General features: G+C 63.3%; 45 protein-coding genes (1 of these 45 running past the window's edge). 26 read left to right on the plus strand and 19 right to left on the minus strand.

Annotated features, from left to right (window positions below):
* Nucleotides 1-38 precede the first annotated feature (38 nt).
* Complete coding sequence (locus tag BN1233_RS29650; RefSeq protein WP_046867287.1) at nucleotides 39-1466, minus strand: oligosaccharide flippase family protein; 1428 nt, start codon at nucleotides 1464-1466, stop codon at nucleotides 39-41.
* A gap of 1078 nt (nucleotides 1467-2544) precedes the next feature.
* Here BN1233_RS29650 and rfbF point away from each other — a divergent pair.
* The 4 genes from rfbF to BN1233_RS29670 all read left to right on the plus strand — a co-directional run bounded on the left by rfbF (nucleotide 2545) and on the right by BN1233_RS29670 (nucleotide 6919).
* Nucleotides 2545-3417 carry a glucose-1-phosphate cytidylyltransferase gene (gene rfbF, locus BN1233_RS29655; protein ID WP_063776667.1) on the plus strand — a complete coding sequence of 291 codons (873 nt, stop codon included), beginning with the start codon at nucleotides 2545-2547 and terminating at the stop codon, nucleotides 3415-3417.
* Nucleotides 3418-3481: 64 nt separating this feature from the next.
* The gene (rfbC, locus tag BN1233_RS29660; RefSeq protein WP_046867288.1) at nucleotides 3482-4036 is read left to right on the plus strand and encodes a dTDP-4-dehydrorhamnose 3,5-epimerase; all 555 of its coding nucleotides are present in this window, start codon (nucleotides 3482-3484) and stop codon (nucleotides 4034-4036) included.
* 91 nt (nucleotides 4037-4127) lie between these two features.
* The gene (locus BN1233_RS29665; protein WP_046867289.1) at nucleotides 4128-5444 is read left to right on the plus strand and encodes an NAD(P)H-dependent oxidoreductase; all 1317 of its coding nucleotides are present in this window, start codon (nucleotides 4128-4130) and stop codon (nucleotides 5442-5444) included.
* Between the two features lie 533 nt (nucleotides 5445-5977).
* Complete coding sequence (locus BN1233_RS29670) at nucleotides 5978-6919, plus strand: FkbM family methyltransferase (protein WP_082145731.1); 942 nt, start codon at nucleotides 5978-5980, stop codon at nucleotides 6917-6919.
* A 367-nt stretch (nucleotides 6920-7286) separates the two neighbouring features.
* Here the strand turns inward: BN1233_RS29670 and BN1233_RS29675 are convergent, their stop codons facing one another.
* The gene (locus BN1233_RS29675) at nucleotides 7287-8477 is read right to left on the minus strand and encodes an acyltransferase family protein (protein WP_046867290.1); all 1191 of its coding nucleotides are present in this window, start codon (nucleotides 8475-8477) and stop codon (nucleotides 7287-7289) included.
* A 595-nt stretch (nucleotides 8478-9072) separates the two neighbouring features.
* Here BN1233_RS29675 and BN1233_RS29680 point away from each other — a divergent pair.
* Entirely contained in the window at nucleotides 9073-10182 is a 1110-nt protein-coding gene (locus tag BN1233_RS29680) for an AbrB family transcriptional regulator (protein WP_048708642.1), read from the plus strand.
* Here the strand turns inward: BN1233_RS29680 and croR are convergent, their stop codons facing one another.
* The 4 genes from croR to BN1233_RS29700 form a co-directional block, all read right to left on the minus strand.
* Nucleotides 10183-10638, minus strand: a complete 456-nt coding sequence (gene croR, locus BN1233_RS29685; RefSeq protein WP_046867291.1) for a 3-hydroxybutyryl-CoA dehydratase — start codon at nucleotides 10636-10638, stop codon at nucleotides 10183-10185.
* A 28-nt stretch (nucleotides 10639-10666) separates the two neighbouring features.
* Nucleotides 10667-11908: a M20 family metallo-hydrolase gene (locus BN1233_RS29690; protein ID WP_244470802.1), complete on the minus strand. Its 1242-nt coding sequence runs from the start codon at nucleotides 11906-11908 to the stop codon at nucleotides 10667-10669.
* A gap of 121 nt (nucleotides 11909-12029) precedes the next feature.
* Nucleotides 12030-13361, minus strand: a complete 1332-nt coding sequence (gene aptA / locus BN1233_RS29695) for an omega-aminotransferase AptA (RefSeq protein ID WP_046867293.1) — start codon at nucleotides 13359-13361, stop codon at nucleotides 12030-12032.
* Nucleotides 13362-13614: 253 nt separating this feature from the next.
* Complete coding sequence (locus BN1233_RS29700; protein ID WP_046867294.1) at nucleotides 13615-14139, minus strand: MarR family winged helix-turn-helix transcriptional regulator; 525 nt, start codon at nucleotides 14137-14139, stop codon at nucleotides 13615-13617.
* A 258-nt stretch (nucleotides 14140-14397) separates the two neighbouring features.
* Here BN1233_RS29700 and BN1233_RS29705 point away from each other — a divergent pair, with 258 nt between their 5' ends.
* From BN1233_RS29705 to BN1233_RS29720, 4 genes are all read left to right on the plus strand, one after another.
* On the plus strand, nucleotides 14398-15582 hold the full coding sequence (locus tag BN1233_RS29705) for an acyl-CoA dehydrogenase family protein (RefSeq protein WP_425311755.1): 1185 nt from the start codon (nucleotides 14398-14400) through the stop codon (nucleotides 15580-15582).
* A 98-nt stretch (nucleotides 15583-15680) separates the two neighbouring features.
* Nucleotides 15681-16058, plus strand: a complete 378-nt coding sequence (locus BN1233_RS29710) for a cupin domain-containing protein (protein ID WP_046867295.1) — start codon at nucleotides 15681-15683, stop codon at nucleotides 16056-16058.
* Nucleotides 16059-16114: 56 nt separating this feature from the next.
* The gene (locus tag BN1233_RS29715) at nucleotides 16115-17350 is read left to right on the plus strand and encodes a CaiB/BaiF CoA transferase family protein (RefSeq protein ID WP_046867296.1); all 1236 of its coding nucleotides are present in this window, start codon (nucleotides 16115-16117) and stop codon (nucleotides 17348-17350) included.
* A 28-nt stretch (nucleotides 17351-17378) separates the two neighbouring features.
* Entirely contained in the window at nucleotides 17379-18428 is a 1050-nt protein-coding gene (locus BN1233_RS29720) for an NADP-dependent oxidoreductase (protein WP_048708649.1), read from the plus strand.
* A gap of 696 nt (nucleotides 18429-19124) precedes the next feature.
* Here BN1233_RS29720 and BN1233_RS29725 read toward each other — a convergent pair.
* The 4 genes from BN1233_RS29725 to BN1233_RS29740 all read right to left on the minus strand — a co-directional run bounded on the left by BN1233_RS29725 (nucleotide 19125) and on the right by BN1233_RS29740 (nucleotide 22795).
* A complete protein-coding gene (locus tag BN1233_RS29725; RefSeq protein ID WP_197094568.1) occupies nucleotides 19125-20378 on the minus strand; it encodes an acetyl-CoA hydrolase/transferase family protein in 1254 nt (417 codons plus the stop codon).
* A 24-nt stretch (nucleotides 20379-20402) separates the two neighbouring features.
* Complete coding sequence (locus BN1233_RS29730) at nucleotides 20403-21284, minus strand: HpcH/HpaI aldolase/citrate lyase family protein (protein ID WP_046867297.1); 882 nt, start codon at nucleotides 21282-21284, stop codon at nucleotides 20403-20405.
* Entirely contained in the window at nucleotides 21281-21739 is a 459-nt protein-coding gene (locus BN1233_RS29735) for a MaoC family dehydratase (RefSeq protein WP_046867298.1), read from the minus strand. The genes BN1233_RS29730 and BN1233_RS29735 overlap by 4 nt, the downstream gene beginning before the upstream one ends.
* A gap of 75 nt (nucleotides 21740-21814) precedes the next feature.
* Nucleotides 21815-22795: a Bug family tripartite tricarboxylate transporter substrate binding protein gene (locus BN1233_RS29740; RefSeq protein ID WP_046867299.1), complete on the minus strand. Its 981-nt coding sequence runs from the start codon at nucleotides 22793-22795 to the stop codon at nucleotides 21815-21817.
* A 1212-nt stretch (nucleotides 22796-24007) separates the two neighbouring features.
* Here BN1233_RS29740 and BN1233_RS29750 point away from each other — a divergent pair.
* The 15 genes from BN1233_RS29750 (at nucleotide 24008) to flhA (ending at nucleotide 46636) form a co-directional block, all read left to right on the plus strand.
* The gene (locus tag BN1233_RS29750; protein WP_046867301.1) at nucleotides 24008-25072 is read left to right on the plus strand and encodes a glycosyltransferase family 4 protein; all 1065 of its coding nucleotides are present in this window, start codon (nucleotides 24008-24010) and stop codon (nucleotides 25070-25072) included.
* Nucleotides 25073-25341: 269 nt separating this feature from the next.
* Nucleotides 25342-27549 (plus strand): amylo-alpha-1,6-glucosidase, encoded by a 2208-nt coding sequence (locus BN1233_RS29755; RefSeq protein ID WP_046867302.1) that lies wholly within the window; start codon nucleotides 25342-25344, stop codon nucleotides 27547-27549.
* Between the two features lie 166 nt (nucleotides 27550-27715).
* On the plus strand, nucleotides 27716-28462 hold the full coding sequence (locus tag BN1233_RS29760; protein WP_046867303.1) for an ImuA family protein: 747 nt from the start codon (nucleotides 27716-27718) through the stop codon (nucleotides 28460-28462).
* Nucleotides 28380-29864: a Y-family DNA polymerase gene (locus BN1233_RS29765; RefSeq protein ID WP_046867304.1), complete on the plus strand. Its 1485-nt coding sequence runs from the start codon at nucleotides 28380-28382 to the stop codon at nucleotides 29862-29864. The genes BN1233_RS29760 and BN1233_RS29765 overlap by 83 nt, the downstream gene beginning before the upstream one ends.
* A gap of 121 nt (nucleotides 29865-29985) precedes the next feature.
* Nucleotides 29986-33306 (plus strand): error-prone DNA polymerase, encoded by a 3321-nt coding sequence (locus BN1233_RS29770; protein ID WP_046867305.1) that lies wholly within the window; start codon nucleotides 29986-29988, stop codon nucleotides 33304-33306.
* Between the two features lie 322 nt (nucleotides 33307-33628).
* Complete coding sequence (gene fliF, locus BN1233_RS29775) at nucleotides 33629-35242, plus strand: flagellar basal-body MS-ring/collar protein FliF (RefSeq protein WP_074078387.1); 1614 nt, start codon at nucleotides 33629-33631, stop codon at nucleotides 35240-35242.
* Between the two features lie 4 nt (nucleotides 35243-35246).
* On the plus strand, nucleotides 35247-36257 hold the full coding sequence (fliG, locus tag BN1233_RS29780) for a flagellar motor switch protein FliG (protein ID WP_046867306.1): 1011 nt from the start codon (nucleotides 35247-35249) through the stop codon (nucleotides 36255-36257).
* On the plus strand, nucleotides 36254-36862 hold the full coding sequence (locus tag BN1233_RS29785; RefSeq protein WP_048708646.1) for a FliH/SctL family protein: 609 nt from the start codon (nucleotides 36254-36256) through the stop codon (nucleotides 36860-36862). Before fliG ends, BN1233_RS29785 begins: the two co-directional genes overlap by 4 nt.
* An 18-nt stretch (nucleotides 36863-36880) precedes the next feature.
* A complete protein-coding gene (gene fliN, locus BN1233_RS29790) occupies nucleotides 36881-37216 on the plus strand; it encodes a flagellar motor switch protein FliN (protein ID WP_046867307.1) in 336 nt (111 codons plus the stop codon).
* A 135-nt stretch (nucleotides 37217-37351) separates the two neighbouring features.
* Nucleotides 37352-38710: a sigma-54-dependent transcriptional regulator FlbD gene (gene flbD, locus BN1233_RS29795; RefSeq protein WP_046867308.1), complete on the plus strand. Its 1359-nt coding sequence runs from the start codon at nucleotides 37352-37354 to the stop codon at nucleotides 38708-38710.
* Nucleotides 38711-38931: 221 nt separating this feature from the next.
* Nucleotides 38932-40626, plus strand: a complete 1695-nt coding sequence (locus BN1233_RS29800; RefSeq protein WP_147707628.1) for a sensor histidine kinase — start codon at nucleotides 38932-38934, stop codon at nucleotides 40624-40626.
* Nucleotides 40627-40750: 124 nt separating this feature from the next.
* On the plus strand, nucleotides 40751-41950 hold the full coding sequence (locus BN1233_RS29805; protein ID WP_046867310.1) for an ABC transporter substrate-binding protein: 1200 nt from the start codon (nucleotides 40751-40753) through the stop codon (nucleotides 41948-41950).
* Nucleotides 41951-41954: 4 nt separating this feature from the next.
* Nucleotides 41955-43625 carry an ABC transporter permease gene (locus tag BN1233_RS29810; protein ID WP_046867311.1) on the plus strand — a complete coding sequence of 557 codons (1671 nt, stop codon included), beginning with the start codon at nucleotides 41955-41957 and terminating at the stop codon, nucleotides 43623-43625.
* Nucleotides 43622-44269: an ATP-binding cassette domain-containing protein gene (locus BN1233_RS29815; protein WP_046867312.1), complete on the plus strand. Its 648-nt coding sequence runs from the start codon at nucleotides 43622-43624 to the stop codon at nucleotides 44267-44269. The genes BN1233_RS29810 and BN1233_RS29815 overlap by 4 nt, the downstream gene beginning before the upstream one ends.
* A gap of 228 nt (nucleotides 44270-44497) precedes the next feature.
* The gene (flhA, locus tag BN1233_RS29820; protein ID WP_046867313.1) at nucleotides 44498-46636 is read left to right on the plus strand and encodes a flagellar biosynthesis protein FlhA; all 2139 of its coding nucleotides are present in this window, start codon (nucleotides 44498-44500) and stop codon (nucleotides 46634-46636) included.
* A 156-nt stretch (nucleotides 46637-46792) separates the two neighbouring features.
* On the opposite strand, the gene BN1233_RS29825 is transcribed toward flhA, so the two are convergent.
* Both BN1233_RS29825 and BN1233_RS29830 read right to left on the minus strand, forming a co-directional pair.
* Nucleotides 46793-47635 carry a class I SAM-dependent methyltransferase gene (locus BN1233_RS29825; protein WP_046867314.1) on the minus strand — a complete coding sequence of 281 codons (843 nt, stop codon included), beginning with the start codon at nucleotides 47633-47635 and terminating at the stop codon, nucleotides 46793-46795.
* A 9-nt stretch (nucleotides 47636-47644) separates the two neighbouring features.
* Complete coding sequence (locus BN1233_RS29830) at nucleotides 47645-48634, minus strand: lysylphosphatidylglycerol synthase domain-containing protein (protein WP_046867315.1); 990 nt, start codon at nucleotides 48632-48634, stop codon at nucleotides 47645-47647.
* 206 nt (nucleotides 48635-48840) lie between these two features.
* Here BN1233_RS29830 and BN1233_RS29835 point away from each other — a divergent pair, with 206 nt between their 5' ends.
* A complete protein-coding gene (locus tag BN1233_RS29835) occupies nucleotides 48841-49461 on the plus strand; it encodes a GNAT family N-acetyltransferase (RefSeq protein WP_046867316.1) in 621 nt (206 codons plus the stop codon).
* 98 nt (nucleotides 49462-49559) lie between these two features.
* Here the strand turns inward: BN1233_RS29835 and fliJ are convergent, their stop codons facing one another.
* Together fliJ and fliI are read right to left on the minus strand one after the other, a co-directional pair.
* Entirely contained in the window at nucleotides 49560-49976 is a 417-nt protein-coding gene (fliJ, locus tag BN1233_RS29840; protein WP_046867317.1) for a flagellar export protein FliJ, read from the minus strand.
* A gap of 21 nt (nucleotides 49977-49997) precedes the next feature.
* Nucleotides 49998-51341, minus strand: coding sequence for a flagellar protein export ATPase FliI (gene fliI / locus BN1233_RS29845; RefSeq protein WP_046867318.1), 1344 nt, complete (start codon nucleotides 51339-51341; stop codon nucleotides 49998-50000).
* A gap of 337 nt (nucleotides 51342-51678) precedes the next feature.
* Between fliI and ctrA the strand changes: the two genes are divergently transcribed.
* On the plus strand, nucleotides 51679-52380 hold the full coding sequence (gene ctrA / locus BN1233_RS29850) for a response regulator transcription factor CtrA (RefSeq protein WP_046867319.1): 702 nt from the start codon (nucleotides 51679-51681) through the stop codon (nucleotides 52378-52380).
* 345 nt (nucleotides 52381-52725) lie between these two features.
* On the opposite strand, the gene BN1233_RS29855 is transcribed toward ctrA, so the two are convergent.
* The 5 genes from BN1233_RS29855 to BN1233_RS29875 form a co-directional block, all read right to left on the minus strand.
* A complete protein-coding gene (locus BN1233_RS29855; RefSeq protein ID WP_046867320.1) occupies nucleotides 52726-53622 on the minus strand; it encodes a CheR family methyltransferase in 897 nt (298 codons plus the stop codon).
* Nucleotides 53619-54698, minus strand: a complete 1080-nt coding sequence (locus BN1233_RS29860; RefSeq protein ID WP_046867321.1) for a protein-glutamate methylesterase/protein-glutamine glutaminase — start codon at nucleotides 54696-54698, stop codon at nucleotides 53619-53621. The genes BN1233_RS29855 and BN1233_RS29860 overlap by 4 nt, the downstream gene beginning before the upstream one ends.
* Before the next feature lie 50 nt (nucleotides 54699-54748).
* Entirely contained in the window at nucleotides 54749-55114 is a 366-nt protein-coding gene (locus BN1233_RS29865) for a response regulator (RefSeq protein ID WP_046867322.1), read from the minus strand.
* Nucleotides 55115-55138: 24 nt separating this feature from the next.
* The gene (locus BN1233_RS29870; RefSeq protein WP_046867323.1) at nucleotides 55139-55630 is read right to left on the minus strand and encodes a chemotaxis protein CheW; all 492 of its coding nucleotides are present in this window, start codon (nucleotides 55628-55630) and stop codon (nucleotides 55139-55141) included.
* A gap of 163 nt (nucleotides 55631-55793) precedes the next feature.
* Nucleotides 55794-57671, minus strand: partial view of a hybrid sensor histidine kinase/response regulator gene (locus tag BN1233_RS29875; RefSeq protein ID WP_046867324.1) — the 3' portion only. It continues 768 nt past the right edge of the window; 1878 of the gene's 2646 nt are visible here — the last part of the coding sequence; its start codon lies off the right edge, out of view; it ends in the stop codon at nucleotides 55794-55796.

The following is a 57671-nucleotide window of genomic DNA, read 5'->3' on the forward strand; positions in this document are numbered from 1 at the left end:
TCAACCAGAGGACCAGCTGACTCATTACGGAACCACCTTTAAGCCTGAACCGATGACGCTTTTCCGTTTGCGCGTAGGATGTGCATGATCTCCGTGATCCACGGAAGTCGTGCAGCCTTCCATACCCCGATATATCCGGCCAGAAGAAGCAAAGCAGTAAACAGGAAAATCTCCGTCCTCACGGCGAACGCATTGATAGCAATGTTTGTCGTCATAGCGTGAGCGAGCCCAAGCACCATAACCGGGAATAAAGCTACACACCAAGTTAGTCTTGGGGCGAAGCCATACGTTTTGATACTTATTGATATAATCCACAATACAGTAATAAGTTCACCAACAGCCACTCCAAATACAAACATAGATAGTTTTTGGTAAAAGACTACTGCCACAGCACCACAAACGAGAGCCAATGATGAGATGATCGTCGAGGCGAGGATCAGCTTGGTCTCACCAAAAACGAGCGCCAGTGGCTGCGGTAGCGTAATCATATACTTTAAGTAAGCGCTCAGCGCGATACAAGTGATCAGTGTTTGGTCCGGCGCATATTGCTCACCAAAGACGACCCTGATCGCCCAAGGTCCGAAGCATAAGAATGCAATACTGTAGGCAGCAGCAACCGCGCTTAAAGTTATCCCCCAATAATCGATAATCCGCGAGGACACGACTCCGTGACGGCCGTAGCGAAGAAACATTGGCATGTTGACCATACCGAGCATCCGAAGGATGACACCACGTGGCATGAAACCAGCTGTTGAAGATGCGCTGTAGTAGGCGAGCGGCGTCAATCCGAGAAAGGACCCGATGAGAAATCGGTCGCCCATACTCGTAAATGCAAGCGCCACCCCGTTCGGTATCAGAGGGGCCCCAAAGACCAGGGCCTCGCGGGCAATCCCGTGCGACCAGCCAAGGCGCCATGGCTCTCGAGAGTAAAAGCGAGTCAGGATCATGTTAGCGGCTGCTCCAGCAATGATCCCGAACAGCATGCACCGGTAATCATTTACCACAAAGGCAGTACCGATTGTCACTGCGGTCCAGACTATCTGTTCGCTAGTCTTGCTGACCGTGTTTGGTGTGTACACGAAGTCCCTCAACAGCCGCTGAGGTTCGAGGTGTGAGAATCCGCGGATGACTGCTGCCAGTCCAAGTGCAGAAAAACTTACTGCCGCTTCTGGTACTCCGAATAGATGTGCAAGGGGAACGCCGCTTACGGCGAGGATCAGCCCGACGAGGCATGCGCGAACCAAGACTATCGTGTGAAGAGTCGGCAGAGCATTTTGGGAATCCTTATTACCCTGGCGCATCGCGGAGTTCGTGATGCCAATATCGGTGACGAGTTCGGAGACACCCGCAGCTAGAGCCAAGGTGATAGCGAGACCGAACTGATCCGGAGCGATAATACGGGCCAGCGCGATGTTGCGTACGAAGGGCAGCGCTACCGCACTTGCCGCATCGAGCGAGATCATCATCGCGGATCGCGTCTTTTTCTCTTTAGACACTCTATCCATAAAGTCCGGTAGTGACGTGAGCGGGGGTGGATCAGACGGCCTCAGGAATGCCGCCTCACCGACCTTCAATTTGCCGTCAGATCTGTGTCCAGAAGAGGAGTTTTCAAGTTCGTCTCGGTGAAGTTGGGCGAAGGGGGACGTTCGAGAACGGGCCACTCGGCCATTGTTACCAAGCCAGACATTAATGGTGAGAGCCTCAGTTCCCCTCACTAAGCACACGGCAACCAGCTCGCCGCGGAGCTTGAATGCCGGGGAACGGCCATAACCTGCGCGTGAGAGGAGCAAAAACCCACCATAGTCCAATTAGAGTTTGGCCCATCTAAAAGCCCTGGTTAGAGTGTAGATTTCCAAGGTCTTAAGTTGAGTGCCGCACCGCCGATAGGGACCAGGATGGCCCGACAGATGAAGATCACTTTGCTCGCCGGCTAGCACTCCCAGTGAGCTTGGGGAGGAAGTGGCTGGACGCCATTGGCTGAAACAGGGGCTGTCCGGATGCGAGATGTCCTTGGCAGCTGCGACGACCTTCAGGGCAAGGCACGCGGATGGGGCAGTGTGTGCGGGCGGCTGGGGTGGTTCTGGCGGTCTTTGGCTTTGCGCTGGCGCCATGTACGCGCCGCCTCGGCGCTCATACCATCGCGCCGGGCCGACACACCGGTCGGCTCGGGCGAGCAGGCGATCTCGCGGCGCACCACCGAGCTGGTGTGGGCTTGCGGACGGATGGCCAGCCTCAGGACGTCCCTTACCGAGAGGACAATGCGGCACGGCTGCTCGAAGCGTCATGCGTATGCCCCAATGGCCTACTGCACCCGGTCCCAACAACGTTCCGCACCAGACAGAATTAGACTGTCCTAGCTCCCCAGGCATGAGCGTTTCGAGAGGCGCCCTGTGGGAGGCAAAATCGCCACTCTCTATGGATCCTAATGGCCTTAGAGGATCCATCGCGATCGAGAATCCTCCTTGAATACGGCTCAGCCTGCCTACTTTTCGCAGCGTAAAGCGTTAAATCCCGGCAACCGTCAAGGTTGGGGCAGGAGGCAGCATGAAGGTCGTGATTCTGGCCGGTGGCTTTGGAACACGCATCAGCGAAGAGACCCAGGTTCTCCCGAAACCCCTCGTCGAGATCGGCGGCAAGCCGATCCTTTGGCACATCATGAAGCTCTATGCCGCGCATGGTCTGACCGACTTCGTGATCTGCTGCGGCTACAAGGGGCATCTGATCAAGCGTTATTTCAACGATTTTTACATTCAGCACTCGGACGTGACGATCGACCTCGGCACGAACCAGGTGGAGATCCACCGGTCCCCCGCCGAGCCGTGGCGCGTGACGCTGGTCGATACAGGCGAGAGCACCATGACCGGGGGGCGGGTCAGCCGGGTCCGTCATCACATCGGCCGGGAAACCTTCTGCCTTACATACGGCGACGGCGTCTCCGACGTGGATATCACTTCCCTAATCCGGTTCCACCGGGAGCACGGCCGGCTTGCGACCTTGACCGCGGTGCAGCCTCCGGGCCGCTTCGGCGCCTTCACGTTGCACGCAAATGACGCGACAGTTTCGGATTTCACGGAGAAGCCACAGGGTGACGGGGCCTGGATCAACGGCGGATTTTTCGTGCTCGAACCGAAGGTTCTGGACTTCATCGAAGGCGACGACACCATTTTCGAGCAGGAGCCTCTGAGGCGGCTCTCTGCAGAGGACCAATTGAGGGCATACCGCCATACCGGCTTCTGGCAGGCGATGGACACCCTGCGCGACAAGCAGGTCCTTCAGAAAATGTGGGACGAGGGATCACCGCGATGGGCCGTCTGGCGACGGGAAGGGTCTATTGTCAGGTCTCCCGCACCCCATGGCGGCGAAGCCCGGCATGCGACCAACAGGCCGCCAGCCGATCTGAAGCTATCCGGCATCTGAGCGGGCCCGGACCCGCCTCAGTGAAAAGCTCTCGAGCCCAACCAGACATTTCTAGGCGTGCACTGTGATCTATCACGAAACGACATTGCCCGGAGCCTATCTCCTGGAGATTGAGCGACGCGAGGATGAACGAGGATACTTTGCCCGTGTGATGTGCGGCCTCGAGCTCGCATCCCGCGGCCTCGTCGATCATTTCGTCCAGACCAACCACTCCTATAACAAGCGGTCCGGCACGTTGCGCGGCATGCATTACCAGAAACCTCCTCACGAGGAGGTCAAGTTGGTTCGATGCGTCGCCGGCGCCATCTACGATGTTATCGTGGATCTTCGACCGGGCTCTCCCACATATCTGAAATGGGAGGGCTTCGAGCTGACCGCCGAGAACGGACGCGTCCTTTACGTTCCCGAGGGCTTCGCCCACGGCCTCATGGCACTCGAGGATGAAACTCACGTCACCTATCAGGTTTCCTACCCCTACACGCCCGGTGCAGAAAGCGGCTTGCGCTTCGATGATCCAAGCATCGGGATCGTCTGGCCGGGGCCAGTGACGGTGATCTCCGAGAAGGACGCCTCTTGGCCCGATTTCATGCCGGCCCGGACGCTGCAGCCCTCTTCATAAGGGGCTTCAGAACTCTGAAGGGCGCCCTTCCGGTGGACGGCCCACCGCGCCACTTGCCTTTGAGATTTGACCAGATTTCAGGACGAACAAAATGATCATCGTGGACACTGCGCTGGCGCGCAGAGCTGTCGAGGGCAATCCGATCCGCGTCGGCATGGTCGGCGCCGGCTTCATGGCGAAAGGTGTCGCACTCCAGGCCGCGACAGCATCCCCGGGCATTCGGATCGCAGCCATCGCGAACAGGACCTTGTCGAAAGCCAGGACGGCCTATGAGGAGGCGGGACAGAGAGACGTCGCAGAGTGCTCCGATCTCCAGGCGCTGAACGATGCGGTGAGGGATGGTCGGCCGGCGATCACGAGCGACCCCGTTCTCGTAGCCAAGGCCGATGGAATCGACGTGCTCCTCGACGTCACGGGCGCGGTCGAGGACGCCCTCCCACCCGTCCTTGCGGCCATTGCGGCGCGCAAGCACGTTATCCTCATGAATCCGGAACTGGACGGCACGGTCGGCCCAATCCTGAGGGTAAAAGCGGATGACGCCGGCGTGATCTTCACGAATGTCGAGGGCGATCAGCCCGGCGTCATCATGAACCTCTTCCGGTTCGTGAGGGGGCTCGGTATCCGGCCCGTCCTGTGCGGGAACATCAAAGGTCTGCATGATCCTTATCGGAATCCGACCACCCAAGCCGAGTTTGCGCGTCGTTGGGGACAAAATCCCAGTATGGTGACCTCGTTCGCGGACGGCACGAAGATTTCCTTCGAGCAGGCGATCGTGGCGAATGCGACCGGCATGCGCGTGGGCAGGCGCGGCATGTATGGCCCGACCGTCGCTCCCGGAACTCCTATTCAGGAGGTTGCCGACTGCTATCCGGTCAAGGACCTGCTCGAAGGCCCGGGAATTGTCGACTATGTCGTCGGCGCGGCTCCCGGTCCCGGTGTGTTCGTCATCGGGACTATCGAGCATCCACAGCAGCGCCACTATCTGAATTTGTACAAGCTCGGCGAGGGACCGCTCTATACGTTCTATATGCCTTATCACCTCTGCCACTTCGAGGTGCCGACAACGATCGCGCGCGCAGTTCTCTTTGATGACGCCGCGATCGCGCCCGTGGCGCCACGCGTCGATGTCATTACCGCGGCGAAGCGGGATCTGAAGGCCGGTGAGATCCTGGATGGGCTCGGACAATATATGATCTACGGCCTCGCAGAAAATGCAGATGAGACGGCACGTGCCAACCTTCTCCCCATTGGGGTTGCGGTAGGATGTCGGCTGAAACGCGATGTCGCAAGAGATAATGTCCTGACCTACGACGATGTCGAGTTGCCAGCCGGCCGCCTGTGTGACCAGCTGCGGACTGAGCAGGCAGAGTATTTCAAGCTCCCAGTCCGACGCACCATGGCATCATAAGAGTGATCCCAGCTACACCGGCGTGCTGCCTCGCGAATTGTCGCGCGGGATTGGATTCTTTATGCAAAACTGAGCCTTGGCGGCACCGGAAGATGAGCCGGAATAGGCAAGAGCTTTATCCTATGGACTCTCCAGTCCGGCAATTCCTGCTCCTGTATCAATGAGCATCGAGAGTTCCCCAGCCGATCTCCTCCGAGGATACGGACCAATGACGGCAGCGGGATACTCAAGAGGCGGAGCATAGTGCAGAACACACTGCCGCCCGAAATCGCGCATACGTAGCATCCTCTGGTCGACTGCATCCGAGTAGAAGCAGAAATGCTGAGCTCGTTTGAGATCCGGGATGATTGGAAACGCCGGTCGGCGCGGGATGGGCACCGGATCTTCATCGACCACCTAGCAGGGTGAACGGCGGTCTTTCGAAGAGTCGGTTCATCTTGAAACCTGCCGGAGTCATCCATGTAGTACGCAGACCCTGTGCTCGGATCTCGGCTGGGACTCCACTATCCGAGACTGTGCCAAGGCAAAGATCCATGAACACATTCTCAGAACGGGCGCACAAGATCATCATCTGGTGTATCGAGCATGCCCCTGCCTGCAATCTGTCGTTCCTTCGGGCATATAATGCTATTCTAAGAAGTGTTGGAGGACCGCGTCGCGCCACAACATACTTCGGCTCGACGATGCTTTGCGATCTACGCGATCGCATTCCGCAAATGGTTTTCCATTTCGGCGTATGGGAGCCCAACATATCTGCGCTTATCGAGCAGATCCTGTCTCCCGGCGATGCAGTTGCTGATATTGGCGCCAATATCGGATATGTCACCTTATTGGCATCCAAACTTGTCGGTCCTCAAGGAATGGTTGTTGCAATTGAAGCTTCTCCGAAGATCTTCGATCTCCTGGCGGCCAACATTAGCGAAAATAATGTGGGAAACGTTCGCCTGGTACACAAGGCTGTATCAGACGAACCAGGTTTGCTTAACCTGTATGCCGGCCCACCGAGCAATAGAGGACAAACAACGACCTTAGCTTCAAAGGGACTCGATTTCGAAGCCACGGTTGAAGCACTGCCGCTGGATCAAATCCTCACAGAAGAGGAGCGATCGCGGCTCCATCTGATCAAAATGGATATCGAGGGAGCCGAGATTCCCGTCATGCGCCGTTTCCTGGACACCCTCGACCTCTATCCAGATTCCGTGCACCTTATCGTGGAGGTTTCTCCTTCTGAGGAGTGGCCCAGTATGTTCCATCACATGCGTGCTGCAGGGTTCGCAGCTTACTCTATCGAAAATCCATACGAAAGGGAGTGGTATTTGAAGCGGCGGAAACAGCTGACACCCGTGCAGGTCATCAGCGATCTTCCCGGAGAGCAAACAGACATTTTGTTCACGCGCGAACGCCTTCCAACCGTGGAAAGATCCCGCCCTTCGTCCAAGCTGGGTTCCAGGTCTGATTCCCTGTCACAGCCCTGAAAGTAGGCGAAGACCTCCTCCCTTGTACTCATCCGGCATGACTCTGGTCCAACCTGATGCTCAGGGTCGCAACCACGCCGTCCGGCGCATGCCATCGGTTGCAGGCAGTTGGCTCACGCTCGTTGGCTCGAGACCTCTCACGGCCATGCCATTAAGGATTAGCTCAACGGAACGCACACGATCGAAACACGGCGGAGTTTCCTCTGCCGGCATCTCGAGTCCATCATGCAGTAAAAGAAATCTTAATTGCCAAGATAACTGATAAAGCTTGGCATTTGAATGATTTGCCCCGATATCAGAGGCTATATTTTCTGCATCATGATCGGCGTCGTAGCCGTGCACTATACGTGCCGGATCTCCCCGCCGATCAACCGCGCTCCGGATCGGCATGGGCCTGCATCGCGATCGGAGCCTCACCTCTTGATCCCGTGATCGCACGATAGGAGTACACTTCAAGATACCTGACCCGGTAACGCAGGAATGGCTGCTCCACCACGTGGAATGTCACTGTTGCGGCGAGAAGCGTCAGGGGCAACACGAAAAAGAATCCATTCAGGAACGCGTCGACTCCGGGTGTGAAACCCAAAGGGAAGGGTCCGACCTGGAGCAGCAGCGCGATCACGACGAGATGAAGCAGGTAGATCGAGAAGCTGATCTCGCCGACCCATGCCAGGAAACGGGCAAGGAACTTCGACAGCCGTGGCGCGACGTGAAGGTACGAGGCAATGAACAGGCCCCAGCCAGCCCCCTCCGCGGTCGTCCAGAGAATCTTCCAGCCGTCTGGCCAGGACTGGGCTGTTGCCTGGTTGTAGCCGAACAACAGCAGGCTCATGAGGGCGAGTGCGAAGATGCACATCGGCAAAGCGTGCCGCCCATCCCAGGAACGGTAGAATGCCGCGCAGATCATCCCGATCAGGAACTGGTCCATGCGACCGAAGATCGTCCAGTAGGCGATGTCGTTCGGATTGGCACCGTTGTAGACTAGGAGAATACGCAAAGCCACCATCGCGACGATGATCACCACCAAGGCGCGGATTCCATCACGCTGCAGGAGACCTATCAGGAGGGGGAACAGGAGATAAAACTTGAATTCGACGGCGATGGCCCAGAACAGCGTCGTGAACGGGTAAATGTTCGGCACGAACCATAGGTCGACCGGATGCCACAGCGTGAACGGAATGAGGAGGACGCGAGGAAGATCGAGTGGACTTGCAAGATCTGGCCTGGCCAGAGTCCCGAGCAGGAAAACGAAGATCATCAGCGGATAGATGCGGAGGACGCGATTCACCAGGAATGGCGCCGCCCTCACATGGCGATCACCCGCGATATGCGTGAAGATGAATCCGCTCAGGACCATGAAGAGCGCGACGCCCGTGTGCCCCTCGACGATGAACGCGTCGAACGGAGAGGCGACTTCGGTCCAATAATTCTCGCTCGAGGACCCGGACAGCAGGCGTGCCCCAACTCTTTGATGAACATGATGGAAAACGACCAGAAGAGCCGCCAACGCGCGCACATGATCTAGCGCCGGCACATATCCAATGTTCTTGCTCTTCAAAGCATCAAATCCGGAAATGACTCAGGTCACGGCCCTATCCGAGCGCGGAACACCGCACTCCAGCAGCGAAAGTCGCCATGTCTGGCGTCGAAGAACGGCTGTACTAGGGTGGCGTGAAAGTCATTCGTCCTTCCCGGTTCGCCGACTAACGCCCGAGGCGTGTGTTTAGTTTCCCTTTGACACCGAATTGATGGGCAACGTGCTCGTCGTGGCAGCCCGCCATGACGGCCCGCCACGACGTATGCGGGACACTCCCATGGCGAGTCGCACGTACGCGGGACTCCCGAACCAGCGCCGCTCCAACCACCTCTGGTCGCGCCACCGAAGGTACGGCGATGTTTCGCCGTACCATCCTGCCGTCGTTCGGGCTCGCGGCGCTCCGGGCATCCAGGACCTGGGCGACTGCGTAGGATGGATCGCCTCCTGCACCGCTACGGGAGAGCCCTCGGCCCTCCGGCCCCCAGACGAGCCAGGCCCCGGGGGAGAAGCCTGCCGGCGTCGTCGGTTCGGCACACGGGCAGGCAGGCTCCCGCCCTTGAGCCCGGCAAATCTCTCTGGACGGCGGCGGTTCGGGAGGGCATTCCTCGTGGCTCGGATGTCTCCTTCGAATCCCTCCCGCCAACAGAACTCTCCGTCCCGGGGCTCTCCTTTCCGGAGCTTCCCGTATGGGCGGTTCGCGTTTGCCCTTGGCCTCGGCGTGCTCGGTGGCCTTCTCTTCTCCGCCCTGCGGTTGCCGCTCCCCTGGATGCTGGGCTCCATGACGGTCTGCACCATCGGCTCTCTGTTTCGTATGCCGATCGCAGCCCCGAGCCTCGTCCGCCCGCCGATGACCGCGATCATCGGAGTGCTTCTCGGCTCCGGCTTCTCCCCGGCCCTCCTGGGCCATTTGGGAAGCTGGACCATCAGCATGCTGGGCCTCCTGCTGTTCGTAATCGTCGCCGGGGCGGCCTGTGTGCTGTTTCTCCGCAAGGTCGCCCGGCTCGACGTGACGACGGCCTACTTCGCGGCGATGCCGGGCGGGCTCGTGGAAATGGTCATCCTCGGCGAGCAGCGAGGCGGAGATGCCCGGGTCATCGCGCTGATGCATTCCGCGCGGGTTCTCCTCGTGGTCATGACGCTGCCGTTTCTCGTTCAGGCGCTCGCGGGCGCCGGCACCATTGCGCGCAGCCGGATCGGCATCTCCGTTCTCGAAGCCCCCTGGACGAATCACGCATGGCTGATCGGGACCGCGATCGCCGGCGTTGCTCTCGGCCGGCTCCTGCGCCTGCGCGCCGCCTTCCTGCTCGGCCCGATGCTGGCGAGCGCAGCCACCCATCTCGCAGGGTTGACGGATTTCGTGCCCCCTTACGAGATCATCAACCTCGCCCAGCTCGTCCTCGGCACGACGATCGGCTGCAGTTTCGCCGGCACCGCGTTCAGGGAGATTCGGCGCATCTTCGCGATGTCGATCGGCACGACCGTCATCCTGCTCGCGATTACCCTGGTGTTCGCGGTCGTCCTCAACCGGCTGTCGCCGTTCGAGACCACGGCGCTTCTCCTGGCCTACTCCCCTGGCGGCTTGGCCGAGATGAGCCTGATCGCTCTCGCCCTGCAGCTCGAAGTGGCCTTCGTCGCGGCGCACCACATCGTCCGGCTGTTTCTCGTCCTGATCGGGGCGGAGGCCGTCTTCACCGCCCTCGCCCGCCTGCGACGATCGCCGAGCTGATCAACCGAGGCGCAGGCGGTCTGCGCTCTCCCGGGCGGGGACTTTCACGACCGCCTCGCCGTCGAGGACAACCTCGCCGGCCACGGAACACGTGCAAGCCAGGCGGGCGCGGCGGCGCTCTGGAGTCAGTTCAGCAACTTCGACCACGACATCGACCGTATCTCCGATCCGAACCGGAGCGCGGAAATTCAGGGACTGGCTCACATAGACGGCGCCCGGACCGGGCAGCCGCGTGCCGAGGACCGCGGAGATCAGACCGGCCGTATACAGGCCATGGGCAATTCTGGTGCCGAACGGCGTCTTCGCCGCAAAATGCTCCGAAAGATGGATCGGGTTCCGGTCGCCGGTGATTTCCGCAAATCCGACCACGTCCGCTGACGAGATGGTCTTCGAGAGCTTTTCCGACATGCCGACGGAAAGATCCTCGAAATACAAAATCCGCAGTTCTGGCAACATATCCGGGCTCGCTTGAGGGAACGGTCGGTCAGGGGGCAGCGAAGCGCCGATCGTATTCCAGAACCGCATTCAGCAGAACCTGCGCCCCCGCCGCGCACTCGTCGAACGTGGTGCTTTCCGCCTCGTTGTGGCTGAGGCCGCCGGCACAGGGCACGAAGATCATGGTCGTCGGCACGACGCGGGCGATATAGGCCGCGTCGTGCCCCGCCCCCGACACGATGTCCCGCGTCGAAAAACCCGCACGCGCTACGCCCGCCCTGACGGAAGCAATGCACTCGGGATCGAAGCGGACGGCGGGCGAGTCCCAGACCTTGCGGGTGACGAGCTCGAGCCCGATCTCCCCGGCGATTGCCGGAACCGCCTCGTGAAATTCGCGCTCCATGCGTTCCAGAACGGAGTCGTCGGGGTGCCGGAGATCGACGGCCAGGAAGACATGCCCCGGAACGACATTCCTGGAATTCGGGCTCACCTCCATGAGGCCGACCGTCCCGACAGCGGCAGGCGCATGCCGCTTCGCGATGGCATCGACGCGCTCCACGATCCGGGCGGCGCCGAGAAGCGCATTCCGACGCAGATTCATGGGAGTCGATGCATGCGACTCGCTCCCGGTCAGCTCAATCTCGTACCAGCGCATCCCCTGCACGCCGGTGACGATGCCGATCATTTTCTCCTCGGCCTCGAGGATCGGGCCCTGCTCGATGTGCAATTCGAACATCGCGCCGAACGGGACCGATCCGGCCGGTGCATCGCCCCGATAGCCGATGGCCTCGAGCGCGTCGGCGAAGCGAACGCCCTGCCGATCCTCGCGGCTGTCCGCATAGGCGCGGTCGAACACGCCCGCATAGACGCCGGACCCCAGCATCGCGGGTGCGAAGCGGGAGCCCTCCTCGTTCGTCCAGTTGACCAGCAGGAGCGGCGCGTTCGTCTCGTAGCCGAGATCATGGAGCGTGCGCAGCGCTTCCAGCCCGGCGAGCACGCCGAGCACGCCGTCGAACTTGCCGCCTGTGGGCTGGGTATCGAGATGGCTGCCGATGGCGATCGGCACCACGTCGGATCGGCGGCCTGGCCGGTAAGCGAACATGTTTCCGACCTCGTCGACCGTCACCTGACAGCCGAGCGCCTCCACCTGGGCCCGGAACCAGTCCCGGACCTCCCGGTCGAGATCGGTCAGGGTGAGGCGGCAGATCCCGCCCTTGGCCGTGCCACCGATCTGCGCGGTCTCCATGAGGCTGTCCCAGAGGCGCTGGGCATCGATGGTGAGGTTCTGCACGTTTTTCTCCTGATCGATGCCCCGCCCTTTCGAGGGCAGAGTAGCGTGAAAGCACATTTACCCCGGCCGGAAGCTTCGAGCCGAAGCTCCCCCTTCTGCCCCGGAGTGCTGTTCGATCGTCCTATGCCGCAGTCTTGAGAACATCCGCGATAGTGCCCACGAGCTCGTCGATCTGCTCCTTGGAGATGATCAGCGGCGGCGAGAGCGCGATGATGTCGCCGGTCGTGCGGATCAGGACGCCGCGCTCGAAGCACTCGAGGAAGACCGAGAAGGCGCGCTTCGTCGGTTCCCCTTGCATCGGCTCGAGTTCGATGGCGCCGATGAGGCCGATATTGCGCGTGTCGACGACGTGCCGGACGCCCTTGAGGGAGTGGATGGCGTCTTCCCAGTAAGAGGCGAGTTCCGACACCCGCGTCAGCAGCCCCTCGTCGTCATAGGTATCGAGCGTCGCGAGGCCTGCCGCGCAGGCCACCGGGTGCGCCGAATAGGTGTAGCCGTGGAAGAACTCGATCAGGTGCTCGGGGCCCGTCATGAAGGCATCATGGATCTCGCTCTTCACGAAGACCGCGCCCATCGGGATGACGCCGTTCGTAATGCCCTTCGCGGTCGTGATGATATCCGGCGTGACGCCGAAATAATCTGCGGCGAAGGGCTGGCCGAGGCGGCCGAACCCAGTGATCACCTCGTCGAAGATGAGCAGGATGCCGTGCCTGTCGCAGATCTCGCGGAGCCTCTTCAGATAGCCCTTGGGTGGGACGAGCACGCCGGTCGAGCAGGCGACCGGCTCGACGATGACTGCCGCGATCGTCGAGGCATCGTGCAGTGCCACGAGCCGCTCGAGATCGTCCGCAAGTTCCGCGCCGTATTCCGGCTCGCCCCGGGTGAACGTGTTGCGGGCGGGATCATGGGTGTGGCGGATGTGATCGACGCCGCCGAGCAGCGTGCCGAACATCTTGCGGTTCGCCACGATGCCGCCGACCGAGATGCCACCGAAATTCACGCCGTGATAGCCGCGTTCCCGCCCGATCAGGCGCATGCGGGATCCTTCGCCGCGAACACGATGATAGGCGAGCGCGATCTTGAGCGCCGTGTCGACCGATTCCGAGCCCGAATTCGTGAAGAATACATGGTCGATGCCTTCCGGTGTGATCTGGGACAGCCGGTGGGCGAACTCGAAGGCCTTCGGATGGCTCATCTGGAAGGCGGGCGCGTAGTCGAGTTCCGCGACCTGGCGCTGGACGGCCTCGGTGATCTTCGGGCGGCCGTGGCCCGCATTCACGCACCACAGGCCCGCGGTGCCGTCGAGAACGCGGCGGTTGTCGTCCGTGACGTAATGCATGCCCTCCGCGGCCACGAGCATCCGCGGCGCCTTCTTGAACTGCCGGTTGGCCGTGAACGGCATCCAGAAGGCCGCGAGATCGTTCGGGAGGGGGCGGCGCATCTGAACATTCATGACATTCTCCTGGATATCCTGGCAGAGCGGTCGAGCATCCCGCAGCGAGGCCCGTCGCCGGCTTGCGACGGCGGCGCAACCGGCTGCCGGACAAGGGATAGCGGATCGGAGCGTGGCTGGCGAGAGAGGCAGGCCTGCATGAGAACGGTGCGCAGCCGGCTCATTCTCGTGGACGGAAGGCACTTCCGCGGCGGGATCTTGCCCGGCAGCGCCCGACCGAACCCGGCCCACCCAAAATGGGAATCACGAGAACCTAAAGTGCTCCGAGATCGTCCGCGGCCGTATCGTTGAGTTTCGCCTTGATGTTCGCCTTCATGACGGCCAGCACGCGTTCCGCCGTTTCGATGTCCTCGCGGCTCAAGCCCTCGAAGATGGACGCGTTGAGCCTACTGGAAACCTTGACCATATCCTTGAGGACGGCCCTGCCCTGGTCCGTGACGACGACGCGCTTCGCCCGGCGATCGTCGCGGTCCGGCCGACGTTCGACGAAGCCGCTGGCTTCGAGCCGGTCGATCAATCCGCCGAGGGTCACCTTGCCGACTTCGAGCACCTTGGCGAGTTCGGTCTGCAGCATGCCTTCCGGCATCTGCCGGGAGAGTTGGGCTAGCACCCACCACTGGGATCGGGTCAACCCCAACGGCCGCACCTCCTGATCGTACAAGGTGCTCCGCATCCGGGAGACGTCATGGACGAGAAAATTGATGCGGGTGCCCTGCTCTCTCACCTCGTGACGGGCTTCGGCGGGCTTCTCTCGGCGCCTCGCAAGGGTCTTCGTCATTCCGCTTCCGTCACTCTCGGCCCAGACTCTATCCGACATGCCGTCAGTCTACCGCATTGCGTACGGCCATGTCAGACCTCGAAGACGCTCCATCCCTGTTGCAGAGGCCGGCGATGAAGGTGGGCCCGGTTACTCGCCGGCACGAATAGTGCGCTTGCATACGATAAGGATAGCTGCTAATCGACGAGGCATCAACCCGTGGCCTCGGTCGAGCAGAATGCAGCTCGCGCGCTCGCGACCGACAATGCGAGAGCAGGGATGGATTCACTCGGCGCCATCATGGATCCGGCATCGGAAGACCACCGCGCGATCCGCGAGGGAGTGCGCGCGGTTGTGTCCCGCTTCGACGACGAGTACTGGCTCGCGCGAGACGATGACGGCGAGTTTCCCCGTGAATTCCACCGGGCAATGGCCGATGCCGGCTGGCTCGGAATCACGATGCCAGAAGACCTGGGAGGCGCTGGGCTCGGCGTCACCGAAGCGGCCATCATGATGCACGAGGTCGCAAGTCATGGCGGCGGCATGGCCGCCGCGTCGGCCGTCCACATCAACCTGTTCGGCCCCCATCCGATCGTCGTGCATGGAACGCCCGATCAGAAGGCGCGCTGGGTGCCGTCGCTGATCGAAGGCAAGCATCAGTGCTGCTTCGGCTTCACCGAGCCCGATGCCGGCCTGGATACGACGAAGATCAAGACTTTTGCCGAGAAGGTGCCGGGCGGCTATGTCGTGCATGGCCAGAAGGTCTGGACGTCGACCGCGCAGGTCGCGAACAAGATCATGCTGCTGACGCGGACGACCCGGTTCGAGAACGTCTCGCGTCCCACGGACGGGATCACGATCTTCTACACCGATCTCGATCGCTCGAAGATCGAGGTTCGGAAGATTCCCAAGATGGGCCGCAAGGCCGTCGATTCGAACGCGATCTTCATCGATGGGCTGTTCATTCCGGACGAAGACCGCATCGGCGAGGAAGGCAAAGGCTTCGGCTATATCCTGCACAGCCTGAATCCCGAGCGCGTGCTCGTCGCCATGGAGGCGATCGGCATCGGGCAGGACGCGCTGCGCCGCGCCGCGCAATATGCCCGCGAGCGTATCGTCTTCGATCGTCCGATCGGCAAGAACCAGGGCATCCAGCACCCGCTCGCAGAGCGCTGGATGGCTCTCGAAGCGGCCTACCTCATGGCGATGAAAGCAGCCTGGCTCTACGACAACAAGCGACCCTGCGGGGCCGAGGCCAACAGCGCCAAGTTCCTGGGCGCCCGCGCGGGCTATGATTCCTGTCTGCAGGCCGTCATGACGCTGGGCGGCTTCGGCTACGCAAAGGAATATCATGTCGAGCGGCTGCTTCGCGAAGTAACGGTCACGCGGATCGCCCCCATCACCGAGCAGCTCATTCTCTCTTTCATCGCGGAGAAGGTTCTCGATCTGCCGAAATCATACTGAAGCCCGATCATAGTTTCCGGGCACACAGGCTCGTCAATGGACGAGGGTCATGGAGCGCCGGCCCGGTCCATGTCGTTCGAACAGGGAGGTTGACCAGGATGACTCGTCGCTACGTGCGGTCCTTGCAGGATGTGCCCGCCTATCACCCTGCCAATCACACCGGGACCACCAACCGGCGGCTGATCAGTCCCGAGACCGTTGGCGCCCGCCAGATCGAAGTTCTGCACGGGACCATCGAGCCCGGCGATGGCGCCAGCCGTCATGCTCATCCCGGCATCGAACAGGTGTGCTATGTGCTCGACGGTGAGGCCGAAGTCGAGATCAATGGCGAAAGCGCGCGGATCGGGCCAGGGGATTGCTGCTTCTTCCCGGCCGATACGATGCACCGCTTGGTCGTGACGGGTGATCGCCCTCTCAAGGTGCTGGTCATGTATACGCCGCCCTACTGCGAAGACCCCTCCAAGGTCTTGCGCTGACATTCTCTACGAAAAGAATATGAGCTCCCATCCGCTCCCGAGTGTGCTGCAGGATCATGGCTGGAACAGAAGGTGACACATCGAACCGCGCGTCGGGTCCGCTGTCCGGGATGCGCATCATCGACATGACGTCAGTCCTGATGGGACCCTTTGCAACGCAGATGCTCGGCGATTACGGAGCCGACGTGATCAAGGTCGAAAGCCCCGAAGGCGATCTGATGCGGCTCGGGGGCGCGATGCGCAATCCCAAGATGGGCTCGATCTATCTGCAGGCGAACCGCAACAAGCGCAGCATCGTCCTCGATGTGAAGACCGAGGCCGGCCGGAATGCCCTTCTGGAACTCTGCAGAAATGCGGATGCGCTGATCCACAACGTGCGCACCGCTGCGATGGCGCGGCTTCGTCTCTCCTACGAGGACGTCCGCGCCGTCAACGAGGAGATCGTCTATGTGGCGCTCGTCGGATATGGCGAGAACGGTCCCTATGCGGGCAAACCTGCCTATGACGATCTGATTCAGGGGATCTCGGCCATCCCGTCCCTGTTCTCGCAGGGGGGCCGCAGCGAACCGCGCTTCGTTCCCGTCAACATGGCCGACCGCGTCGTCGGCCTCAACGCCGCCCATGCGATCCTGGCGGCCCTCCTGTGCCGGGAGCGGACCGGAAAAGGCCAGAGCGTCGAAGTCCCGATGTTCGAGACGATGACCCAATTCGTCCTGGGCGACCATTTCGGTGGGCTGAGCTTCGATCCGCCGACGGGTCCAGCCGGTTACAACCGGCTCCTCTCGCCCGATCGCCGTCCCTACAAGACCAGGGACGGGTATCTCTGCGTGCTCGTCTATACCGACAAGCAATGGGAGAACTTCTTCCGGGCCATTGGACAATTGGAGGAGTTCCACCGGAACCCACTCTATTCCGACCATGCGACCCGCACGCGCAACTATGACCGGGTTTATGCCGATCTCGCGGCTCATCTCGAGGCTCGCACCACCGAGGAGTGGACGAGGCTTCTAACCGAGAACGACATTCCGTGTGTCCCGGCCTACGATATCGAGCAGCTTCTCGATGATCCGCACATCCAATCGGTCGGGCTGATCCGGGATATGGACCATCCGTCCGAGGGGAGGATCAGAATGGTCGGGCCGCCGTCGCGGTGGAGTCTCACCCAACCGGACATTCGCAGCCATCCGCCGCGGCTCGGAGAGAACACCCGCGAGATCCTCGCTGAGATCGGCCTTTCGGACAGCGAGATCGACGGCATGCTTGCATCCGGCGCAGCGAGAGAAGCATCCTGAGCCCGGCATTCGCGAGGACGATGCGAGAATGAACACGAGCAACCGACCGACTGACCTTCCGGCCTTCCAAATTCCGGACGAGAACCGGCGGGTCCTGCTCGCTAGGCGGCCGCTCGGTATCCCGCAGCCCGACGATTTCGCGATCGAGACTGCCCCGAGGCCGAGCCCGACCCCGGGCACCTTCCTGATCCGGAACATCTACCTGTCGGCCGATCCGGCCCAGCGGGGCTGGGCATCGGCAGAGGCTAACTATTCGGAGCCGGTAGCGATCGGAGGGCCCATGCGCGGCCTCACGGTCGGAATTGTCGTCGATTCGATGGATCCGGAGGTCAGCGTCGGGGAATTTCTCTACGGGCTCTTCGACTGGCAGGATTTCGCGGTTGCGGACCGGTCGAAGATCCTGATGCGCCTCAGGAAACCTCTGCCTCTTCAGGTCTGCACCAATCTTCTCGGGATCAACGGCCTGACCGCTTATCTGGCGCTCACCGAGCTCGGGCGTCCGCAATCCGGAGAAACCCTTCTCGTGTCCACGGCAGCAGGCGCGGTCGGAGGTTTCGTCGGGCAGATCGGCCGGCTGCTCGGGTGCCGCACCATCGGCCTGACAGGTGACGATGCCAAAGTGGAACGGTGCCGCACCCGTTACGGTTACGCCGAAGCCTTCAACTACAAGACGGCGGATCTGAATGCCGTCCTGAACGACGCAGCTCCGCAGGGTATCGACGTCTATTTCGACAACACCGGCGGGCCCATTCTCGATACGGCCCTGCGGCACATGGCGCGTGGCGGGCGCATCGTGCAATGCGGAACGGCTTCTACTGCAAGCTGGAATCCGGTGCCGACGGGTCCCCGGAACGAGCGGGAGGTGCTCACGCGCCGCCTCGTCTGGAGCGGCTTCATCGTGTTCGACTATCTAGATCGCTTCGAGCAGGCGGCGGATAGGCTCGCGGAATGGTATCTCGACGGAAAGATCGTCTCGGACGAGGACATCTCGGAGGGAATCGAGCATGCCCCGGGCGCGATCGCTTCGCTTTACGCCGGCAAGAATGTCGGCAAGAAGCTCATCTATATCGGGCGGTAGATCGCCGATCGCGGCACTTGCGTTCGTGGTTCGTAAAAAATGCGAGATGCGCTGATCTCGTGTGAGTTTTGATCAGCGTTCCTCACAGACAACAAATTCCGTGGTTGTCCTTTGCGCCCTCCTCGTCATCGCGAGTGGGGCGAAGCGATCCAGGAGCGCCTCCGTCGACGGGTAGATTGCTTCGCCTGCGGCTCGCAATGACAGAAGTGCGGTGGAACCGGCAGTGCTCATCCGGCCCTCTTGCCCTCTGCGTCATTGCGAACGAAGTGAAGCAATCTACCCGTCGACAGATGGTTCGACTCGCCCGCGGCTCGCAATGCCGATGTGGGTGCGCGGCAGGCCTGACGACGCCAGACCACAATGACGGCAGTGGGTCCGGCGCTACTCCGGTTCCGGCCCTGCACCTCCCGCCCTCAGACCCTCTTCGTCATTGCGAGCGAAGTGAAGCAATCTACCCGTGAACGGACGCGCTCCTGGATTACTTCGCCTGCGGCTCACAAGGACGGGCCGGAGGCGGCAGTGCATCCTGCCTGATCCGGCGCCGCTCTCAGAAGTGACACGAGCTACTTCATCGGTGATTGCGTTCAGAACCTAGCGCGATCCGGGTCTCTCGTCTTCAGCATCGCTCGTGCTTCCAGTAACGCCTCGAGAATGCGGTGGATTTTCACAACCTTCTCGAGTTCTTTCGCTCTCCTCTCAGATCCTGCTGGCCATCTCGCGCCATGCTGCTTCGAGCACGGCGCGATGCTGTGGCGCTGCGATCGCGATCAAGGCCTCGGCCCGCTCGTGCGCGGACTTTCCGCGGAGATCCGCTGCGCCGTGTTCCGTGCAGATCACGTCAACGTCCGTCCGCGCCAGGGACACCATTTCATCGCCGAACCGGGGCACGATGCGGGATTTCGTGCCTCCGCCATATGACGACGGCAGGGCGATGATGCTGACGCCGCCCTTCGAATGGCGCGCGGCCCGTGCAAAGTCAGGAGCGCCACCCACTCCGCTCACCATCGCCCTGGCCGCGATCTCGAGATTGCACTGACCGAAGAGGTCGACGCTCAAGGCCGAGTTCACCGCGATGAACTTGTCGAGAGCACCGAGAGAGCGTGCGCCATGCGTGCGCTTGCAGTCGAGCACGTTGATGCCGTTGCGGCCGCGGAGCCATTCATAGAGACGATGTGTCCCCACCCAGACGCAGGAGGTCGGCGGAAAGCTCGGGTCGAGCGCACCCGTGGCCGAAAGCGTGATGACGCCGTCGGACAGCATGCCGGAATGCAGCCGCAAGCCTCGCCGGTCATGCAGCAGAGAGAACAGCGCGTTCGGCACCTTCCCGAGCCCCACCTGCAGGGCTGCGCCATCCTCGACGAAGCCGGCGATCCGGGATGCAATTCGGGTCGATTCCTCATTTGAACGCCCCGCATCATAATCCCGGAGCGGTTCATCGACCTCGGCTGCGAGATCTATGCGGTCGAAGGCAATGGCTTCGGAGCCGGGGATTGCAGGAAGTTGGGGATTGACGATTGCGACGACCCGCCGAGCCCGCTCGAAAACGATCGGCGTGAATTCCACCGCCGGTCCGAGTGAGCAAAGTCCGCGCGTATCGGGCGGCGACACGTGAACGATGCAGGTATCGAAGACGGGGCTCTCGTGCAGATGGCGCGTGAAGCCCGAATACGGAACGGGCAGATGCCTGAACTGACCCGACCTTTGAGCCGCCTTGAAGGCAGGCTGCATGAACAGCCCCGTCACGCGCGCGGTGTCGTGGAGATGATCCAGCGAAAGCGGATTGATGCCCGGGATCGCGGTCGTGGTCAGGTCGAGATTGCGTGTCCGCTCGGCGTCTTCCAGGAAAGCCCGGACAAGCCCGATCGGCTCACCGGCGGACCCCGGCAGGTAGATTCTCTGTCCCGGCCCGAGTTCGCTCACGAGCCTGTCGAGCATCACGACCTTTGTCACGGGAACCTCGCCTCGGTGGTGCTGCTATCGCCGGGAATAGGCCTCACTCAGAGCGAGCACCTTCTGCGCCTGCTTGAAATGCGGCATGTCGAGCATTTTCCCGTCGAGTCCGACCGCGCCGGATCCCGATGCAACCTCGAAGGCGGCAATCACACGTCGTGCATAGGCCACATCAGAGGCCGATGGCATGAAGGCGTCGTTGATCACGGCGACCTGATCGGGATGGATCGCAATGCGACCCGTAAAGCCTTCCCGAGCCGCGCTCTCGCACGACGAGCGTAGCCCGTCGCTGTCGCGAAAATCGGCGTAGAGGGTTTCGATAGCCTGGACGTCGATGGACTTCGCAGCCAGGAGACAGGCGGAGCGAACCATCTTATAGGTAAATGCCCAATCGCCATCGGCGCCCCGGTTGGTGCTGGCGCCGATGGCGGCGCTCAGATCCTCGGCGCCCCAGGTCAGCCCGACGAGACGTGGCAAGTCGAAATTCGCGTAGTCGCCGAGCCTGAACGGCGCCTGCGCCGTTTCGGTTGCCACCGGCAGGATCCGGATCGTCGACGCGACATCGTCACGCTTCTCCAGAACGTCGAGATAATGGCTCAATCTCAAGACATCGGCGGGGCCATGAGTCTTTGGAATGACGATTCCGTCGGGGGCGGCTCGGACGACGGCAGCCAGGTCATCGAGGCCGCCTTCGTCGAGAGGGTTGATGCGAACCCACAATTGCGATGCACGCTGCTTCGGATGAGCATTCAGGTATTCGCGCACCATTTCTCGCGCCAGCGGCTTGCGGGGTGCCGCTACTGCATCCTCGAGATCGAGGATCAGGGCATCGGCACCGACGGTGGCTCCCTTTGCGAGCTTCTTCTCGCTGTCGCCCGGCACGAAGAGGAATGAGCGCAGGTTCATTTCGCGGTCTTTTTCAGCTGCAGTCCGGAGCGCTTGCAATGGGCGACGAGCTCGCCCTTCTGATTGTACGCACGGTGCAGGAAGGTGACGATTCCGGCATTGGGCCTCGACCTGCTCTCCCGGAGTTCGATGACTTCGGTTTCAACGCGAATGGTATCACCGTGGAAGAGCGGCTTCGGGAAGCGCACCTCGTCCCAGCCCAGATTCGCGATGGCCGTTCCCAAGGTGGTATCGCCGACCGAGATGCCGACCATGAGCCCGAGCGTGAAGGCGCTGTTGACGATCCGCTGCCCGTATTCCGTGTTCTCGCGGCAATATTCCTCGTCGAGATGCAACAGCGCCGGGTTGTGAGTAAGCGCCGTGAACCAGACATTGTCGGCTTCCGTGATCGTCCGGCGGATCGAATGCTGGAAGACTTGGCCGACATGGAGCTCGTCGAAGAACAGCCCTGGCAAAACATCTCTCCTTAATAAACCCGAATCGCTCCGGAGGAGCATCTCCGGAGCAGTCCGTCGAATCGTGGTCAGGCGCTACTTGCGCTCGATCTTGGCGACCTCGACGATCTCGACCCAACGCTTTGCATCCTGCTCCACGAAGGCCGCGAGTTCGCTCGGGCTGGTCGGGAACGGATCGGAGCCGATTTGATCGATGAACGCAATCATCTCGGGCTTGTGCAGGACCTTGTTGAGCGCCTCGTTCAGGCGCGTGACGATCGGCGCAGGTGTACCGGCAGGCGCAAAAGCCGCGACCCAGGCTGAGATGTCGAAGTCAGGGACACCGAGTTCCGCGACCGTCGGCACGTTCGGCAAGGTCTTGACGCGCTTGGAACCCGTTACCGCGAAGACCTTGAACTTCCGCTCGGCGATCATGCCGAGCGCGCTTGCGGGATCGGGAAAGAAAATATCGATCCTGCCTCCGATGAGATCCGTGAGAGCCTGCGGCGTACCCCGATAGGGCACGTTCACCATGTCGAACCCGAGTCGTGACTTCAGCATTTCGCCGGAGGCCCGGCCGCCGGTGTTTCCGCTTCCATACGACAAGGGCTGCTTGGATTCCTTGGCGAGCCTGATGAAGTCGGCGAAGTCATCTGCCGGGAGATCCGGTCGCGCCGCGAGAATGTAGGAGATCTTGATGATGCCGCCGATCGGACTGAAGTCGGTCTTCGGATTGTACGGGAGCTCGCGATAGATGCTCGGATTCGCCGTATGGGTGGTGTTGGTGGTGATGAAGAGCGTGTAGCCGTCTGGCTGCGCAGAGGCGACGGCACGCGCCGCAACGATCCCATCCGCACCGGCCTTGTTCTCGACGACGAAGCCCTGCCCGAGTTCCGCCTGAAGACCCTCGGCGACCTTGCGCGCAACCGCGTCGGTTGCGCTGCCGGCCGGAAACGGCACGACCAGGGTCACCGGACGCTGCGGATAGGTTTCGGCCTCGGCTTTCGTTTGCGCGATCCACCCGAAGCCGCAGAACAATGCGGCCAGGAGTACAGCCTTCATCCTGTAAGTGCCCATCGATTTCCTCCCAAATCGTTGACGCTAGGCGGCGGCTCGCTGCGCAAGTCGCGCCAATGTTTCAGGCGTCGTCTGGCAGCATGCGCCGTGCACCCCGCGTCAAGCAAGGCGCACTAGCATCCGTATCGTATGTTTGCTTACTATACGTGTCTAGCCCAAATTTGCGCGCCTGGAGAGCTTTGCCAACGGCGCACTGGCCAGCGCCGAGGCCCGGTTCCACGGGAGCGGTCGGCTTACGTCAGCACTTGCAATTGGCGGGCAACGGATCAGCCCCGGGGAGCTGATGCCGCCAAGCAGCCTTTTGGGAGCCCTCGCAACATGTCACATCGCCCCTCATCGATCAGAATCGATGAGGTCGATCCAAGCATCCTTAAAGATACTTGGATCATGGAATCCACTCGGTGAGAATTGATGTCGCCCTTGCGAGCCTCGCCATCGATCCGCGCGAGTCAGCTCGGCAAGAACCGATCAAAGCTGCGTGATTGAGCGGCGTCCGGCGGATGGCGCTTCCATCTCGATGGATACTTTCCCGAAGATGAAGGGATCAGCAATCTGAAGCAGCAAAAGGGGCAGCAATGCCGCCCCTTTTGCTCGTAATCTCGACCAGTACGGATTACCTTGAGCGCTACAACAGAGCAAATGCCACCGCTCTGCTGCGGCTCGTCCTAGGCGTCTTTCTCCCTTAACTTCGAGCCACTCCGAAGCGCAGCAGGCTTCTTCTTGTCTCATCCGGCCTGGATGGCGTCCTCGGAGGAGATCTCCCACCGTATTGTCGTGCTGGGCTGCCGCGCCGCGTGACCATGGGGCACCTCTATCGGTTGAACCCTTACAACGTCTGTCGGAAACCCGACACATTGACGAAAATGTTCGGGCGAAAGCTTGGCCGGATCGGGCTTGGCCAAGCTCTTGGGGATCTCTTGGGGATCGTGCAGCCCCAGCGCAGCCTCCCTGATTGGCCGTCTGTCGCAACCGGACCAGGGCAGGAATTGGACGCCTCGGGCGAGTTCACCGAGTCGCAGGCCGCAGTCGCCCAGCCCGAGGGCACAGCCCTGATTCCACGCCGGCTCTCCAGCCGATCCGTGGCACTCCGTCCAAGCAACACACAGGAACTCTGATCGATCTTCGGCAGTTCATGAAAGGTCTTGCTCGACAGCGCCGCACCTAACGTCTGCGCTGATTCTCGAGCTGCTCTTCTCATTTCTGGAGATGATGATGCGTATCGCGCAGGTTGCTCCTTTGGCTGAAGCAGTCCCGCCCAAGCTTTATGGGGGTACGGAGCGTGTCGTTTCGTGGCTTACGGAGGAACTCGTTCGGCAGGGCCATACGGTGACGCTCTTCGCCAGCGGGGATTCGGAAACGACAGCCAACCTCGTGGCCTGTTCGCCGCAGGGGCTGCGCCTTGCCGGCCAGCGCGATCACACGGCGAGCCATCTCGTGATGCTCGATCGGGTCCGTCGCCGCGCCGGCGAGTTCGATATCATCCATTTCCATATCGACCTGTTGCAATATCCGCTGTTCCAGGACTTGGCTCATAAATGCGTCACGACCCTGCATGGCCGCCTTGACTTGCCCGACTTTCATCCCGCTTACGAGGCCTTCGGCTATATGCCGCTGATCTCGATCTCCGACAGTCAGCGGGCCCCCATGCCGCCTCAGAGCAACTGGCTTGCCACGGTGCATCATGGGCTCGGACCGGATTGTTGCTCCTTCCAGGCCGGGGGCGGCGAATACCTCGCTTTCCTTGGCCGGATTTCGGTGGAGAAGCGCCCGGACCGGGCGATCGAAATCGCCAAGCGCGCCGGCATGCCGCTCAAGATCGCTGCCAAGGTCGACAAGGCCGATCAGGGCTATTTCAACGAAGAAATCCGCCCGCTGCTCGATCACCCTCTTATCGAGTTCATCGGGGAGATCGATGAGAGCCAGAAATGCGCGTTCCTCGGAAACGCGTGCGCCCTTCTCTTCCCGATCGACTGGCCGGAACCTTTCGGGCTCGTCATGATCGAAGCCATGGCAGCCGGCACACCTGTGATTGCCTGGCGCAACGGGTCGGTTCCGGAAGTGATCGAGGATGGCGTGTCCGGCGCCATCGTCGAATCCATGGAGGATGCCGTCGCTGCCGTGAAACGGGTATCGGCACTGCCGCGCGAACTCGTCCGTCGCGCCTTCGAGCGGCGCTTTACGGCAACGCGAATGGCGGCCGACTACGTCTCGGCCTATGAGGCTCTGCTGGCTCGCAACATTTCGTCGCAAAGGCTCCGGCTGGTCGCAGCCGAGTGAGGCGCGTGTCGGGCTGGCGCTGGCCGAAGCCGTGACCTGGGGTGGGTCAGGGATGGGCGCCCGGAAAGACCGGAGCGGGTGAGGCCCCGTCGTGCCGGGTGCCTGCGCTCGAGCCGACCGACAGGCGATGGCCGGAATGCGGAAGACAGGTTGGTCGGGGCAGGGCTGCCCTTAGATCACCACATTGCGCCGCTCATGCCGGCAACCAGGCCGGTTCCGGGCGGGCTCCCGTGACCGGCTTTGGCTGACACCGACGAGGGGAGCAGGACATGAGCGAGGCATCCGTCAAGTTATTCCCAGGGACCATCGAGAGCAGCCCTTCCGAGGAGTTGCCCGAGTTCTACATCGAGGCCCAGACCTCGCTCGTCGGGCGGCCTCTGCGCACGCTGAAGTCGGGAGACAGCTTCGCCGTGCTCGATGCCTATGGGGACCTCGGCATCGTCCCGGATAGCCCAGAGGGCCTTTTCTACCGCGATACGCGACACCTCTCCCGGTTCGAGTTGCGGTTCGATCGCAAGCGCCCGCTCTTCCTGAGTTCCGTCATCCAAGATGACAATGCGGCACTCACGGTCGACCTTACGAACCCAGACATCTGGTTGGATGACGAGAGCGTGACTCCACGGGATGTGATTGCGCTCGAGCGCACCAAGTTTCTCTGGCAGGGCGCTGCCTATGAACGGATTGGCTTACGCAACTATGACAGCCGCCGGCACCGGTTCCGGATCGATCTGCGCTTCGATGCCGATTTCCGCGATCTCTTCGAAGTGCGCGGGACGGAGCGCGCCAGGCAGGGACCGCGAACCGTCAAGGTACTCGGAAACGACCGTGTGATCTTTCGCTACGAGGGGCTCGACGACGTCGTCCGCCGGACGGAGCTGCGGTTCGAGCCAAGTCCCAAGCGCCTCGAGGAACACCGCGCCGTTTTCGATATCGAGCTCGAGCCGGACGAAAGGACATCAATCATCGTGACGGTGACATGCGGAGCCGGCGCGATCATGCCGTCGGCTCCGCCTTTCCTGATGGCTTATCGCGACATCCGGCGAGCGTTGCGGGCCAGCACGGCCGACATCGCGACCGTGCAAAGCTCGAACACTCTGTTCAACGAGGTGGTGTGCCGCTCGACCTCCGACCTCTACATGCTGATCACGAATACGGAATACGGGCCATACCCCTATGCCGGCATCCCTTGGTACTCCACCGTGTTCGGCCGCGATGGGATCATCACGGCGATGCTGCTCCTGTGGGTCGATCCGTCAGTTGCCAAGGGGGTTCTGAAATATCTCGCGGCCACACAGGCCACGACGGTGGATCCAAAGGCGGATGCCCAGCCCGGCAAGATCCTGCACGAGCGACGCCTCGGCGAGATGGCTGCGACCGGAGAAGTTCCGTTCCGGAAATACTACGGCACGGTCGATGCCACACCGCTCTTCGTGATGCTGGCCGGACAGTATTTCGAGCGGACGGGCGATCGCGCGACGATCGAAGCGATCTGGCCGAACATTCAGGCAGCTCTGCGCTGGTGTGACGAGTATGGGGATTCCGACAAGGACGGTTTCGTCGAGTACCACCGCGAGACGGAGCAGGGGCTCGCCAACCAGGGCTGGAAGGACAGCTACGATTCCATCTTCCACGCCGACGGCACGGGGGCGGAAGGCCCGATCGCTCTCGTCGAAGTGCAGGGTTATGTCTTCGCCGCTAAGAGAGCCGCGGCCCAGCTCGCGATCGCCCTCGGTGAGACGGACACGGCAACCCGCCTCGAGCGGGAGGCCGAGACACTCCGCCGCCGCTTCGAAGCTGCCTTCTGGTGTGAAGAGATCGGCACCTATGCCCTCGCTCTCGACGGCGACAAGAAAGCTTGCCGGGTTCGCACCTCCAATGCCGGCCATGCGCTCTTCACGGGCATCGCCGCGCCAGATCGCGCACAAAGGGTTGCGCAGACTCTCATGCATCAGGAGTCGTTCAGCGGCTGGGGCATCCGCACGCTGGCGAAGGGCGAGCCTCGCTACAACCCGATGTCCTATCACAACGGATCGATCTGGCCTCACGACAACGCGCTGATTGCGTTGGGGCTGGCGCGTTACGGACGGAAAGTCGACGCGGCGCGGGTGTTCGAGAGCGTGTTCGATGCGGCGACCTACCAGGAGCACCGGCGCCTCCCGGAGCTGTATTGCGGTTTCCTGCGCCGCCGCCGCCGCGGGCCGACGGCCTATCCCGTGGCCTGCTCTCCTCAGGCCTGGGCAGCCGCCGCCCCGTTCGGCTTTCTCGCTGCCTGCCTGGGACTCGACTTGGCGGTCACATCGGGCGAAGTCCGCTTCCTGAACCCGGTGCTGCCGAATTTCCTCGACGAAGTGGTTCTGCGAGGCGTCAGGCTCGGGACATCCTGCATCGACCTGCGCCTGCATCGTTATGGTGGGGACGACGTGACCGTGAATGTCCTGTCCCGGACGGGAGACGCACAGGTCGTGCTCATGAAATAGCGGAGGCCGGCGAGCCGCCGCTGTCCGGTCGAATCTCAGGATTTCAGATCACGCCGCTCTGTGGACAGCCTGGGGATAACCTGTGGTTGATTCGCGACACATTGACTCGCCCCGGCATGAGAACAAAATAGGAACAACACTCTCGATCGGAACGGATGGGCTGGGCATGATCCGTGCCGGGCAACGCATCGCGCTTGCCGAAATCCGCAAGCGCTTGAATCCCCGTGAGCGGCCCCGCAAGGGTGCCCTGCCCTTCGGGATTCCGGCGGTCGACCGGCATCTTTCGGGCGGCCTCCCTCTCTCGGCCCTCCACGAGGTCGTGGAAGCAAGTCCCGCGGCGGAATTCGCGGGTTCCGCCACCTTGTTCCTGGCCGGGATTGTCGCCCGCTTGGAAGGCCCCGTGCTCTGGTGCCTCTCTCGCCGGGATCTGTTTGCCCCGGGTCTGGCAGCGGCAGGGCTCCATCCCGATCGGGTGATCTTTGCAGAAAGCGGCCATGATCGCGACGTGCTGCCTGCCATGGAGGAGGGCCTGCGCGAATCCGGGCTTGCCGCCGTCGTGGGCGAGGTAACCCGCTTCGGCCTTACCGCATCGCGGCGCCTCCAGCTCGCAGCCGAGGACAGAGGAGTCATGGCCCTCGTGCTGCGACGATGGTGGACCGTCGCAGAGAAAGAGCTGACGGCCTTGCCGACAGCCGCCTTCACGCGCTGGCGCATCTCCCCCTCTCCTTCCGATCCTCCGCCTGCCCCCGGCCTCGGGCGGGCCCGCTGGCAAGTCGATCTCACACGTTGCAGGGGCGCAGAGCCCCGTTCCTGGATCCTGGAGGCCTGCGATGAGACGGGTCGTCTCGCTCTTCCTGCCCTCGTGGCCGACCGACCGTCTGCGTCGAAGAAAAGGCGGGCCGCCGCGGGATGAGCCCTTCGTCACGGTCGTGCAGGAGGGCTCGCGCCGGATCCTGGCATCGGTGGATGCCACGGCCCGCTGCCTGGGGTTGCGGCCCGGTCTCACGGTCGCCCACGCGCAGGCAATGGTGCCCAGCCTGCACATCGTCGAGGCCACGCCCGAGGAGGACGCAACCGCCCTCACCCGGCTGGCGACCTGGTGCCTGCGCTATGCGCCGCTCGTTGCTCCCGATCCTCCCGACGGAATCTGGATCGATATCGCCGGCGCAGCCCATCTCTTCGGCGGCGAGGCCCTTCTGATCGAGGATCTCATCGGACGGCTTGCCCGCAACGGCATCACGGCATCGGCCACCGTTGCCGATGCGCCGGGCGCTGCCTGGGCCGTGGCACGCTACGGAGAGATTCGTGTCGTCTCTCCGGGGGGACTCGTCGAGGCGGTTGCCGCCTTGCCCGTCGAGGCATTGCGGCTCGAACCGAAGATCCTCGAAGCTCTCCGCAGGCTGGGAATCGATCGTATCGGCCAGCTCGCCGCCATGCCGCGCGCCCCGATGGTGCGTCGCTTCGGCCATGCGGCGGCGCTCCGGCTCGATCAGGCTTTCGGACATGTGTTCGAGCCCATCAGCCCGATCATCCCGGAGGAGACACTATCGCAGCGGCTCGCCTTCGCAGAGCCGATCGGCCGTCTCGAAGATCTCGAGCGGATGACGGCCCGGCTCGCTACGAAACTCTGCCGCAAGCTCGAAAAGCGTTCGCTCGGCATCCGGCGGCTCGATCTGATCCTGCGCCGCACCGATCGCCGGGATGCGGCCCTACGGGTCGGCACGGCGCGCGCGACACGGGATGCGCCGCACCTCGCCCGCCTCTTCGATGAGCAACTCGGGACGGTCGATCCCGGCTTCGGCATCGACGAGGCTGTTCTCGTGGCGAGCCGGACCGAGCCCCTGGAAGAACGGCAGGTCGGGGTCGAGGATGGCGCGGGCCTCGGCCGCCTCGTCGATCGGCTTGGCGCCCGCCTCGGGCAGAGCCGAGTCTACCGACTGGCCTCCATTGAGAGCCGCATTCCCGAACGCTCCGTGAAACGCATTCCTGCCCTCGCGCCGCCGACCGGCGTGACCTGGCCTGCCCGGCTTCCCCGGCCGAGCAGGCTTCTCGATCCGCCCGAACCCGTGGCCGCGATGGCCCTCGTGCCCGATCACCCGCCGGTTTCCTTCGTGTGGCGACGCGTCCGTCACCGCGTCAGGCAGGCCGACGGGCCGGAACGGGTGCTCGGCGAATGGTGGATCAGAGACCGGGAGATGGCCGCGATGCGTGATTACTACCGCATCGAGACCGAAACCGGCGCACGCTTCTGGCTCTTCCGCGACGCACCCGCTGCTGATGGCGGACGCTGGTGGCTGCATGGACTGTCCGCGTGAGTGTCGGCGCTGTCACCCCTCACCCGCGCGCTGCGCTCGCGACCTCTCCCGCTTGGGGAGAGGTTGAGAGCAGTGCGGGTGAGGGTGGCAGCGCGACGCTCCAGAATGAAGCCGCGTGACGATGTACGCGGAACTGCAGGTCACGACTCATTTCTCCTTCCTTCGCGGCGCATCGAGTCCGCGCGAGATCTTCGAGCAAGCGAAGAGGCTCGGATTGCCTGCGCTCGGGATCACGGACCGGCATTCGCTCGCCGGGATCGTGCGCGCTCACGAAGCCGCGAAGGAAACGGGAACCCGTCTCGTGACCGGCTGCAGAATCGATCTGCGGGATGGTCCTTCCCTTCTCCTCTATCCGACCGACCGGCCCGCTTATTCGCGCCTGTGCCGGCTTCTGAGCCGGGGCAAGCTGCGTGCCGGCGAGGCACGCCTGCAGGATCGAAAGATCCGTAAGGGCGAATGCCACCTCGTCTGGTCGGATCTCGCGGAATGGTCCGACGGACTCATCGGTGTCGTGCTCGGCGATGAGCCGAGCGAGACGCTCGCAACGGATCTCGGCCGGGTTCGTAACCTGTTCGGTAATCGCGCCTATCTCGCGCTCATCCGCCGTTTCGCACCGAACGAACATGTGCGCCTGCATAAACTCACCGACCTCGCACGGAGCCGGTGCATACCGACGATCGCCATGGGCGACGTGCTCTATCATCATCCGGATCGCCGCATCCTGCAGGATGTCGTGACCTGCATCCGTCTCGGCTGCACGCTCGACGAAGCGGGATTCCGGCTGGAGCGGCACGCAGATCGGTTCCTGAAAGATCCCGTGGAGATGGCGCGCCTCTTCGAGCATCATCCCGAAGCGGTGGCTCGATCGGCCGAGCTCGCCTCTCGCTGCACCTTTTCCCTCGACGAGTTGCAGTACCAATATCCCCATGAAGTCTCCACGCCCGGAGAAAGCGCCCAGGAAACTCTCGAACGTTTGACGCTGGCAGGTGCCCGGGAGCGCTATCCGAAAGGCCTGCCCGACAAGGTCGCAGCACAGTTGCGGTACGAACTCACCCTGATCGAGGAGCTAGGCTATGCTCCTTACTTTCTGACGGTGCATTCCATCGTGCAGTTCGCGCGCAGCCGGGAAATCCTGTGCCAGGGCCGGGGCAGCGCCGCCAATTCGGCTGTCTGCTATGTCCTTGGCATCACCTCCATTGATCCCGTTCAATCGGGACTCCTCTTCGAACGCTTCGTGTCGAGCGAGCGCAACGAACCGCCCGATATCGATGTCGATTTCGAGCACGAGCGCCGCGAGGAAGTGATCCAGTGGATCTACGAGACCTATGGCCGTCATCGCGCTGCGCTGACAGCCACTGTGATTTGCTACCGGGCGCGCGGTGCCGTCCGCGAGGTCGGCAAGGTGCTCGGCGTTCCTGAGGATGTCACCGCGGCTCTCGCCGGACTCGTCTGGGGATGGAGCACGGAGGGCGTGGGCGAGCGCGAGCTGAAGGATCTCAACCTCAACCCCGATGATCGTCGCCTGCGTCTCACGCTGGCTCTCGCCCGCGAACTCATCGGCACGCCGCGTCATCTCTCGCAGCATCCGGGCGGCTTCGTGCTCACTCAGGATCGTCTCGACGAACTCGTGCCGATTGAGCCCGCCGCTATGGAAAACCGGCAAGTCATCGAGTGGGACAAGGACGATATCGAAACCCTCAAATTCATGAAGGTGGATGTGCTTGGCCTCGGGATGCTCGGCTGCATGCGTCGCGCCTTCGATCTTCTGCGCACGCACAAGCAGGTGAGCTACGATCTTGCCAGTATTCCCTCGGGGGATCGCGCGACGTACACGATGATCCAGCGGGCCGATACGGTTGGCGTGTTCCAGATCGAGAGCCGCGCCCAGATGTCGATGCTGCCACGCATGAAGCCGAGAGAATTCTATGATCTCGTGATCCAGGTGGCGATCGTGCGGCCTGGGCCGATCCAGGGCGACATGGTGCATCCCTATCTTCGACGCCGTGAGGGCAAGGAGGATGTTATCTATCCCACACCCGAATTGAAGAACGTCCTGCAGAAGACCCTCGGCGTTCCGCTGTTCCAGGAACAGGCCATGAAAGTCGCGATCGTGGCGGCCGGCTTCACACCCTCCGAAGCCGATCAGCTGCGGCGCTCGATGGCGACCTTCAAGTTCACGGGCAGCGTCTCACGCTTCCGCGACAAGCTCATAGCCGGCATGGTCGCGAACAATTACAGCCGGGATTTCGCGGAGCGCACCTTCAAGCAGCTCGAAGGGTTCGGCTCCTATGGCTTCCCGGAGAGTCATGCGGCGAGCTTCGCCAAGATCGCCTATGCCTCGTCGTGGATGAAGTGCCACCATCCCGACGTGTTCTGCTGCGCGATCCTGAACAGCCAGCCCATGGGATTCTACGCTCCGGCTCAACTCGTGCGCGACGCTCGACAGCATGGTGTCGAGATCAGGCCCGTGGACGTCAATCATTCCCGCTGGGATTGTACGCTCGAGCCCCATCGGGAGAAACGCTCCGCCGTGCGCCTCGGTCTGCGCATGACGAAGGGGCTCGCGAATGCGGATGGAGCACAGATCGTCGGCGCCCGCGGCGAACATCCTTTCCTCTCGATCGAGGATCTCTGGCGGCGCGCGGGAGTCCCCGTCGCTGCGCTCGAACGGCTCGCCGAAGCCGACGGCTTTGGCTCTTTGGGGCTTACCCGCCGCGAAGCCCTCTGGATCATCCGGGGCCTGAGCAATGCGCCGCTTCCCCTCTTCGCAGCGGCGGATGAGCGGGACGGCGCTCTGCGCCCGGAGACGATCGAGCCTCCCGTTGCTCTCGTGCCGATGACGGCGGGTGGCGAAGTCGTCGAGGATTATCGTTCGACCGGCCTCACTCTCAGACAGCATCCGGTCTCCTTCCTCAGGGCGGATCTCGCCACGAGAGGAATCGTGGAATCCCGCACCTTGCGGACGGCTCGCGACGGGCAGCGCCTCATCGTCGCCGGTCTCGTCCTCGTCCGTCAGAAGCCCGGTTCGGCGAGCGGCGTATTGTTCGTAACGATCGAGGACGAGACCGACATCGCCAATCTCATCATCTGGCCATCCCTGTTCGAACGTCAGCGCCAGATCATCCTGTCGGCTGGCATGGTCGCCTGCCGGGGCCGTGTCCAAAGGGAGGGTGATGTCATTCACGTCGTTGCAGAGCACCTCGACGATCTCTCCGGCCTCCTGCGCGAAGTGGGCACCCGGGACGAACGCTTTCCGCTGTCCCATGGGCGAGGCGACCAGGCAAAGTACAGCGGCGCGCCGGCGGCGCGCGAACCCGCCTCACGCGTCACACTTTCCAGTGAGTCGGAAGCAGGCGATCCGGGCCGCGAGGCATCGGGCATTTTGATTCCCGACCCACAGCTCGGTGCGGGAATCAAGGTGAAGTCACGCAACTTCCACTGACGTTGGCGGTGTCATAGAATCAATAGAATATCAGCGCTGCCACCTCACCCTTCGCCTCACCTCACCGCTTGTGAGAGCGGTCGCTCCAATTTGGCAGAACGAACCCAAATGTGATGTGCCTGCAGTGACATACCTTCACTTCGCCCCTGGTGGGAGAGGTCGCCCCGAAGAGGCAGGTGAGGGGTAACCGCGCCGACACCTCCCAATCCAGTTCACGCATATTCCCCGCAATCCGACGCCCACCACCCCGCCGTTAACCACCCGCTAACCATGAACCGGGCAAATCTTGCCGGGTGTTCGAAGCGTGTCGGGTGCTGGGGTCGTGAACGCAGCTTTGGAATTTGCACAGAAGCTTGGTCCGGCGCGGATGGCCGCCATGGGCGGCGTCGTGCTCGCGCTGGTGGCGTTCTTCGCCTTCGTGATCCTGCGGGTGTCGCAGCCCGCGATGGGCGTGCTCTACACCGAGCTCAGCCTGCAGGATGCGGGCGCGATCATCCGTGATCTCGAATCGCGTGGGGTCCCGTACGAGACGCGCGCCGACGGCCAGACGATCCTCGCCCCGAAGAACGACCTCGCACGCCTGCGGATGGAATTTGCCGCCAAGGGAGTCCCGGCCGGAGGCGGCGTCGGCTACGAGATCTTCGACAAGGGCGATGCCTTCTCCTCCACGAGCTTCGTCCAGAACATCAATCACCTGCGTGCCTTGGAGGGCGAGCTCGCCCGGACGATCCGCTCCATCGGCCGCGTCCAGAATGCGCGGGTACACCTTGCGATTCCGGAGCGCCGGCTCTTCGAGCGCGATCGGGAGCCGCCACGCGCCTCCATCGTGCTGCGCCTACGCGGCGAGCTCGAAAGCGCCCAGATCCGCGCCGTCCGCCATCTCGTGGCCTCTGCCGTCGAGGGCTTGCGTCCGGATCGCATCTCGATCGTCGACGAGCAGGGGCGCCTTCTGGCCGATGGGGCACAGGGTGACGTCACCCAGGCTGCGGTGGCCATCGACGAGAAACAGGCGGGACTCGAGCGCCGCCTCAAGCGGCAGATCGAGGAGATCGTTGCCGGAATCGTCGGCTCCGGCCGTACGCGGGTTCAGGTTGCCGCCGAGTTCGATCACAACCGCATCGAGAGCAGATCCGAGACCTACGACCCGGAGAGCCGCGTCGTCCGCTCGACGCAGACCCGCGAGGAGAGCCAGACGAGTGCCGCCAATGACGGAACCGTCAGCGTCGGCAACGAGCTCCCCGGGGCGACATCTCAAGGCGGCGCAAACGCAGCGCGAGACACCTCCGCGAAGACCGAGGAGACGGTCAATTACGAGATCTCGCGCACCATGCGCACCGAGGTCCTCGAAGGCGGCCGCCTGAAGCGCCTCTCGGTCGCGGTCCTCGTCGATGGCGCCTATAGCCGCGGCGCGAACGGCGAGCTCTCCTACCAACCCCGCTCTCAGGAGGATCTCGATCGGATCGCGACGCTCGTACGGACGGCGATCGGCTACGACCAGAATCGGGGCGACCAGGTCGAAGTCGTCAATCTCCAGTTCGCGGACGCTCCGCAGGAGACCGAGTTCGCAGACGAATCCCTCGTCACGAGCCTGCTCAACCCCACGAAGGAAGACATCTTCACCTATATCGAAATTGCCGTCATCGCCCTCCTGACATTGATGGTCCTGCTCATGGTGGTTCGCCCTCTCGTGAAGCAGGTCATCGGCCCGGAAGTCTCGCGCAAGCTCCTGCCCACGACGCCCGCGGCGATTGCCGCCGCGGGCGACGCCCCGGCACCCGAGCCAAGCCGAGACAATCCGGCCATGAGGATGCTCGAGCTCGCGCGCGTGAACGGCGAGATCCAGCAGCAATCAATCGAGAAGATCGGAGAGCTCGTCCAGGCCAACCCGGCCGAGAGTGTGGCGGTGCTGCGCCAGTGGATCAACGACCGGACCTGAGATCATGTCGATCCCTCTTTACGAACTCACCGGCCCGCAACGCGCCTCGATCATCCTGCTCGCCCTCGGCGCCGAGTTCGGGCGCCCGATCTGGCAATCCCTGGAAGAGGATGAGATCCGGGTGGTCACGCATGCCATGGTGCAGCTCGGCACCATCGATGCGGAAACGGTCGAGCAGCTCATCGTCGATTTCGTTGGCACTCTCTCGGCGGGAGGAGCCGTCGTCGGCACCTTCGATCGTGCGGCGCAACTTCTCGGGCAGCTCCTGCCGCCGAAGCAGGTGGAAAGCCTCATGGACGAGATCCGGGGTTCCGCCAGCCGCAGCATGTGGCAGCGGCTCGCGCATATCGATCCCGAGGTTCTCGCCAATTACCTGCGCAACGAATATCCGCAGACGGTCGCCGTGATACTGTCGCGCGTCCGGCCCGATCACGCGGCCCGCGTCCTCTCGATTCTTCCCGACGAGTTCGCGGTCGATGTCGTCAACCGCATGCTGCGGCTCGAAAAGGTCCAGAAGGAAGCCCTCGAGCATATCGAGGAAACCCTCAGGAGCGAGTTCGTCACGACGGTTGCGCAGACGTCCCGCCGGGATGCGCACAAGAGCATGGCGGAAGTCTTCAATGCGCTCGACCGGCACACGGAGAGCCGGTTCCTCTCCGCGCTCGATCAGATCAACCGGGAGGATGCGAAGAAGATCCGTGCGCTGATGTTCACCTTCGAGGATCTCGCGAAGCTCGATCCGGGCAGCATCCAGACCCTGATGCGGCAGGTGGATCGCGATACGCTCGCGCGTGCGCTCAAGGGCGCCCCCGAGCCGATCCGCGCCTTCTTCTTCTCCAACATGTCGAGCCGGGCTTCGAAGAACCTCCAGGACGAAATGGCCTCCATGGGCCCGATCCGCCTGAAGGATGCCGACGACGCGCAGATCAAGATGGTTCAGCTCGCGAAGGAGCTCGCCGACCGCGGCGAGATCCTCATCTCGAAGAACCGCGCCGAGGAGGAGCTCGTCTATTGACGATCAATGTGAAGCCCTTCCTGTTCGGCAACGATTTCCGCCAGCGTCCTCCCGAGCCGAAACCCGACACGCGCCACGAGGAGGCCATCGCCGAGGCGGAGGCGCGCGGCTACATGCGCGGGCTTGCCGAAGGCCGGCAGCACGTCGAAACGGAAGCCGAGCTCCGCGTCGCTGCCGCGCTCGAGTCGCTCGCGACCGGTATCGGCGCGATCATGGCGTCGCTCGACAGCCGCCACTCCGAGACCGAGAGCCTCGCCATCGAGTTTGCCCTCGCGCTCGCCCGCAAGCTCGCCGGAGATGCGCTCGCGCGCGAGCCGCTCGCGGCAATCGAGGCCGCTGCGCACCAATGCCTGCAGCATCTGCGCGGCGTTCCCCATCTCGTCGCGCGTGTCGAGCCGTCGCTCGTCGAGCGTGTCGACGAGCTCCTCCGCCGCCTCGCACGCGAGCGCGGCTTCGACGGCAAGATCGTCACGCTCGGCGATCCGGATATCCCCGCCGGAGATGTGCGCCTCGAATGGGCTGATGGCGGCGTGGCGCGCGATCGTTCGCGCATCGAAGCCGCTGCTGCCGAGATGCTCGGGCGCGCATTGCATCGCCCCCTTTGAACCAAGGACATATTCTCTATGGCGACCGAAACCGATCTCCCACTGCCCAACCTCCAGGAGCAGGACGTCACTTTTGCGGGCTTGAGGGAAGCAGCGATCAGCCCGAAGACGGCTGCCGACCTCGAACAGGTCTTCGACGTGCCCGTGACCGTCACGGCGGTCCTCGGCAACACGGTCATGCCCGTCGGCGATCTCCTCGCGATCAAGCCGGGCTCCCTCCTCGAACTGGATCGCAAGGTAGGCGAAGCCATCGACATCCTGGTGAGCAACCGGCTCGTCGCGCGTGGCGAAGTCGTTCTCGTCGAAGACCGACTCGGCGTCACGATGACGGAGATCATCAAGAGCGACCATTAGCATGGCGGGCCGGGCGCACTCATCCAGGCTACGGAACTGCCCGGCCCGAATGAATCCCTGTCCGCGGCGGCGGATCGATCAGAAGGCCCTTCGCATAACCGAGGCCCGAGCGGATAACCGGAAAAGGAGACGAAGATGCGTCTACTCATCATCGGCCGGCTGAACGGTGAATTGATTGCCGCCTCGAAGATCGCGATGCAGAGAGGCGCAGCGGTCGTGCAGTCGGATACCGTCGAGCAGGGGCTCGTGGTCCTGCGCAGCCGGGGCGCGGATCTCATCATGGCCGACGTGGCGCAGCCGATCGCCGAGCTCGTCGACGCTCTGGCTCTCGAACGCATGCGCACGCCGGTCGTCGCCTGCGGCACCGGGACGGATGCGCGCGCTGCAGTGGCGGCCATTCAGGCCGGCGCACGGGAATACATTCCCCTTCCGCCGGATCCGGATCTGATCGCTGCGATCATCGAGGCGGTCACATCGGACAATCGGGCCTTCGTCTGGCGCGATCCGGCCATGGAGCGCGTCGTGCGCCTCGCCGAACAGGTCGCGCGATCCGAGGCCTCGGTCCTGATCACCGGCGAAAGCGGGACCGGCAAGGAGGTCGTGGCGCGCTATATCCATGGGCGCTCCGGCCGCAAGGGGAAAGCCTTCGTGTCGGTGAACTGCGCCGCGATCCCAGATAATCTTCTCGAGAGCGAGCTGTTCGGTCACGAGAAAGGGGCCTTCACGGGCGCGGTGGCCCGTCGGATCGGCAAGTTCGAGGAAGCCAATGGGGGCACGCTCCTCCTCGACGAGATCTCCGAGATGGATGTGCGCCTGCAGGCAAAGCTGCTGCGCGCCTTGCAGGAACGGACGATCGACCGGGTCGGTGGCTCGCAGCCCGTCAGAGTCGATATCCGGGTGATCGCCACCTCCAACAGGAATCTCGGCGACGAGGTCCGAAAGGGCACGTTCCGGGAGGATCTCCTCTACCGTCTCAACGTCGTGCATCTGCGCCTGCCGGCGCTCCGCGAGCGGCCAGCCGACGTGCTCGAGCTCGCGCGCCACTTCCTGAAACGCTACGCGGACGCGAACGGCCTGCCGGATCGTCCTCTTTCGGCCGAGAGCCGAGACCTTATTCTCCATAGCCCCTGGCGCGGCAACGTGCGGGAACTCGAGAACACGATGCACCGTGCGGTGCTGCTGGCGAGCGGCTCCGAAATTACGCCCGACGCCATCATGACACCCGAAGGAGAAGCGCTCGGAACGAGCTCCTCCGATCCGGCCGCGCGCGCCGTTCAGGCCGCCGAGGCGGTGACGCGAGGGCTCGTCGGACGGACCGTCGCCGATGTGGAGCGCGACCTGATCCTCGACACCCTCGATCATTGCCTCGGGAACCGGACCCATGCCGCCCGGATCCTCGGAATTTCGATTCGCACGCTCCGGAACAAGCTGAACGAATACAATCTGTCCGGGATCGTGGTGCCGGGGCCCGGCCAGGGTCGCTCGGCTGCCTGAAGGACCGTCCCTACTCCGAGAAACGGCTCCGGGCGCCGCAATAGCGGGCGCGACACGAACGTGCTTGCCGCAGGGTAAGCCTGGCGTTAGGTCTGCGGACTGTGAACCAAGCAGCCGCACGCCTGGCCCAAGCACCGGCCCAACCAACCCGGGAGTCGCAGGCCGCCTCCTGGCCGGATTCCGCTGGGGGATTCCGTCTCCTCTGGGCCGCGGCAGTGATCGTGCCTGTCCTCATCTTCGCAGCCGCGGCGATCTGGAGCTGGAGCGACATCATCCGGGAGACGCGGAACCGATTGGAGCGGACCGTCGACATGCTGCACGAGCATGCTTTGCGCTCCATCGAGACGCAGGAGGCCATCATCGAGGCCGTGAACCTGCGCATCCGGAACCTCACCGATGCAGACATTGCCGAATCGGACGACCTGCAGGAGTTGCTGAAGCAGGTCGTCGCCGAGACGCACCCGTCCAACGGAGTCGCGATCATCAGCAGCGACAACCGAGTCGTGATGACGAGCGCCGATATTCCGCTGCGCATCGGCAGCAGCGTCGCGGACCGGGATTATGTCCGTGCCCTGCGCGGCGATCATCGGGGCACCTATATCGGCGAGGTCGAGATTTCGCAGGTGGCGAATACGGCGCTGTTTCCGATCAGCCGACGCGCATCGAACGGCCGGAACCTGATCATCTCGATGTTCAGGCCGAGCTACTTCGAGGACTTCTATAAATCCGTGGTCGAAACCCCGAACGATATCGTCGCCCTCGTTCGGGCCGATGGAAAGCTTCTCGCGCGCTCGCCGCGGCCGGATGACATCGAGGAGTACCGGCGACAGATCTACAGTCCGATTTTCGACGAGGTCATGAGCACCGGCCGCGCGTTCACGTCCGGCGTCCTCCCGTTGGCTCCGGACCGCCGCTACTATGCCTCTCGACAGGTCGGCTCGCATCCGGTCCTGGTGGTCTATGGTCTCGACCCTGCCGTGCTGCAGCGGGCCTGGATGCGGCAGCTCGCAATGTCCGGCCTCGCCTGCCTGACGGCAGCCCTTCTTCTGATGCTCCTCACGCATCTCGCACAGCAATCCGTCCGGCGCGAGCGCGCCGCATTGGCCGCAGCGCGGCTAGAGGCCGAACGGCGCGCCGATGCGGAAACCCGGCTCCGCCATGCACAGCGGATCGATGCGCTCGGGCAGATCGTCGGGGGCGTGGCTCACGACTTCAACAATGTCGTCATGGCCGTGATGGCGGGCACGCGCGCCATCTCCAAGCGGGGCGATGACGCTCAGGAAGTCCGGCGGATCGTCGAGCTCATCGATGCGGCGGCCGAACGCGGCGGCCGCCTGACCAAACGAATGCTGCACTTTGCACGGCGCGAGGATGCACGAACGGATCTCGTCGATATCCGCGAAGCGCTTGATTCCGTGACGGGCCTCCTCGGCCATACACTCGGGGCGGGGCTCCGCATTGCCCTCGATATGCCCGACCGCTTGCCTCCCGCGAAAGGAGATCGCGCCGAGTTCGAGACCGTCATCGTCAATCTCGTCGTGAACGCCCGCGACGCCATGCCGGACGGCGGCCTCATCACGATCAGCGCCCGCGAGGAGATCATCGCCGTGGCAGGGCCCAGTCACGCGCCCGGACTCGAACCCGGTCATTTCATCCGGGTCGCTGTCAGCGATCATGGGACCGGCATGGACCCTGACATCCTCGCCCGCGTCGGCGAGGCGTTCTTCACGACCAAGCCGCCCGGAAAGGGCACCGGACTCGGTCTCGCCATGGCGAGGGGCTTTGCCGAGCATTGCGGCGGAGCCTTGCGCATCGACAGCGAGGTCGGCCGCGGCACCACGGTGACGATCTGGCTCGCGACCTATGCCCGTGCAAAGGATACCGAGGCCGCGCCGCAGCCGGACAGCTCTGCCTGACATTCAGGAAGGCCCTCTCCCGGCAGGGAAGCATCTCTTATCCCGCTCGGGAGATGCGTATGCTGTCGTGAGAAATACCCGCAGTATCGGATACACCGTATCCTGCATCCGGAGATTTCGCACGATGCGCCTCATCGCTGTCGCACTCGCGTTGCTGACCTTGTCCGGCGGGGCGCTGGCCCAGCAGCCTCGCCCGTGGGACGAGATCCTGAGAGAGGCACGAGGGCAGATTGTCTACTGGAATGCCTGGGGTGGGGATGACCGCAACAACGCCTACATCGCCTGGGTGGCCGCCGAAATCGAGCAGCGTTACGGCGTATCGGTCCGCCATGTGAAACTGGCCGATACCGCGGAAGCCGTGACTCGTGTCGTCGCCGAACGCGCGGCGGGGCGCGACACGAACGGCACCATCGATCTCATCTGGATCAATGGCCCGAACCTCGCCTCCATGAAGCAGCACGACCTTCTCTTCGGCCCGATCACACCCGCTCTGCCGAATTTCGCTCTCGTGGATAAGGTCGGCAAACCCTCGACCGTGGTGGACTTCACGCTGCCCGTCGACGGCATGGCATCCCCCTGGCTGATGGCGCAAGTCGTGTATGTCTATGACAGTGCGCGCTCCGACCCGGCAAGCCTCCCGCGCTCCGCCGCGGCTATGCTCGCCTGGGCGAAAGCCCATCCGGGCCGCCTGACTCATCCGGTCGCCTCGAATTTCCTCGGTGCGACTTTTCTCAAGCAGGCTCTCTACGAACTCGTGCCCGACCCGTCCGTCCTGCAGCATGAAGCAACCGACGAATTGTTCGTACCGGCGGCGGAGCGACTGTTCGCGTGGTACGAGGAACTCCGGCCTCATCTCTGGCGAAGCGGTCGCGACTTTCCCGAAAACGGCCCCGCGATGCGGCAGCTTCTCGCAGACGGCGAGATCGACCTCATGATCTCGTTCAATCCCGCCGAGGCTGCCCTCGGCATCGCGAACGGCCTCCTGCCCGAAACAGCTCGGGTTCTTACGCTTGCGGGCGGCAGCATTGGGAACACCAGCTTCGTCGCGATCCCCTATAATGCGTCGCATAAGGAGGGCGCGATGATCGTGGCGAACTTCCTGCTCGAGCCTGAGGCTCAGGCCCGTGCCCAGGATCCGCGCGTGATCGGGCTGCTGACAGTGCTCGATGTCGCGCGGTTGCCTGCAGCCGAGCAGGCTCTGTTCGAGACGACGCGGCAGCCCGGCATGCCGCCGCCCGGGGCGCTCGGCCAGCCGCTTCTCGAGCCGCATCCGAGCTGGGCGACACGGCTCGTCGCGGAATGGCAGAAGCGTACCGCGCGCTGACCCGGTGCTGCGCCTTGCGCCAGGCGTCACGCTCGCCCTCTTTCTCACGCCGCTGCTGACGGGGCTCGCCGGCACGGTTCTCCCGGCCTTCGGCTATTTTCCGCCGCTCGGGCATCACGACGTCTCGCTGCAACCCTGGCGCGATCTCTTCGGAACGCCGGGTGTGATGCACTCGATCGCGCTCACCATCCTGGTCGGGCTCGGCGCGACGATGGTCTCTCTCGCCTGCGCGATCGGACTTGTCGCCCTGATGGTCCGCAAACCCGTCTGGGTGCGGCTCGAGGCTGCAATCTCTCCGCTCTTGGCGACGCCACATGTCGCGATTGCCATCGGCTTCGCGTTCCTGATTGCCCCGAGCGGCTGGATCGCGCGCCTCATCTCTCCCGAACTGACGGGCTGGACACGACCTCCGGACCTCCTGCTCCTCCGCGATCCGTACGGGCTGTCATTCCTGGCCGGGCTGGCGCTGAAGGAAATTCCCTACCTCGTCCTCATGATCGTGGCGTCCTCCCGCCAGGTGCCGGTCGCTGCGCTGATTTCGACCGGCCGGTCCTTGGGATATTCCTTCGCGGCGTCATGGATCCTGCTCGTGCTTCCGCTCCTCTATCGGCAGATCCGCCTCCCGGTCTATGCGGTGCTCGCTTTCACCCTCTCCGTCGTCGAGGTTGGCCTGATCCTGGCGCCGAGCCAACCGCCACCGCTCCCAGTCCTCGCGACCCGATGGTTCCTCGATCAGAGCCTCGATCGTTATCTGCCGGCTTGCGCAGCTGCCGTTCTGCAGCTCGTCATCGTGGTGCTCTCGATTATCGCGTGGCGTGCCGGTGAAGCGGCTGCCGGCAGGCTCGTGCGGCGGCGTTGCGAAACCGGCCATCGTCGGAGCAGCGCAGCCGCATTTCTCCTGGCGGCGTCCTCGATCGGCACTCTGTCCATCATCGTGAGCCTGTGGAGTCTCGCTGTGCTCGGCGTCTGGTCCGTGGCGCGAACCTGGACTTTCCCGGAGGATCTGCCCGAATCGTGGACGCTCGCGATCTGGACCGGCAGGGCCGATATGCTGGCGCTCGCCGGCAGGACGGCTTTCATTGCTCTCTGTGCGACGCTCATCGCGATGGCGCTCTCGATCGCCTGCCTCGAGAACGAGCGCCGACGGGGCATCACGCCGCGCGCAGGCATCCTCTGGCTCCTTTATTTTCCGCTCCTCGTGCCGCAGGTGGCGTTCCTGTTCGGCGCTCAGATCGCGATCCTGCGCCTCGGATGGGACGCCACGCTGGCCGCCGTGATCTGGAGCCACCTTCTCTTCGTGCTGCCCTATGTCTTCCTCTCGCTCGCGGATCCCTATCGCGCGCTCAATCCGCGCTTCGCGCAAATCGCGGCGAGTCTCGGCGCCACGCCGGCCGCAAGACTTCGCCGGGTGGTGCTTCCGATTCTCCTGAAGCCGATCCTCGTCGCCTTCGCGATCGGCTTCTCGGTCAGCGTCGCACTCTATCTGCCGACACTCTTCGCCGGGGCTGGCCGTGTCGCGACCCTGACGACAGAAGCCGTCACGCTGTCCGCCGGGGTAGACCGCCGGATCGTCTCGGCCGTATCGCTCCTGCAGGCGCTGCTGCCTCTGGTCGTCTATGGGCTTGCGATCGTCGTTCCGCTCACCGCATTCAGAAACAGGCGGCTGCTGCGATGAGCGAGCCACTCGCGCTCACAGAGGTGACGATCGTCCTCGGAGATCGCCGGCTCTTTGCACCGCTCTCGTTCACTGTCGCCCCGGGCGAGATCACGACGGTCATGGGGCCGAGCGGATCCGGGAAGTCCACGTTGCTCTCCTACCTGAGCGGCTTTCTCGCGGCTCCCTTCAACGGCTTCGGGCGGGTCGCGATCGGTGAGCAGGACATCACGGGGCTTGCTGCGGAGCGACGTCGAATCGGCATTCTCTTCCAAGACGACCTCCTGTTTCCGCATCTCTCCGTCGGACAGAACCTCGCCTTCGGACTGCCGGCAAGTGCCGGATCGCGTCAGGAGCGCCGGCAGATCATCGAGCGGGCTCTTGCGCAAGCAGGCCTCGAAGGTTTTCGGAAGCGCGATCCGGCCACTTTGTCCGGCGGCCAGCGAGCACGGGTCGCGCTGCTCCGCACATTGCTCGCCGAGCCCCGCGCCCTGCTCCTCGACGAGCCGTTCAACAGGCTCGACGTCGCACTTCGCCAGGAAATCCGTCGCTTCGTCTTCGAGCGCTCGCGGGAGCGATCGATTCCGGTCCTGCTCGTGACTCATGATCCGGAGGATGCCGCTGCGGCAGGCGGGCCGATCGTTACGCTAAGGCAGACGATTTAGTGACAGACCAGACCATTACTCTGACGTCATTGCGAACGACGTGAAGCAGTCCAGCGGTGCTGCGGTGGACAGGCCGGATGGCATTGTCTGCGGCTCGCAATGACGAAGTGGGTTCTCGTCGCGATCTGTGATCGAGCGAGCAACGAGCGCTGCGCATTAACTACCCGCTAACCATGACCCGGGCAAAAGTTGCCCAGTAAGACAGGCAGGTGGGGGCCTCCAGGTATCATGAGCGAGTTGGCGGCAACCGCGCCGGGTCTGGCGGCAGGCGAATCCACGGGTCTTGCGAAGAGCCCGATGAAGTCGCTCGCTTCCTTCGCGGGCCGCACCGATCTTCTCCTTGCGATCGCCGTGATGAGCATCCTGGTGGTGCTCGTCTTCCCGCTCCCGGCGATGCTGCTCGATCTGCTCCTGGCGGTTTCGATCATCGTCTCGGTGCTGATCCTGATGACGGCACTGTCGATTGAAAACCCACTCGAATTCACGGTCTTCCCGACCATTCTTCTGATCGCGACGATGCTGCGGCTGGCGCTGAACATGGCGTCGACCCGGCTGATCCTCGGACATGGCCACGAAGGCACCGCAGCGGCCGGCCATGTGATCGAAGCGTTCGGCCATTTCGTCATGGGCGGCAATTTCGTGATCGGGGTGATCGTCTTCGCGATCCTGATCATCGTGAACTTCGTCGTGATCACGAAAGGATCCGGGCGCATCGCTGAGGTTGCGGCCCGGTTCACCCTGGATGCCATGCCGGGCAAGCAGATGGCGATCGACGCCGATCTCTCCGCCGGGCTGATCGACGAGAAGGAAGCCCGCAAGAGGCGTAAGGAGCTCGAGGACGAATCATCCTTCTTCGGCGCCATGGACGGGGCCTCGAAATTCGTGCGTGGAGATGCGATCGCCGCCCTCCTGATCACCTTCATCAACATTATCGGCGGCATCATCATCGGGATGGCGCAGCAATCGATGGGCTTCGCCGATGCTGCGAAAACCTACACGCTGCTGACGGTCGGCGACGGTCTCGTCTCGCAGGTCCCGGCTTTGATCGTCTCGACGGCAGCCGGTCTGCTCGTCTCCAAGGCCGGTGTCCGCGGCTCCGCCGACAAGGCGCTCGGACGGCAGTTCTCCCATTATCCGAAGGCGCTCGGCATGTCGGCTGCGGTCATGCTGCTGATCGCGCTCCTGCCAGGAATTCCGATGCTGCCATTTCTGGGTCTAGCCGCCGGGGCCGCCTTTCTGGCGCGCCGGTTCGATCGCGAGGCGCGCGCAGCGGCCGCTTCTGCGCAAGGGTCGTCGGATACGGCCTCTGCGGAAGCGGCAGGTTTGCGGGAGGAGCCGATCAGCGACGTGCTGCGGATCGACGATCTCAAGGTGGAGATCGGATACGGCATCCTGGCGTTGATGAACGGTTCCGACGGAAACGACCGCGTCACGGAGCAGATCAAGGCGCTCCGCCGACAGCTCGCGGTGGAAATGGGCTTCGTGATGCCGTCTGTGCGCATCCTCGACAATGTCCAGCTCGAGTCGAACAGCTATGTCATCCGGGTCAAGGAGATCGAAGCCGGTATCGGCCAGATCTATCCCGGGCAATTCATGGCGATGGATCCGATGGGCGGACAGGTGCAACTGCCTGGCCACCATGTGCTCGAGCCGACCTTCGGCCTGCCGGCGACCTGGATCGATGCCGGCCTGCGCGACGAGGCGCAGTTGCGCGGCTACACCGTCGTCGATGCCGCGACCGTGCTCTCGACGCATCTCACGGAGATCATCAAGGGCAACATGCCGGATCTCCTCTCGCATGTCGAAGTGCAGAAGCTCATCAAGGAACTCCCCAAGGAGCACGCGGACCTCATCAAGGAGATCGTTCCGGCGCAGATCTCGACCACGGGAATCCAGCGTGTCCTTCAGCTCCTGCTCGCCGAGCGTGTCTCCATCCGGGATCTCGGCACGATTATCGAAGGGATCGCCGAAGCGTCAGGGGCTCTCAAGAACGCGCGCGATATCGTGGAGCATGTCCGGGTTCGCCTCGCCCGTCAGATTTGTGCGCAGCATGCCGGGCTAGGTGGGCAGTTGCCGATCGTGACGCTCTCGCCGCATTGGGAATCCGCGTTCCTCGACTCCATCGTCGGCCAGGGAGAAGAGCGGCACCTCGCGATGCAGCCTTCGAAGCTGCATGAGTTCGTCGCTCTCGTGCGCGAGCGTTTCGAGGAAGCCGCCCGGATGGGCGAGATGCCCGTGCTCGTGACCTCGGTCCAGACCCGACCTTTCGTGCGCTCGATTGTCGAGCGCTTCCGCCGCGAAACGCCGGTCATCTCGCAGGCCGAGGTTCATCCCCGCGTGCGGCTCCGGACGGTTGGGAGCATTTGAAGTCGAAGGCAATGCACTGCCCCAGCCGCCGCGCTTCCGTCCTTGCGAGCCGGAAGCGAAGCAATCTACCCGTCGACGGATGCGCCCCTGGATTGCTTCACTTCGTTCGCAATGACGGGGTGGCATGAGTGCCGGAAGAGCATTGTCGGGCAGATCTCAAGCCTGATGCGAGATCGGTGCGGCCACCTTGCGCAGCCATAGACTCGTCTCGAAGTCGCTTGGCTGCAGCGGCAGCCGCCGCACCACCTCCGGCAGCGGATATGCCGACTTAACGAAGTGACTCGCGAAAACAGGCGTGAAAGCGCCGCCCTGCATCAGTGCGCCGACGAGGAGTTGCTCGTTATAGCCGCGCCAAGCCCAGGCCTCGGGATAGGCATCCGGCAGGGTGATGTCGTGAACATGCAGGAATATCCCGGCCGGAAGGCGCGGCACCACGTCGAGGAACAGACGGTCGACATCAGTGCCCGCCATGGCCACGTGGCTCGAATCGACGAACAATATGTCGCCGGGTGCGAGATCCGCGAACACGGTTTTCCCGGCGTCCCGAAGGAGAGCCGGGATGTGCCGCACTCCCAGTCCGGCGATGGCGGCCCGGGGCGCCGGATCGATGCAGGTAATGATCGTTTCCAGACCGCCATCGGCGACGGCCCGAGCCAGAAAGCGGGTCGAATGCCCGGACCCGATCTCGACGATGCGAGCCGGTTTGTGGCGACGAACGATGGCGTAGGCGGCCGCGGCATCGAGGCGGGGGAACCAGTCCTGGTCGAACCGAGCCGGACCGCCCTCCTCTGCGATCCTCAGAAGATCCGGTGCTACCTCTTCGATTGCGGCCAGGGTATCGGAGAAGGCCGGGCCGGCGGCTTCGAAGAGCGGCCTTAGGGCCGGATAATCCTGCGCTCGCGTTCCCGCCGCATAGCGATAGGGAATGAAGAAGCCGCCGGGGCTCAGGCCGGTGACAGTCGGGAGTCCGAGCCGGAGTCGCCGCCACCAGACGCGCATCGGGCTGGCTCAGACGAGTGGGGTCGGAGGCTGACCGATCCCGCGGTTCTTCCAGGCCTGTGCGAGCCTTGCGCGCTCGAAGAGCAGAACGACCGCGATCGAGAGAGCGAAGGGGATGAGCAGGTAGAAGACCCGGAAGATGATCAGCGCAGCCAGCACATCCGCCTTCGGGATGTCCGGCATCGCGGTCAGGAAGACGAGCTCGAATACGCCAAGCCCACCAGGTGCGTGCGACACGAGGGCCGCGGAGAACGAGGCCAGGAACACGGCGAGCACCACCACGAAACTCGGTTCCAGCGGCGCCGGCAGAGCGAAGTAGATGATCCCCGCCGCTCCCAGGAGTTCGAGGGGAGCCGCGATCATCTGGCGGACCATGACGGCGGGTCGGGGATACTCGAGCTTGAACTTCCGGATCACCAGCGGGCGCAGGTGGAGAATCGAGCCGAGCATATAGAGAGCGACGATGGCGAGCAGCAGAAGGCCGATGCCGCGCGCCGTCGCTGGCGTCGTGAGCGCCTCGGGCAGGAGCCCCTCAAGGCGTTCGAGAAGCGTCGGGTCGATCGTCAGGACGACGCCGCCGAGAAGGATCGTCCCGAGCCCGAAGGTCAGGGAGCACAGAGCGACGAGCACGGCGATTTGCGGCGCGCTCAATCCTTTGGCGCTGTAGGCACGGTACCGGACGAGCGCACCCGAGAAGACCGAAGCCCCGACATTGTGTGCGAGCGCGTAGGTCGTGAAGGAGCACACAGAGACGTAGAGCCACGAGATGTGGCGGACGCCGAGATGCAGCAGAGCGATCCGATCGTACCAGGCGAGCGCCGCATAGGCCACGAAGGTCGAGAGGCCCGCCAGGGCATAGCGATGCGCCGGTATGGCAGTCAGGCTTGCCCACACGGCGTCGAGCGACAAGCCCCGAAGTTCCCGAAAGAGAAGCCAGCCCGACACGACGACCGCAGTCAGCCCGATCAGCGGCCAAATGAACTCACGCACGTTCTTCATCAAAAGCGGTCTGGCTCCTCCCAAGGCTCCCTGATGTGCCGAAAAAGGGCTTGCCTCGCAAGCTTCGCTGGCCGTCTTTGCGAAAGAGGTTCCAGCCGGCTGGCACTAGGGCAAGGAGCCGGCTCCTCTCCTGAGTCGATCGGTTGCACCCCGCCCGCCTCTCGGGCAGACCTGATGCCGAGTCCCGCCACACGGTCGAGGTTCGAGTGCCCTCGCTCAACTTGAATGGCTACACCGACCTCCCTCCCGGGAAGGTCGCATCCATCGTGACGTATCTCGAGATGAAGGAGCGGCCGCGTCTCAGACAGCTCGCCCGGCCGGCGGAATGGCGGCTGCAGGGTCTTTCCGGCGACCTCGATCGCTATCGGGCCCTGTTCCGGCGGGTCGGCGAGCCGTGGCTCTGGTTCAGCCGGGCTCTCATGCCCGAGCGGACATTGCGCGAGATCATCGGCAACCCGGACGTCGAGGCCCTCGCGCTCGTGGACGATGCGCAGGATTTCGGGCTGCTCGAGCTCGACTTCCGAAAGCCGGACGAGTGCGAGCTTTCCTTCTTCGGGCTCGTCCCGGAGAGGATCGGGAGCGGAGCCGGCCGGTTCCTGATGAACGAGGCAATCCGCCGGGCCTTTCGACGGAAGATTTCCCGCTTCTTTGTCCATACCTGTTCGCTGGATCATCCGGCGGCGCTGTCCTTCTACAGGCGCTCCGGCTTCGTTCCATACCGGCAGGCGATCGAGGTTGCGGATGACCCGAGGCTGAAAGGTTTCCTCTCCCGGAGTGCGGCCCCGCAGGTGCCGATCTTCCTTCCGGGAAACAGGGTGGATCCTTGATCGGTGATCCGCCAGGAAACGGATCGAACCCGCTATGCTTCTCTGTGCGCTCCGGGAACTCCCCGGAGCGCGAATGGCTCGGCCCGAGACTCCCGGTCCTACGCGGAAGCGCGCAGCGACCGTGACACGCCGATCTGGTCCATGGCCGCCTGATCACGGGCGTTGTCGAGCGCGCGCTCGCCGGCGCGCTCACGATCATCGAGGATTTCGATCTTCTTGAGTTCCTCGAAGGCCTCGCCGAGTTCCGCCTTCGCGTCCTCGAGCTGAGACTGCAGGTTGACCGCCGACTGGCGGAGATTGTCCCGGCGCTGCCCGGCGGCGCGCGCATAGGTGGGATATGCGAAGTGTGCCGGGTCCGAGATCCCGGCCTTCTGCTCCTCGACCGCGATCTCCCGGTCCAGATCCTCCGCCATGCGGTCGAACTCGGCGATCATCATCTCGATCTGAGCGACTCTGCGACGCCTCTCGTCGACCTGAAATCGTTTCAGACGCAGAAGCGTGTCCCTCGGCTTCATCGTTTCCTACTCCACGAAGGTTCAGACGCCCGATGAATTGCTCAGAATGTTCGTCAGGCGGGCGTAACCTTCGCCGATGGAGGTTGACTCTTCCTTACTCTGCGCCAGGAAGGCATCGAGGGCCGGGAAAAGCCGGATCGCCTCATCGACTTCGGCCGACGAGCCGGCGCGATAGGCGCCGAGCCGAATGAGCTCTTCCATATCCGCATAGGTTGCGAGCACCTGCCGGGCCCGGACGACCGTCGGCCAATGGGCGGGATCGCAGGACCGCGGCATCGTGCGGGACACCGATTTCAGGATATTGATGGCTGGGTAACGCCCGCGCTCGGCGATTGCGCGCTCCATCACGATGTGGCCGTCGAGGATTCCGCGGACCGCGTCGGCAACCGGTTCGTTATGGTCGTCGCCCTCGACGAGCACCGTGAAGATTCCGGTCACCGTTCCCTCCCAGGTTCCGGGACCGGCTCGCTCGAGCAGACGCGGGAGCTCGCTGAAGACCGTCGGCGTATAGCCTTTGGCGGTCGGAGGTTCGCCCACGGCCAGCCCGATGTCGCGCTGCGCCATCGCGAAGCGCGTCACGGAATCCATCATGGTCAGGACCGAGGCGCCGGCATCGCGGAAGAACTCGGATAGGGCGAGCGTCAGATAGGCCGCATTCCGCCGCATGAGCGCCGGCTCGTCGGAGGTCGCAACGACGACGACCGAACGGGCGAGCCCCTCCTCGCCGAGGTCGTCCTGCAGGAATTCCTGCACCTCGCGCCCCCGCTCTCCGACGAGGCCGATCACGGCGATATCGGCGGACGTGTGGCGGGCGAGCATCGACAGGAGCACTGACTTGCCCACACCGGATCCGGCGAAGATCCCCATTCTCTGGCCACGGCAGGTGGTCAGAAACGTGTTGATGGCGCGAACGCCGAGATCGAGCGGCCCGCCGACCCGCTGACGGGAATGCGCCGGCGGCGGATCGCGCCGGAACGGATAGAGAGTCGGCCCCTGCGGCAGCGGCCCCTTGCCGTCGACCGGGCGGCCGAGCGCATCCACGACGCGCCCGAGCCACGCCTCGCACGGACGCACGCCGCTCGCGGCCGAGCGCACCCGAGCCGCGCAACCGCGGCGAACACCTTCGAGCGACCCGAACGGCATCGCGAGCGCACGTTCACCCGCGAAACCGATTACTTCCGCGAGCACCGTGCCGCGGTCGATCGCGATCTCGACGGCTCCGCCCACGCTCATCGCGCTCACCGGGCCGGCTATTTCGATGAGCAGGCCGCGCACGGCGGCGACCCGTCCCCAAATCTCCAGCTCATCGATCTCCTCGATCGCCGAGAGCGCGTCGCGAAGACCACCCGCTCGATCGTTCACCATGGCTTCACGTAAACCTTTCGTTTACCGGCCTCCTTAACAATGAGGCCAGGGGAACGACCAGGCCACGCGTCGCTCCCTCGTCGGGATGTCTCCTGGACGCCTCGACTTTCGGCGTGGCGCAATGTGAGCCGATGACGATCCGTAACCCGCTGATCGACTTCAGATCGAAACAATACTGGGAGCCCTCGGCGTGCGACGCTTGCGCGTACGAATCAGGGTTTGTTAACCATTCGATACTAGGGTTGCGAATCGGATCAAAGCGGACATCTGCCCTCGCGAGGGGGGATGGGCGGGTTTCGCCGCTCGCACGCTGAGGGGCTAGGGCTGGGGATCGACAATGCGCGTACTTCTGATCGAGGACGACAGCGCCATAGCTCAAAGCATTGAGCTGATGCTTAAATCCGAGAATTTCAACGTTTACACCACCGACCTTGGTGAAGAGGGCATCGACCTCGGGAAGCTCTACGATTACGATATCATCCTTCTCGACCTCAATCTGCCGGACATGTCCGGCTACGAGGTGCTTCGCACGCTCCGGGTCGCGAAGGTGAAGACCCCGATCCTGATTCTGTCGGGCCTCGCGGGCACCGAGGACAAGGTCAAAGGGCTCGGATTCGGCGCGGACGACTATCTCACGAAACCTTTCCACAAGGATGAGCTCGTCGCGCGCATCCACGCCATCGTGCGTCGCTCGAAGGGGCATGCGCAATCGGTGATCACGACCGGCGATCTCGTCGTGAATCTTGACACCAAGACGGTCGAAGTCGCCGGCTCGCGCGTGCATCTCACGGGCAAGGAATACCAGATGCTCGAGTTGCTCTCCCTCCGGAAGGGCACGACGCTCACCAAGGAGATGTTCCTCAACCATCTTTATGGCGGCATGGACGAGCCGGAGCTGAAGATCATCGACGTCTTCATCTGCAAGCTGCGCAAGAAGCTCTCCAACGCGTCCCAGGGGAAGAACTACATCGAGACGGTGTGGGGCCGTGGCTATGTGCTCCGCGAACCGACCGATGGCGACGAGCGCATCGCGATCTGACCGAGAGACGCTTCGCTTCATGCACCAAGGCCCGGCTGACCAGCCGGGTCTTTTCGTTTGAGGAGTGTGATTTCGCCGTTGCGGCGAGTGCAGCCAAGCGATTGAGGCGTTGGCGCCACAATTCCTGGATTGCTTCACTTCGTTCGGAATGACGGAAGTGGATCCGGCGCACTCAGTTTCCGGAAGTTCTCGTCCCACTCCCATGCCCTCCTCGTCCTTGCGAGCCGGAGGCGAAGCAATCTACCCGTCGACGAGTGCGCCGCAGGATTGCTTCGCTTCCCTCGCAACGAAGATGTGGCACCGGGAATCGCAGAGCATCACGCCCGCGTCTCTCGCTCTACCCGATCAGGTCGAGGCGCGCAGCAAGTCCGGCGTTGCGCAGAACGCGGGATGCCGGGCGCCCGCGACACGGACTGGCGGAAGGCCCGGTGCGTCGGCGCGAGCATAAAGGCCGCGATGGTCGGGTTCGGGGACGAGCGCTTCCGTGAGGCCGAGCACCGTCTCGGCCGCTCCCAGCACGAGTGCGCCGTCCGGCGCGAGGGCCGCTGCGAGGCGTTGCAGCACGGCGGACTTCGTTGCGGTATCGAAATAGATCAGCACGTTGCGGCAATAGATGATGTCGAAGAAGCCGAACGGCGTGAAATCCCGGATGAGATTGGCGGTTCGGAAACTCACCATCTCGCGGATCTTCGGCGAAATCTGCCATTGATCTCCGACCTGCGTGAAGTGCTTCAGCAGGAGCTGGATCGGCAGACCGCGCTGCACTTCGAATTGCGTGTAGAGGCCGGCCTTCGCACGGTCGATCACGGCTTTCGAAAGATCGGTTGCCAGAATCTCGATCCGCCACCCGGCCAGGCTGGGTCTCGCCTCATCGAGGAGCATGGCAAGCGAGTACGGCTCCTGCCCCGTGGAGGCGGCGGCACACCAGATTCGGAGTCTTTTCGAAGCAGCCCTCGCTTTCATGTAGCGAGGCAGGAGAACCTCCTTGAAAAGATCGAACGGGATCTTGTCGCGGAAGAAGAAGGTCTCGTTGATGGTCATCGCCTCGAGCACCGAGATCTCGAGATCGGGATCGCGGCCGGCGCGAAGCGCAGCGACGAGCGCAGCGAGGCTCTCGAGGCCGAAGTGCCGACGCACCGGCTCGAGGCGGCTCTCCGCGAGATACTGCTTGTCCGGCGTCAAGGCGAGGCCGGAGCGCGCCTTCAGAAAGGCGCGAAGAAAGTCGAACTCCGGTTCCGTCATGGCAGTGAGCCCGTAATATGGTCTCTTAGAGCGGGGCCAATGGCCGACAGCGGTAGCACGCCCCGCGCGAGGCCCGCGCGCACGATGCTGCCGGGCATGCCCCAGATGGTGCTGGTCGCCTCGTCCTGGACGATGACGCTCGCGCCCGCGCGCACGAGCGCCCTCGCCCCCTCCGTTCCATCGGATCCCATGCCCGTCAGAACGATGGCGATCGCGGATGGGCCGAGAAAGGCTGCAGCGTCCCTGAACAGCACGTCGACCGCCGGCTTGCAGAAACTCACTGGTGGTCCATTCTCGATCCGGATCTCGGATCCGGAACGCAGGCCCATGTGGCGTCCGCCGGGGGCGACGTAAACGGTGCCCGGAGCAAGGGTCTCGCCGTCCTGCGGCTCGCGAGCCTGTATGCCGAGCCGCGTTCCGAGATGCTCCGCGAACGCCGCAGTGAAGGTGGACGGCATGTGCTGGACGAGTAGGACCGGCAGCTTGCGGATTGCAGGACCGAGCCCTCGGAGTACCTCCTCGACGGCCCGCGGTCCGCCGGTCGACGCACCGACGAGCAGGCATTGGGGGATCGCAGTGCCGGCCAATGCGAGCCGCGCCGCAGAGGGCGAATAACCTTCGGACCGCATGGACGTCTTGGGAGCGCCGAGTGCACGCAACTTTTCGATGAGCTCGTCACGAAATCCGCTCGCTGAAGCCTGCCGCCTCCCTTCGGGCTTGGGAAGATAATCGACGGCTCCGAGCGAGAGACATTTCAACGACGCTTGTGCATTCCGTTTCGTAAGCGACGAGACGACAACGACCTTTACTCCAGGGCGCCGGGCCAAGAGTTTCGGCAAGGCAGTCATGCCATCGATATCGGGCATCTCGAGATCGAGGAGCACGATGTCGGGCTTCGTACTCTCGAGCGCTTGGAGCGCCAGCCGGCCGCTCGCCGCAGTCGCGACGACATCGAATCCATCGGCCTCGCTCAGCCAGCGAGAGACGAGCCCACGCACGATGGCGCTGTCGTCGACCACCATGACCCTGGTGGAGCGGGATAACGGCTCGGGCTTGAGAGCGGTCGATGAGAACATCTCGGCGATACCGGTACGAGCGCGGCCGGCGCGACCGCAAGCGCAGTCTGTCAGGCGAGGCCGACCTCATGGAACTTCGCAGCGACGATGTCCCTGTCGAAGGGCTTCATGATGTATTCGTCCGCGCCTGCATGGAGGGCGCGGGCGATATGCCCGACATCATTCTCGGTCGTGCAGAAGAGAACCTTCGGTTCCGAGCCACCCGGCATGACGCGCAGGTGCTTGAGAAACTCGTAGCCGTCCATCACCGGCATGTTCCAATCCAGCAGGATGGCGTCCGGCATGCCTTCGCGGCAAACGTCCAGCGCCTTCTCGCCATCCTCGGCCTCGGAAATTCGAAACTCGAGTCCTTCGAGGATGCGGCGCGCCACCTTGCGGATCACCGCGCTGTCATCAACAACGAGACAATGCTTCACGTTGCATACTCCAGAAGCGGGACATCATGCAGCCCTCGACGTGTCGTCGAGAGCCAGCACGGCATCCACATCGAGAATGATCAAGAGCTGCCGATCGAGCCGGAAGACTCCGCGAGCAAGGCGCGACCAATGTGCGTCGAGATGGACCGGAACGGCTTCCATGCTGTCGCACGAAAGTCTCATGACCTCGCCGACATCGTCGATCAGCAGCCCGTACGATTCGCCGCCCAGTTCAAGACCGACGGCCATCCCGCGCTGTGTCTCCGCATCAGGAAGGCCGAGGCGTCTGCGGAGACACACGGCGGTCACGATCCGCCCGCGCAAGTTCAGAAGACCGACGATCTCGTGCGGAGCCAGCGGAACATCCGTGAGGGTGCTCGCGATGAACACCTCGTGAACCCGTCCGATTGGCAGGCCGAATAGTTGACCGGCGACGAGGACGGTCACGAAATCCTCGACATTATCGAGAGCGTGCGAATCCCGAGGCAGGTTCGTGTTGGCGGGGATGGAGGTCATGCGCTCTCCTGCGACTTACGAGGCGAGCGCAGGGGTTCCCCCCTCACCCGTCCCTTCGGGGCGACCTCTCCCTCTGGGGGAGAGGTGACGCACAACCTCTCCCTTGACGGGAGGAGTCGGACGCGAAGCGTTCGGGTGAGGGTGGCGGCGCCGGCGTCGATAATCATGCCGACTCTCCAAACGCATCCTGCGCCGCGGCCAGTGCCGATAGAAGCCCGGAACGATCGAACTTTGCGACGAACTCCGTGACGTTCAGCTTATGGCCGTGCTGAACGGTGTCCCGGCTCACGCCGGATGCGAGCGCGATCACCGGGAGATCGGAAAACCTGGGATCGGCACGCAGGGATTCGACGAGATGGAATCCATCGCGCTCCGGCATGTCGAGATCCGTCACGAGGACATCCGGCTGAAGGCCCCGTGAGATCAATTGAAGAGCATGGTCGGCAGAGGAAGCGGGATGCACCCGGTAGCCCGATGCCTTGAGCACCGGCACGAGCATGTCCCGAAAGAAATCCGAGTCGTCGACGAGGAGCACGGAGCGCGCCGATGCGGCCGCGCGCGAAGATGGCCTCATCCAGTCGTCATGAGCCAAGGGCAGAAAATGCGCGAGATTCACGATTTCCGTCGCCCTGCCGCGGACTACCGAGGAGCCCACGAGATCGGGCCTGCCGGCGACGAGTTCGATATCGAGGCTGTCGTCTACGATGTCGACGATCTCTTCGACGGTGAGGCCCATCGAGCGTTCGCCATCCGCAAACACGATAATCGCCTGCATGCCTTCGCGCTTGACGGCGAGATTCTCGTCGGCCGGCACGAGCGGCATCAATCGACCGCGGTACTGAAGGTAAGGACGCTCCCCCAGCCACTCGACCGCCGTCGCGTCGACTTCCTCCAGCCGGCTCACGAGCGAGAGCGGGATCGCCTTCAAGGCGGAGCCGGTGCCGCGGAACACGAGGAGCGTTTCGGTCTCGCCGCTTTGCTCGACCGGCTCGTCCAGAGCATCATCGGCTCGGAACTCACGGTCCGAGCTGTCCGATCCGACCTTGCGGGCGATGCCATTGGGGTCGATGATCAGAACGACTGCGCCGTCGCCCAGAATCGTGTTCCCCGAGAACAGGGGGATGTGACGCAGCTTGGAATTCATCGGCTTTACGACGATTTCCTCCGTGTGGAAGACGGTATCGACGAGAATTCCGAAGCGCTGTCCGCCGACCTGGGTCGCAACGACGTAACCTTCGTCTTCCTGCTCTGCCGCCAAGCCCAGAACCGCCGAGAGTGGCACGATCGGCAGCAACCGGTCGCGCAGCCGTAGGATCGGCGTTCCGTTGACGCGCTCGATCGCGTTGTCCGAGCCCGGCGATACCCGGACGAGTTCGAGGACTGCAACTTGCGGGATCGCGAAGCGCTGATTCTGCACCGAGACGATCAGCGCCGCGACGATCGCCAGCGTCAGCGGGATCTTGATCGTGAAGGTCGTACCCCGCCCCTGCTCGGAGCGGATCTCGATCGTGCCTCCGATGAGTTCGATATTCGTCTTGACGACGTCCATGCCGACGCCGCGCCCGCTCACCGATGTCACGGCCGTCGCGGTCGAGAAGCCCGGGTGAAAAATGAACCTGGCGACCTGCGCATCGCTCATGCGCTCGATTTCGGCCTTCGGAGCGAGGCCTCGCTCGATGGCTTTGCGCCGGATGGCGCGATGATCGAGACCCCGTCCGTCATCGGCGATCTCGATCGTGATGGTGCCGCCTTCGTGATAGGCATTGAGCCTGATCGTGCCGTGCTCGGGCTTGCCGGCGGCCTTCCGCTCCTGGGGCGTCTCGATGCCATGATCCGCCGAGTTGCGGATCATGTGCGTGAGCGGGTCCTTGATGATATCGAGTACCTGCCGGTCGAGCTCGGTATCGCCTCCTTGCAGGACGAGCTCGAGCTTTTTCGACAATTCTCCGGAGAGGTCTCGCACGATGCGCGGCAGCTTCTGCCAGGCACTTCCGATCGGCTGCATCCGTGTCTTCATGACGCCTTCCTGCAGTTCGGCCGT

It is taken from the genome of Microvirga massiliensis (genome assembly GCF_001006805.1).
In the GTDB taxonomy this organism is placed as follows: domain Bacteria; phylum Pseudomonadota; class Alphaproteobacteria; order Rhizobiales; family Beijerinckiaceae; genus Microvirga; species Microvirga massiliensis.

Bases quoted from the DNA above. Each gene is read 5' to 3' on its own strand.
- BN1233_RS29650 (WP_046867287.1), bottom strand. From the start codon at position 1,466: ATGATGATCTCGCTCGATGCGGCAAGTGCGGTAGCGCTGCCCTTCGTA.
- rfbF (WP_063776667.1), top strand. From the start codon at position 2,545: ATGAAGGTCGTGATTCTGGCCGGTGGCTTTGGAACACGCATCAGCGAA.
- BN1233_RS29665 (WP_046867289.1), top strand. From the start codon at position 4,128: ATGATCATCGTGGACACTGCGCTGGCGCGCAGAGCTGTCGAGGGCAAT.
- BN1233_RS29670 (WP_082145731.1), top strand. From the start codon at position 5,978: ATGAACACATTCTCAGAACGGGCGCACAAGATCATCATCTGGTGTATC.
- BN1233_RS29680 (WP_048708642.1), top strand. From the start codon at position 9,073: ATGTCTCCTTCGAATCCCTCCCGCCAACAGAACTCTCCGTCCCGGGGC.
- croR (WP_046867291.1), bottom strand. From the start codon at position 10,638: ATGTTGCCAGAACTGCGGATTTTGTATTTCGAGGATCTTTCCGTCGGC.
- aptA (WP_046867293.1), bottom strand. From the start codon at position 13,361: ATGAATGTTCAGATGCGCCGCCCCCTCCCGAACGATCTCGCGGCCTTC.
- BN1233_RS29700 (WP_046867294.1), bottom strand. From the start codon at position 14,139: ATGACGAAGACCCTTGCGAGGCGCCGAGAGAAGCCCGCCGAAGCCCGT.
- BN1233_RS29705 (WP_425311755.1), top strand. From the start codon at position 14,398: ATGGATTCACTCGGCGCCATCATGGATCCGGCATCGGAAGACCACCGC.
- BN1233_RS29710 (WP_046867295.1), top strand. From the start codon at position 15,681: ATGACTCGTCGCTACGTGCGGTCCTTGCAGGATGTGCCCGCCTATCAC.
- BN1233_RS29715 (WP_046867296.1), top strand. From the start codon at position 16,115: ATGGCTGGAACAGAAGGTGACACATCGAACCGCGCGTCGGGTCCGCTG.
- BN1233_RS29720 (WP_048708649.1), top strand. From the start codon at position 17,379: ATGAACACGAGCAACCGACCGACTGACCTTCCGGCCTTCCAAATTCCG.
- BN1233_RS29730 (WP_046867297.1), bottom strand. From the start codon at position 21,284: ATGAACCTGCGCTCATTCCTCTTCGTGCCGGGCGACAGCGAGAAGAAG.
- BN1233_RS29740 (WP_046867299.1), bottom strand. From the start codon at position 22,795: ATGGGCACTTACAGGATGAAGGCTGTACTCCTGGCCGCATTGTTCTGC.
- BN1233_RS29750 (WP_046867301.1), top strand. From the start codon at position 24,008: ATGCGTATCGCGCAGGTTGCTCCTTTGGCTGAAGCAGTCCCGCCCAAG.
- BN1233_RS29755 (WP_046867302.1), top strand. From the start codon at position 25,342: ATGAGCGAGGCATCCGTCAAGTTATTCCCAGGGACCATCGAGAGCAGC.
- BN1233_RS29760 (WP_046867303.1), top strand. From the start codon at position 27,716: ATGATCCGTGCCGGGCAACGCATCGCGCTTGCCGAAATCCGCAAGCGC.
- BN1233_RS29765 (WP_046867304.1), top strand. From the start codon at position 28,380: ATGAGACGGGTCGTCTCGCTCTTCCTGCCCTCGTGGCCGACCGACCGT.
- BN1233_RS29770 (WP_046867305.1), top strand. From the start codon at position 29,986: ATGTACGCGGAACTGCAGGTCACGACTCATTTCTCCTTCCTTCGCGGC.
- fliG (WP_046867306.1), top strand. From the start codon at position 35,247: ATGTCGATCCCTCTTTACGAACTCACCGGCCCGCAACGCGCCTCGATC.
- fliN (WP_046867307.1), top strand. From the start codon at position 36,881: ATGGCGACCGAAACCGATCTCCCACTGCCCAACCTCCAGGAGCAGGAC.
- flbD (WP_046867308.1), top strand. From the start codon at position 37,352: ATGCGTCTACTCATCATCGGCCGGCTGAACGGTGAATTGATTGCCGCC.
- BN1233_RS29805 (WP_046867310.1), top strand. From the start codon at position 40,751: ATGCGCCTCATCGCTGTCGCACTCGCGTTGCTGACCTTGTCCGGCGGG.
- BN1233_RS29815 (WP_046867312.1), top strand. From the start codon at position 43,622: ATGAGCGAGCCACTCGCGCTCACAGAGGTGACGATCGTCCTCGGAGAT.
- flhA (WP_046867313.1), top strand. From the start codon at position 44,498: ATGAGCGAGTTGGCGGCAACCGCGCCGGGTCTGGCGGCAGGCGAATCC.
- BN1233_RS29825 (WP_046867314.1), bottom strand. From the start codon at position 47,635: ATGCGCGTCTGGTGGCGGCGACTCCGGCTCGGACTCCCGACTGTCACC.
- BN1233_RS29830 (WP_046867315.1), bottom strand. From the start codon at position 48,634: ATGAAGAACGTGCGTGAGTTCATTTGGCCGCTGATCGGGCTGACTGCG.
- fliJ (WP_046867317.1), bottom strand. From the start codon at position 49,976: ATGAAGCCGAGGGACACGCTTCTGCGTCTGAAACGATTTCAGGTCGAC.
- fliI (WP_046867318.1), bottom strand. From the start codon at position 51,341: ATGGTGAACGATCGAGCGGGTGGTCTTCGCGACGCGCTCTCGGCGATC.
- ctrA (WP_046867319.1), top strand. From the start codon at position 51,679: ATGCGCGTACTTCTGATCGAGGACGACAGCGCCATAGCTCAAAGCATT.
- BN1233_RS29855 (WP_046867320.1), bottom strand. From the start codon at position 53,622: ATGACGGAACCGGAGTTCGACTTTCTTCGCGCCTTTCTGAAGGCGCGC.
- BN1233_RS29860 (WP_046867321.1), bottom strand. From the start codon at position 54,698: ATGTTCTCATCGACCGCTCTCAAGCCCGAGCCGTTATCCCGCTCCACC.
- BN1233_RS29870 (WP_046867323.1), bottom strand. From the start codon at position 55,630: ATGACCTCCATCCCCGCCAACACGAACCTGCCTCGGGATTCGCACGCT.